The sequence below is a fragment of the Rhodococcus sp. MEB064 genome (assembly GCF_000834565.1).
Lineage (GTDB): Bacteria > Actinomycetota > Actinomycetes > Mycobacteriales > Mycobacteriaceae > Rhodococcoides.
The window spans coordinates 1-55,368 of sequence record NZ_JXQS01000025.1 but is presented as its reverse complement, the minus strand read 5'-3'; the positions used below and the strand labels follow the sequence as shown (position 1 = coordinate 55,368).

60 protein-coding genes and 1 pseudogene (1 of these 61 only partly in view) are annotated in these 55,368 nt (G+C 67.0%); 37 read left to right on the top strand and 24 right to left on the bottom strand.

What is annotated here, in order from left to right; all coding sequences use genetic code 11:
• A protein-coding gene (locus tag RU01_RS12865) for a prolyl oligopeptidase family serine peptidase (protein ID WP_042575002.1) crosses the window boundary here: on the bottom strand, positions 1–355 show its beginning. Its footprint begins 1,733 nt before the window's first position; 355 of the gene's 2,088 nt are visible here — the first part of the coding sequence; the start codon lies at positions 353–355; the stop codon falls past the left edge of the window.
• 141 nt (positions 356–496) lie between these two features.
• Between RU01_RS12865 and RU01_RS12860 the strand changes: the two genes are divergently transcribed.
• Positions 497–1,456: a dipeptidase gene (locus RU01_RS12860; RefSeq protein WP_042574956.1), complete on the top strand. Its 960-nt coding sequence runs from the start codon at positions 497–499 to the stop codon at positions 1,454–1,456.
• 10 nt (positions 1,457–1,466) lie between these two features.
• Here the strand turns inward: RU01_RS12860 and RU01_RS12855 are convergent, their stop codons facing one another.
• The gene (locus RU01_RS12855; RefSeq protein ID WP_042574955.1) at positions 1,467–1,886 is read right to left on the bottom strand and encodes a nitroreductase/quinone reductase family protein; all 420 of its coding nucleotides are present in this window, start codon (positions 1,884–1,886) and stop codon (positions 1,467–1,469) included.
• A 167-nt stretch (positions 1,887–2,053) separates the two neighbouring features.
• On the opposite strand from RU01_RS12855, the gene RU01_RS12850 reads away from it, so the two are divergent.
• Together RU01_RS12850 and lpdA are read left to right on the top strand one after the other, a co-directional pair.
• A complete protein-coding gene (locus RU01_RS12850; RefSeq protein ID WP_042574954.1) occupies positions 2,054–2,902 on the top strand; it encodes an aldo/keto reductase in 849 nt (282 codons plus the stop codon).
• A gap of 129 nt (positions 2,903–3,031) precedes the next feature.
• The gene (lpdA, locus tag RU01_RS12845; protein ID WP_042574953.1) at positions 3,032–4,435 is read left to right on the top strand and encodes a dihydrolipoyl dehydrogenase; all 1,404 of its coding nucleotides are present in this window, start codon (positions 3,032–3,034) and stop codon (positions 4,433–4,435) included.
• Positions 4,436–4,497: 62 nt separating this feature from the next.
• Here lpdA and RU01_RS12840 read toward each other — a convergent pair whose 3' ends face one another.
• Both RU01_RS12840 and ramB read right to left on the bottom strand, forming a co-directional pair.
• Positions 4,498–5,034: a carboxymuconolactone decarboxylase family protein gene (locus tag RU01_RS12840; protein ID WP_042574952.1), complete on the bottom strand. Its 537-nt coding sequence runs from the start codon at positions 5,032–5,034 to the stop codon at positions 4,498–4,500.
• Between the two features lie 11 nt (positions 5,035–5,045).
• Positions 5,046–6,488, bottom strand: coding sequence for an acetate metabolism transcriptional regulator RamB (gene ramB / locus RU01_RS12835; RefSeq protein WP_042574951.1), 1,443 nt, complete (start codon positions 6,486–6,488; stop codon positions 5,046–5,048).
• Between the two features lie 178 nt (positions 6,489–6,666).
• Here ramB and RU01_RS12830 point away from each other — a divergent pair, with 178 nt between their 5' ends.
• The 12 genes from RU01_RS12830 to RU01_RS12775 all read left to right on the top strand — a co-directional run bounded on the left by RU01_RS12830 (position 6,667) and on the right by RU01_RS12775 (position 18,285).
• Positions 6,667–7,029: an SPW repeat domain-containing protein gene (locus tag RU01_RS12830; protein ID WP_042574950.1), complete on the top strand. Its 363-nt coding sequence runs from the start codon at positions 6,667–6,669 to the stop codon at positions 7,027–7,029.
• A gap of 350 nt (positions 7,030–7,379) precedes the next feature.
• Complete coding sequence (gene aceA / locus RU01_RS12825; protein WP_042574949.1) at positions 7,380–8,669, top strand: isocitrate lyase; 1,290 nt, start codon at positions 7,380–7,382, stop codon at positions 8,667–8,669.
• 169 nt (positions 8,670–8,838) lie between these two features.
• Positions 8,839–9,723 carry a 3-hydroxybutyryl-CoA dehydrogenase gene (locus RU01_RS12820; protein ID WP_042574948.1) on the top strand — a complete coding sequence of 295 codons (885 nt, stop codon included), beginning with the start codon at positions 8,839–8,841 and terminating at the stop codon, positions 9,721–9,723.
• 174 nt (positions 9,724–9,897) lie between these two features.
• A complete protein-coding gene (locus RU01_RS12815) occupies positions 9,898–10,701 on the top strand; it encodes an MlaE family ABC transporter permease (RefSeq protein WP_042574947.1) in 804 nt (267 codons plus the stop codon).
• A gap of 4 nt (positions 10,702–10,705) precedes the next feature.
• Complete coding sequence (locus tag RU01_RS12810) at positions 10,706–11,575, top strand: MlaE family ABC transporter permease (protein ID WP_042574946.1); 870 nt, start codon at positions 10,706–10,708, stop codon at positions 11,573–11,575.
• A 9-nt stretch (positions 11,576–11,584) separates the two neighbouring features.
• Positions 11,585–12,631 carry an MlaD family protein gene (locus RU01_RS12805; protein ID WP_042574945.1) on the top strand — a complete coding sequence of 349 codons (1,047 nt, stop codon included), beginning with the start codon at positions 11,585–11,587 and terminating at the stop codon, positions 12,629–12,631.
• Positions 12,628–13,656, top strand: a complete 1,029-nt coding sequence (locus tag RU01_RS12800) for an MlaD family protein (RefSeq protein ID WP_231568696.1) — start codon at positions 12,628–12,630, stop codon at positions 13,654–13,656. Before RU01_RS12805 ends, RU01_RS12800 begins: the two co-directional genes overlap by 4 nt.
• The gene (locus RU01_RS12795) at positions 13,653–14,633 is read left to right on the top strand and encodes an MlaD family protein (protein WP_042575001.1); all 981 of its coding nucleotides are present in this window, start codon (positions 13,653–13,655) and stop codon (positions 14,631–14,633) included. The genes RU01_RS12800 and RU01_RS12795 overlap by 4 nt, the downstream gene beginning before the upstream one ends.
• Before the next feature lies 1 nt (position 14,634).
• Positions 14,635–15,699 (top strand): MCE family protein, encoded by a 1,065-nt coding sequence (locus RU01_RS12790; protein ID WP_042574943.1) that lies wholly within the window; start codon positions 14,635–14,637, stop codon positions 15,697–15,699.
• The gene (locus tag RU01_RS12785; protein ID WP_042574942.1) at positions 15,696–16,721 is read left to right on the top strand and encodes an MlaD family protein; all 1,026 of its coding nucleotides are present in this window, start codon (positions 15,696–15,698) and stop codon (positions 16,719–16,721) included. Before RU01_RS12790 ends, RU01_RS12785 begins: the two co-directional genes overlap by 4 nt.
• Entirely contained in the window at positions 16,718–17,668 is a 951-nt protein-coding gene (locus RU01_RS12780; RefSeq protein ID WP_042574941.1) for an MlaD family protein, read from the top strand. The genes RU01_RS12785 and RU01_RS12780 overlap by 4 nt, the downstream gene beginning before the upstream one ends.
• A 26-nt stretch (positions 17,669–17,694) precedes the next feature.
• Positions 17,695–18,285 (top strand): hypothetical protein, encoded by a 591-nt coding sequence (locus RU01_RS12775; RefSeq protein ID WP_052493268.1) that lies wholly within the window; start codon positions 17,695–17,697, stop codon positions 18,283–18,285.
• Positions 18,286–18,287: 2 nt separating this feature from the next.
• On the opposite strand, the gene RU01_RS12770 is transcribed toward RU01_RS12775, so the two are convergent.
• Entirely contained in the window at positions 18,288–19,073 is a 786-nt protein-coding gene (locus RU01_RS12770) for a class I SAM-dependent methyltransferase (RefSeq protein WP_052493267.1), read from the bottom strand.
• A 185-nt stretch (positions 19,074–19,258) separates the two neighbouring features.
• Here RU01_RS12770 and RU01_RS12765 point away from each other — a divergent pair, with 185 nt between their 5' ends.
• Together RU01_RS12765 and RU01_RS12760 are read left to right on the top strand one after the other, a co-directional pair.
• Positions 19,259–19,519, top strand: a complete 261-nt coding sequence (locus tag RU01_RS12765; RefSeq protein WP_042574998.1) for a membrane protein — start codon at positions 19,259–19,261, stop codon at positions 19,517–19,519.
• 81 nt (positions 19,520–19,600) lie between these two features.
• Complete coding sequence (locus tag RU01_RS12760) at positions 19,601–20,641, top strand: NAD(P)-dependent alcohol dehydrogenase (RefSeq protein ID WP_042574997.1); 1,041 nt, start codon at positions 19,601–19,603, stop codon at positions 20,639–20,641.
• Positions 20,642–20,645: 4 nt separating this feature from the next.
• Here the strand turns inward: RU01_RS12760 and RU01_RS12755 are convergent, their stop codons facing one another.
• The 3 genes from RU01_RS12755 to RU01_RS12745 are packed head-to-tail and all read right to left on the bottom strand — an operon-like array spanning position 20,646 to position 22,762.
• Positions 20,646–21,524 carry a PPK2 family polyphosphate kinase gene (locus RU01_RS12755; protein WP_042574940.1) on the bottom strand — a complete coding sequence of 293 codons (879 nt, stop codon included), beginning with the start codon at positions 21,522–21,524 and terminating at the stop codon, positions 20,646–20,648.
• Between the two features lie 9 nt (positions 21,525–21,533).
• Positions 21,534–22,334: a SigB/SigF/SigG family RNA polymerase sigma factor gene (locus RU01_RS12750; protein WP_042574939.1), complete on the bottom strand. Its 801-nt coding sequence runs from the start codon at positions 22,332–22,334 to the stop codon at positions 21,534–21,536.
• Positions 22,331–22,762 (bottom strand): ATP-binding protein, encoded by a 432-nt coding sequence (locus tag RU01_RS12745; RefSeq protein ID WP_042574996.1) that lies wholly within the window; start codon positions 22,760–22,762, stop codon positions 22,331–22,333. The genes RU01_RS12750 and RU01_RS12745 overlap by 4 nt, the downstream gene beginning before the upstream one ends.
• A 322-nt stretch (positions 22,763–23,084) precedes the next feature.
• Here RU01_RS12745 and RU01_RS12740 point away from each other — a divergent pair, with 322 nt between their 5' ends.
• From RU01_RS12740 to RU01_RS12730, 3 genes are all read left to right on the top strand, one after another.
• Complete coding sequence (locus tag RU01_RS12740) at positions 23,085–23,441, top strand: STAS domain-containing protein (protein ID WP_042574938.1); 357 nt, start codon at positions 23,085–23,087, stop codon at positions 23,439–23,441.
• A gap of 147 nt (positions 23,442–23,588) precedes the next feature.
• Complete coding sequence (locus RU01_RS12735) at positions 23,589–24,668, top strand: PHP domain-containing protein (protein WP_042574937.1); 1,080 nt, start codon at positions 23,589–23,591, stop codon at positions 24,666–24,668.
• 126 nt (positions 24,669–24,794) lie between these two features.
• Positions 24,795–27,023 carry a putative bifunctional diguanylate cyclase/phosphodiesterase gene (locus tag RU01_RS12730; RefSeq protein WP_156148904.1) on the top strand — a complete coding sequence of 743 codons (2,229 nt, stop codon included), beginning with the start codon at positions 24,795–24,797 and terminating at the stop codon, positions 27,021–27,023.
• Here the strand turns inward: RU01_RS12730 and RU01_RS12725 are convergent.
• A complete protein-coding gene (locus RU01_RS12725; protein WP_052493265.1) occupies positions 26,949–27,971 on the bottom strand; it encodes a sensor domain-containing diguanylate cyclase in 1,023 nt (340 codons plus the stop codon). The two genes, RU01_RS12730 and RU01_RS12725, sit on opposite strands and share 75 nt — an antisense overlap.
• 161 nt (positions 27,972–28,132) lie before the next feature.
• Between RU01_RS12725 and RU01_RS12720 the strand changes: the two genes are divergently transcribed.
• The gene (locus RU01_RS12720; protein WP_042574936.1) at positions 28,133–28,621 is read left to right on the top strand and encodes a PPOX class F420-dependent oxidoreductase; all 489 of its coding nucleotides are present in this window, start codon (positions 28,133–28,135) and stop codon (positions 28,619–28,621) included.
• Here RU01_RS12720 and RU01_RS12715 read toward each other — a convergent pair whose 3' ends face one another.
• Positions 28,622–29,194: a type 1 glutamine amidotransferase domain-containing protein gene (locus tag RU01_RS12715; protein ID WP_042574935.1), complete on the bottom strand. Its 573-nt coding sequence runs from the start codon at positions 29,192–29,194 to the stop codon at positions 28,622–28,624.
• 204 nt (positions 29,195–29,398) lie between these two features.
• Between RU01_RS12715 and RU01_RS12710 the strand changes: the two genes are divergently transcribed.
• Both RU01_RS12710 and RU01_RS22865 read left to right on the top strand, forming a co-directional pair.
• The gene (locus RU01_RS12710) at positions 29,399–29,641 is read left to right on the top strand and encodes a hypothetical protein (RefSeq protein ID WP_156148903.1); all 243 of its coding nucleotides are present in this window, start codon (positions 29,399–29,401) and stop codon (positions 29,639–29,641) included.
• A 43-nt stretch (positions 29,642–29,684) separates the two neighbouring features.
• Positions 29,685–29,861: a hypothetical protein gene (locus RU01_RS22865; protein ID WP_156148902.1), complete on the top strand. Its 177-nt coding sequence runs from the start codon at positions 29,685–29,687 to the stop codon at positions 29,859–29,861.
• Positions 29,862–29,865: 4 nt separating this feature from the next.
• Here RU01_RS22865 and RU01_RS12705 read toward each other — a convergent pair whose 3' ends face one another.
• Positions 29,866–30,684 carry a TetR/AcrR family transcriptional regulator gene (locus RU01_RS12705; RefSeq protein ID WP_082043086.1) on the bottom strand — a complete coding sequence of 273 codons (819 nt, stop codon included), beginning with the start codon at positions 30,682–30,684 and terminating at the stop codon, positions 29,866–29,868.
• Between the two features lie 155 nt (positions 30,685–30,839).
• Here RU01_RS12705 and RU01_RS12700 point away from each other — a divergent pair, with 155 nt between their 5' ends.
• The 4 genes from RU01_RS12700 to RU01_RS12685 all read left to right on the top strand — a co-directional run bounded on the left by RU01_RS12700 (position 30,840) and on the right by RU01_RS12685 (position 33,902).
• A complete protein-coding gene (locus RU01_RS12700; RefSeq protein ID WP_042574933.1) occupies positions 30,840–32,111 on the top strand; it encodes a DUF445 domain-containing protein in 1,272 nt (423 codons plus the stop codon).
• A 104-nt stretch (positions 32,112–32,215) separates the two neighbouring features.
• Entirely contained in the window at positions 32,216–32,683 is a 468-nt protein-coding gene (locus RU01_RS12695; RefSeq protein WP_042574932.1) for a helix-turn-helix domain-containing protein, read from the top strand.
• On the top strand, positions 32,680–33,540 hold the full coding sequence (locus tag RU01_RS12690; protein ID WP_042574931.1) for a heparin-binding hemagglutinin: 861 nt from the start codon (positions 32,680–32,682) through the stop codon (positions 33,538–33,540). The genes RU01_RS12695 and RU01_RS12690 overlap by 4 nt, the downstream gene beginning before the upstream one ends.
• A 68-nt stretch (positions 33,541–33,608) precedes the next feature.
• Positions 33,609–33,902, top strand: coding sequence for a DUF2516 family protein (locus RU01_RS12685; RefSeq protein WP_082043085.1), 294 nt, complete (start codon positions 33,609–33,611; stop codon positions 33,900–33,902).
• A 3-nt stretch (positions 33,903–33,905) separates the two neighbouring features.
• On the opposite strand, the gene RU01_RS12680 is transcribed toward RU01_RS12685, so the two are convergent.
• The 3 genes from RU01_RS12680 to RU01_RS12670 all read right to left on the bottom strand — a co-directional run bounded on the left by RU01_RS12680 (position 33,906) and on the right by RU01_RS12670 (position 35,934).
• Positions 33,906–35,162, bottom strand: a complete 1,257-nt coding sequence (locus RU01_RS12680) for an Nramp family divalent metal transporter (RefSeq protein WP_042574992.1) — start codon at positions 35,160–35,162, stop codon at positions 33,906–33,908.
• Positions 35,163–35,242: 80 nt separating this feature from the next.
• Positions 35,243–35,455, bottom strand: a complete 213-nt coding sequence (locus RU01_RS12675) for a helix-turn-helix domain-containing protein (protein WP_042574929.1) — start codon at positions 35,453–35,455, stop codon at positions 35,243–35,245.
• Positions 35,455–35,934, bottom strand: a complete 480-nt coding sequence (locus RU01_RS12670) for a DUF2975 domain-containing protein (RefSeq protein ID WP_042574928.1) — start codon at positions 35,932–35,934, stop codon at positions 35,455–35,457. Before RU01_RS12670 ends, RU01_RS12675 begins: the two co-directional genes overlap by 1 nt.
• Before the next feature lie 89 nt (positions 35,935–36,023).
• On the opposite strand from RU01_RS12670, the gene RU01_RS12665 reads away from it, so the two are divergent.
• Together RU01_RS12665 and RU01_RS12660 are read left to right on the top strand one after the other, a co-directional pair.
• A complete protein-coding gene (locus RU01_RS12665) occupies positions 36,024–36,797 on the top strand; it encodes a MerR family transcriptional regulator (protein WP_197074767.1) in 774 nt (257 codons plus the stop codon).
• A complete protein-coding gene (locus RU01_RS12660; protein WP_042574926.1) occupies positions 36,794–37,828 on the top strand; it encodes an alpha/beta fold hydrolase in 1,035 nt (344 codons plus the stop codon). The genes RU01_RS12665 and RU01_RS12660 overlap by 4 nt, the downstream gene beginning before the upstream one ends.
• 13 nt (positions 37,829–37,841) lie before the next feature.
• On the opposite strand, the gene purU is transcribed toward RU01_RS12660, so the two are convergent.
• On the bottom strand, positions 37,842–38,726 hold the full coding sequence (purU, locus tag RU01_RS12655) for a formyltetrahydrofolate deformylase (protein ID WP_042574925.1): 885 nt from the start codon (positions 38,724–38,726) through the stop codon (positions 37,842–37,844).
• A 27-nt stretch (positions 38,727–38,753) separates the two neighbouring features.
• On the opposite strand from purU, the gene deoC reads away from it, so the two are divergent.
• On the top strand, positions 38,754–39,431 hold the full coding sequence (gene deoC / locus RU01_RS12650; protein ID WP_042574924.1) for a deoxyribose-phosphate aldolase: 678 nt from the start codon (positions 38,754–38,756) through the stop codon (positions 39,429–39,431).
• Here deoC and RU01_RS12645 read toward each other — a convergent pair whose 3' ends face one another.
• On the bottom strand, positions 39,432–40,169 hold the full coding sequence (locus RU01_RS12645; RefSeq protein ID WP_042574991.1) for an LmeA family phospholipid-binding protein: 738 nt from the start codon (positions 40,167–40,169) through the stop codon (positions 39,432–39,434).
• A 109-nt stretch (positions 40,170–40,278) separates the two neighbouring features.
• On the opposite strand from RU01_RS12645, the gene RU01_RS12640 reads away from it, so the two are divergent.
• Both RU01_RS12640 and pabB read left to right on the top strand, forming a co-directional pair.
• Complete coding sequence (locus tag RU01_RS12640) at positions 40,279–40,854, top strand: type IV toxin-antitoxin system AbiEi family antitoxin domain-containing protein (RefSeq protein WP_042574923.1); 576 nt, start codon at positions 40,279–40,281, stop codon at positions 40,852–40,854.
• A 4-nt stretch (positions 40,855–40,858) separates the two neighbouring features.
• Entirely contained in the window at positions 40,859–42,967 is a 2,109-nt protein-coding gene (gene pabB, locus RU01_RS12635) for an aminodeoxychorismate synthase component I (protein ID WP_231568700.1), read from the top strand.
• Here pabB and RU01_RS12630 read toward each other — a convergent pair.
• Genes RU01_RS12630 through RU01_RS12615 form a run of 4 tightly spaced genes read right to left on the bottom strand, consistent with a single transcriptional unit; the run spans position 42,897 to position 46,312 of the window.
• Positions 42,897–43,664, bottom strand: coding sequence for a class I SAM-dependent methyltransferase (locus RU01_RS12630; protein WP_197074765.1), 768 nt, complete (start codon positions 43,662–43,664; stop codon positions 42,897–42,899). The genes pabB and RU01_RS12630 overlap by 71 nt on opposite strands.
• Before the next feature lie 31 nt (positions 43,665–43,695).
• Entirely contained in the window at positions 43,696–44,199 is a 504-nt protein-coding gene (locus RU01_RS12625) for a DUF2505 domain-containing protein (RefSeq protein WP_042574921.1), read from the bottom strand.
• A 22-nt stretch (positions 44,200–44,221) separates the two neighbouring features.
• Entirely contained in the window at positions 44,222–44,740 is a 519-nt protein-coding gene (locus RU01_RS12620; RefSeq protein ID WP_042574920.1) for a DUF2505 domain-containing protein, read from the bottom strand.
• A gap of 9 nt (positions 44,741–44,749) precedes the next feature.
• Entirely contained in the window at positions 44,750–46,312 is a 1,563-nt protein-coding gene (locus RU01_RS12615) for an MBL fold metallo-hydrolase (RefSeq protein WP_042574919.1), read from the bottom strand.
• Between the two features lie 97 nt (positions 46,313–46,409).
• Between RU01_RS12615 and RU01_RS12610 the strand changes: the two genes are divergently transcribed.
• Positions 46,410–47,477 carry a UDP-N-acetylmuramate dehydrogenase gene (locus tag RU01_RS12610; protein ID WP_231568695.1) on the top strand — a complete coding sequence of 356 codons (1,068 nt, stop codon included), beginning with the start codon at positions 46,410–46,412 and terminating at the stop codon, positions 47,475–47,477.
• Between the two features lie 37 nt (positions 47,478–47,514).
• A complete protein-coding gene (locus RU01_RS12605) occupies positions 47,515–48,696 on the top strand; it encodes a L,D-transpeptidase (protein ID WP_042574988.1) in 1,182 nt (393 codons plus the stop codon).
• A 10-nt stretch (positions 48,697–48,706) separates the two neighbouring features.
• On the opposite strand, the gene RU01_RS12600 is transcribed toward RU01_RS12605, so the two are convergent.
• The gene (locus RU01_RS12600; protein WP_042574918.1) at positions 48,707–49,447 is read right to left on the bottom strand and encodes an SDR family NAD(P)-dependent oxidoreductase; all 741 of its coding nucleotides are present in this window, start codon (positions 49,445–49,447) and stop codon (positions 48,707–48,709) included.
• Positions 49,448–49,473: 26 nt separating this feature from the next.
• Positions 49,474–50,361 carry a TauD/TfdA dioxygenase family protein gene (locus RU01_RS12595; RefSeq protein WP_042574987.1) on the bottom strand — a complete coding sequence of 296 codons (888 nt, stop codon included), beginning with the start codon at positions 50,359–50,361 and terminating at the stop codon, positions 49,474–49,476.
• Positions 50,362–50,685: 324 nt separating this feature from the next.
• Between RU01_RS12595 and RU01_RS12590 the strand changes: the two genes are divergently transcribed.
• Both RU01_RS12590 and RU01_RS12585 read left to right on the top strand, forming a co-directional pair.
• Positions 50,686–51,969 (top strand): ROK family transcriptional regulator, encoded by a 1,284-nt coding sequence (locus RU01_RS12590; protein ID WP_042574917.1) that lies wholly within the window; start codon positions 50,686–50,688, stop codon positions 51,967–51,969.
• A 58-nt stretch (positions 51,970–52,027) separates the two neighbouring features.
• Positions 52,028–52,720 carry a mycothiol-dependent nitroreductase Rv2466c family protein gene (locus RU01_RS12585; RefSeq protein WP_042574916.1) on the top strand — a complete coding sequence of 231 codons (693 nt, stop codon included), beginning with the start codon at positions 52,028–52,030 and terminating at the stop codon, positions 52,718–52,720.
• Here the strand turns inward: RU01_RS12585 and RU01_RS12580 are convergent, their stop codons facing one another.
• The gene (locus RU01_RS12580) at positions 52,721–53,944 is read right to left on the bottom strand and encodes an alkane 1-monooxygenase (RefSeq protein WP_042574915.1); all 1,224 of its coding nucleotides are present in this window, start codon (positions 53,942–53,944) and stop codon (positions 52,721–52,723) included. It abuts the gene before it with no gap.
• 89 nt (positions 53,945–54,033) lie between these two features.
• Between RU01_RS12580 and RU01_RS12575 the strand changes: the two genes are divergently transcribed.
• Entirely contained in the window at positions 54,034–54,861 is an 828-nt protein-coding gene (locus RU01_RS12575; protein ID WP_042574914.1) for an alpha/beta fold hydrolase, read from the top strand.
• Between the two features lie 19 nt (positions 54,862–54,880).
• Here RU01_RS12575 and RU01_RS23180 read toward each other — a convergent pair.
• Positions 54,881–55,368: pseudogene (locus RU01_RS23180) on the bottom strand (DUF222 domain-containing protein); the annotation flags it as partial.

Genomic DNA, 55,368 nt, shown 5'->3' with positions numbered 1-55,368 from the left:
TCTCGTCCTCCGCGCTCGCGAGTGCGTCCAGATCGATCAGGACGTCCCACTCGGGTTCGTCCAGGCGGTACTGCTCCATCGTGGTGCGGCGCCACAGCCCGCGCGGGTGCGCCGCGTCTTTCCAGAAGTTGTAGAGGAAGTCGCCGCGCTTACGGGCGTACGGGATGCGCGAATCGGTATCGAGGATGTCGCGGATGCGGCTCTCGAGTGCGCGGAACTCCTCGTCCGAGGCGAACTCTGCCACCGTGCTCTCGTTGCGGGCGCGCACTCGCGTCAGCGCAGCATCGCCGGTCACATCTTCGAGCCACATGAAGTCGTCGGTCGAAATGTCATCGTCGTCGGTCACGATGCCCATTCTGCCTGTTCCGGCACATCCGGCACCGGTCTGTGCTCGCGCGTGCACGGCGCCGGACCTAGGGTGATCGATTGTGACCCGACCACGTACCGAGGAGCACTCGCCGCAGGGCATGGACCGCAGCGCATTCCGGGGCGACTCATGACAGACGTGTGGGAGCAACACACCTGTCTGCCGCTGTACGCCGATACGGACATCACCGAACTCGCGCGCTACGAGCCCGGCACTTACCTGTCGGTCAACGTCGGCTACTCACCGCACGACAAGGCTCTGGCCACCGAACTGGCCACCACGTGGACCGCCAGAGCAGTCGCCGACGGGAGATTCCTCCCCGTGCGCAGTGTCGCGGACATCGACGAGGCTCGTCGAAAGGGTCTGCGGGCGCTCGCATTCGATCTCGAGGACTCCGCACCGATCGACGGGGACCTGGACAATGTCCGGTACTTCGTCGAGCTGGGGGTGCGCTCGATGCTTCCCACGTACAACCACGCCAACGCAGCAGGCTGCGGGTGTCTCGACGCGACGGATACCGGTCTGACCGCGTACGGCCGCGACATGGTGCGTGTGATGAACGCGGCGGGCATGGCGGCCGACGGGTCGCACTGCTCGCGGAGGACGGGACTGGACATCGCGTCCGTCACCGATCGGCCGATGATCTACAGCCACTCCAACTTCGCGGCCCTGTGGACGCACCCGCGCAACATCACGGACGAGCAGGCGCGCGCCTGCGCGGGCACCGGCGGAGTGGTCGGCATCAACGGTGTCGGCATCTTCCTCGGGGTGAACGATCCGGGCGACCGAGCGGCGCGTGTGCGTGCCATGGCGGATCACGTCGAGTACGGAGTCGACCTGATCGGCCTCGAGCACATCGGGGTGGGGTCGGACTACTCGTTCGACCACGAGGACTTCAACACCGAGCTGGCACTACATCCCGAGGCGTTCTCCGAGGAGTACACGAAATACGGTGCCTTGCAGTGGGTTCCGCCCGAGGATCTGCACACTCTCCCGGCGGTCCTGACCGACCGCGGGTGGGACGACGCTGCGGTGGCAGCCGTCATGGGCGGCAATTTCCGCCGCGTCGCCGACGCAGTGTGGACGTGATCTTCTCCGATCAGGCAGGAGTGAGGCGGAAGATCGGAAAGCGTCGACCCTCGGCAGTCTCGATGTAGTCGAGGAAGCCGGGGGACGCGGCGGTGAACTTCGCCCACTGGGTCTCCCACTCGTCGTCGCCCACCTCGGTCACGTCGACGGTGACGGTCCGCACGGCGCCGTCCCCGGGGACTTCGACGTCGATCCGGGGATTCGATCGCAGGTTGTGCACCCACGCCGGGTCCTTCACCGCGCCGGCCGCCGATCCCACGATGAGCCAGGTGCCACTCTCGGCGATGGCGAACAGCGGGTTCAGTCGCACCTCGCCGCTGCGCGCACCGATCGAGTGCAGCACCACGAGGTTGTCGCCGAATCCGGCTGTGCGGACGTGGCCGGCGTTGTCCCGGAATTCGGAGATGACCTGCTCGTTGAAGTCGCTCATCCGACCATCATCACCGGCGGGAGTCGGAATGAGAAGAGTCGACGAGGGGAATAACGACCGACTCGCCCCCCTTGCACCTGTGGAGAGTGCGCGTTGCTTGGTCCGCTCGTGGACCGGGTAGTCCGCTCGCAGCTTCACCAGAACTCGACGACGAGGAGATATCCCCCATGACACAGGTTCCTTCGATTTCCCTCAACGACGGCCGTTCCATCCCGCAGCTCGGTTTCGGTGTGTTCCAGATCGAGCCGGAGAAGACCGCGGACGCTGTCCGTACCGCGATCGAGGTCGGCTACCGCCATCTCGACACCGCGCAGATGTACGGCAACGAGAAGGAGACAGGCCAGGGAGTGAAGGACTCCGGCCTGAGCCGCGACGACATCTGGATCACCAGCAAGCTCAACAACGGCTTCCACCGCCCCGACGACGCACGTCGCTCGTTCGACGAGACCCTCGAAAAGTTGGGCACCGACTACATCGACCTGTTCCTGATCCACTGGCCGCTGCCGACGCAGTACGACGGTGACTACGTCTCCACCTGGAAGGTTCTCGAAGAGTTCAAGAAGGACGGTCGCGCGCGCAGCATCGGCGTCTCCAACTTCCAGGTCCCGCACCTCGAGAAGCTCGCTCAGGAGACCGACACCGTCCCGTCGGTCAATCAGATCGAGGTGCACCCGTACTTCTCCAACTACCTCGTGCGGGCCTACGGAGCCGAGAACGGTATCGCCACCGAGGCATGGTCGCCGATCGCCCAGGGCAAGGTCCTCGGAGACCCGGAGCTCGAGCGCATCGCGCAGGACGTCGGCAAGAGCACCGCGCAGGTCACTCTGCGTTGGCACATCCAGCGCGGCGACATCATCTTCCCGAAGTCGGTCACGCGGGAACGCGTCGAAGCGAACTTCGACATCTTCGACTTCGAACTCGACGACCGTCAGATCGCGGACATCTCGGCGCTGGACAAGGGCGAGGACGGCCGCACCGGCCCGAATCCCGACACGTTCGACATGATCCCCGACTGACCAGAGCCACTGAAATAAAGACACGAAAGGTCCGGTTACCCTGCGTGAAGGCCGGAGGCCGGCCGGCTACCGGTGGGTAACCGGACCTTTCGGCATGTGGCGGGTTCGACGGGACTAAGGTGGACAACCGTGACCTCACACTATGACGTCGTTGTACTCGGAGCCGGACCCGGTGGGTACGTCGCAGCCATCCGCGCGGCGCAACTGGGCCTGAAAACCGCCATCATCGAGCAGAAGTACTGGGGCGGTGTCTGCCTCAACGTGGGCTGCATCCCGTCCAAGGCTCTGCTGCGCAACGCCGAACTGGCGCACCTGTTCACCAAGGAAGCCAAGCAGTTCGGCATCTCCGGTGACGTGTCGTTCGACTTCGGCGCTGCCTACGATCGCAGCCGCAAGGTCGCGGACGGTCGCGTCAAGGGCATCCACTTCCTGATGAAGAAGAACAAGATCGACCAGCTCGACGGCAAGGGGTCGTTCACCGACGCCAACACCATCGAGGTGGAGCTGACGAAGGGTGGCAGCGAGACCGTCACCTTCGACAACGCGATCATCTCCACCGGCAGCACCACGAAGCTGCTGCCGGGCACGTCGCTGAGCGAGAACGTCGTGACGTACGAAGAGCAGATCATGACGAAGGAGCTGCCGGGCTCCATCCTCATCGTCGGCGCGGGCGCCATCGGCATGGAGTTCGGCTACGTGCTCAAGAACTACGGTGTCGACGTCACCATCGTCGAGTTCCTCGATCGCGCGCTCCCCAACGAGGACGAGGACGTCTCCAAGGAGATCGCCAAGCAGTACAAGAAGCTCGGCGTGAAGATCATGACGGGCGCCGCGGTGCAGAGCATCGACGACGACGGCAGCAAGGTCACCGTCGCGATCAAGAACAACAAGAGCGGCGAGACCGAGACGGTCACCGTCGACAAGGTGATGCAGTCCGTCGGCTTCGCTCCTCGCGTCGACGGCTTCGGGCTCGACAAGACGGGCGTCGAGGTCACCGACCGCGGCGCCATCGCGATCGACTCGGTCATGCGCACCAACGTGCCGCACATCTACGCGATCGGTGACGTCACCGCGAAGCTGCAGCTCGCGCATGTCGCGGAGGCTCAGGGAGTCGTGGCCGCGGAGACCATCGGTGGAGCCGAGACGCTTCCCATCGACGATTACCGCTTCATGCCGCGCGCGACGTTCTGCCAGCCGCAGGTCGCCAGCTTCGGTCTGACCGAGAAGCAGGCCAAGGATGCCGGCCACGACATCAAGGTCGCCACGTTCCCCATGACGGCGAACGGCAAGGCGCACGGACTCGGCGATCCCACCGGCTTCGTCAAGCTCATCGCCGACACGAAGCACGGCGAGCTGCTCGGCGGGCACCTCATCGGACCCGACGTCTCGGAGCTCCTCCCGGAGCTGACGCTCGCGCAGAAGTGGGACCTGACGGCCACCGAACTCGCGCGCAACGTGCACACGCACCCGACGCTGTCCGAGGCACTGCAGGAGGCCATCCACGGCCTCGCAGGGCACATGATCAACTTCTGAGCATTCGACGAGAACACCCCTGTCGCTTCTGGCGGCCGGGGTGTTTTTCGTCGGGTCGGACCCTAGTAGTCGCGCTCGATACGTAGAGTTCCGATGGTCGAGGCCAGACCGTCGTACTGGGTGACCAGCAGCACGAACTCGACGAGTTGCTTGTCGTCGAACACGCGGGCCAGCGCCGCCCAGGAATCGTCCGAGATCGTCTTCGTGGACACCATCTCGTCGGCCGCGGCCAGAAACACGCGTTGGCGCGCGTCGAGACCGGCAGCGTCGGGACCGGCGAAGATGCGCTCGCGCAACTCGTCGTCGACGCCGGCGCGCTTCCCCAACCGGATGTGGTGGTCCAGCTCGTATCCGCACTCACGCAGGTGCGCGACTCGCAGGATGATCGTCTCGGTGTCCTTGCGGGAGATGCGTCCACCGGGCATCAACTTCGAGCTGTAGAACAGCCAGCCCCGGAACAGGCCACCGGTCCGTCCCATCGTGGTGAAGAGGTGGCCTTCCTCGACCCCTCCCAGCTTCGCGACGATGCGGCAGACGACCCAATTGACCGGGCCCAGTTCGCGGATGGTCCGGCCGGGAGCGATGCGGGGAGAAGTCACGATGCCTGACGCTAGTCGACGCGGGTGTCGGTCGCCGCGCTTCCTCTGATGAGGTACGGAGAGACCGAGCTGCGATGCTCGTCGATGTCGAGTTCCTTGCCCAGGGGAGGGAAGGCGCGTTGCGGACAGTTCGCGCGCTCGCACACCCGGCATCCGGCGCCGATCGGGGTGGCGACGTTCGGGCCGTCCAGTTCGAGACCGTCGGCGTAGACCAGCCGATGTCCGTGCCGCACTTCGCATCCCAATCCGATCGCGAACGTCTTGCCCGGTTCCCCGTAGCGCGCCGCTCGCCGTTCGACGGTGCGGGCGATCCACAGGTAACGCCGCCCGTCGGGCATCTCGGCGATCTGCGTCATGATCTTGCCGGGGTACGCGAAAGTCTCGTACACGTTCCACAGCGGGCAGGTGCCTCCGCTGGAGGAGAAGTGGAAACCTGTGGCGGACTGGCGTTTCGACATGTTGCCCGCACGATCGACGCGCACGAACGAGAACGGGACACCGCGTAGCGACGGCCGTTGGAGCGTCGACAGGCGGTGGCAGATGGTCTCGTAGCTCACCGAGTAGTAGGCCGACAGACGCTCGATGTCGTACCGGAAGTCCTCGGCCACCTCGTGGAACCTGGTGTACGGCAGGACGGTGGCCGCCGCGAAGTAGTTGGCGAATCCGAGGCGGGCCAACGCGCGGGATTCGTCACCGGTGAAGCCGCCCTCGGCGACCATGCTGCGAATCAGGTCGCCGTTCTCCAGGTACGCCAGTTCCGCGGCGAAACGGAACACTTTCTGCCCGGCCGACAGGTGCGGTGAGATCTCCAGGACCCGAGTCTTCGCGTCGAAACGGTGGAGGACGTTCTCGCCGAGGTCGATGCGTTCGATCACCTGGACGTCGTAGAGGTTGCGCAGTCGTTTGGCCACTTCGGCGGCGACGTCCGCGCGGTGGAAGCGGAGGCGGTTGGTCAGGTCCTCGGCGGCCCGGTCGAGATCGTCGAGGTAGTTCTGCCGTTGGTAGAAGTAGTCCCGGACTTCCTCGTGCGGCTTGGAGATCGCCGCGCTTCCGCTGCCGTCGGAGAACCGGTCCTCGGTCGCGGCCGCCAACTGAGCCGTCGTGTTGCGGTAGCGCCGATGCATGTTGACCATGGCGCGGGCCAGCGCGGGGTGCGAGGCGACCATGTCGGCGAGCTCGTCGACGTCGGCGTCGACCCCGATGTCCTGATCGAGTGTCACCTCGCGCAGCTCGGCGACGAGGCGGGTGTCGTCCTGGGTGGAGAAGAACGTGGTGTCGACTCCGAACACGGCGGTGATGCGAGTCAACACAGCAGAGGACAGCGGCCGGACGTCGTGCTCGATCTGGTTGAGGTAACTCGCGGAGATGTCGAGCTGTCGTGCGAGCGCCGCCTGGCTCAGTCCTCGCTCGACCCGCAGCTGGCGGAGCCTGCTGCCGACGTAGGTCCGTGCCATGGTCCCAGTCTAGGAGCGCCGTCCGCCATTACCGCGTCTTGACCATATCGTTGCAGGTAGGACGGGTTTTCGGTCTGGTCTGTCACATGCGGGCGCGCCGGGGAAGACGGGCGCACACTAGGCGTTGCACGGGGCGGATACGCACTACACGTGAGAGATAAATCTGAGGAGAAGCGACATGGCCGACTCGGTACGACACGAAATAGCCCGCGACGCGGTGGTGCTGGTGGCAGGAACCGTTCTGGTGTTGTCGACACTCTGGCTCCCGGTGCCCCACCGCAGCGAGGTCACCGGTGCCATTCTCGTGCTGGGACTGCTGTCGGCGTTCTCGGCGCTGTGGGCCATGGGCAGCGCATCGCGCTCGAGTCACTGGGCCCACGTCGTGCTGGGCGTCGTGCTGGCGACGTCACCCGTCGTGCTGGCATTCCCCGCCGGCGCCAGTGCGGCCGACTACTACGCGCTCGTCGGCGGCGTCGTGATCGCGGCGATGGGTGTTCTGGGAGTGCTGACCGAGCGTCGTCGGGTCGCCGTGACGGTGTGATGCGCGAGAAAACAGTACGAACGTACGGTGACGGTGGTCACAGTCCGGCATGGATGATGCCGACGGAGGGCGATTCGACAAGCGCTCTCGTCGGCGGCCGCCATTGCGTGCATTTCGTTCCCCAACTGCGGTTATCAGGTTACTGACGGGTACGGAGACGCCGCGGACCCCCCGGCGATCTTCGCAAGATTCGCAGAACGCGCGTACTGCTTAGCGGAGATTTACAGTCTCAGCAGGTAGACACCACTTTTTCTCTGTGCCATCGTGTGTTTGTACATCCGATATGCCTGGCAAGCCTGCGAAGCACGAGCAAGCTGCCGACGCAGACGCAACAGAGACGGAGCTTTTCGATGTCGACCACCGGCACCCCGAAGACCACGGAAGAGATCCAGAAGGATTGGGACACCAATCCCCGCTGGAAGGGCGTCACTCGTAACTTCACGGCACAGCAGGTTTCCGACCTGCAGGGCACTGTCGTCGAGGAAGCCACCCTCGCTCGTCGCGGCTCGGAGATCCTCTGGGATCTCGTCAACAACGAGGACTACATCAACTCGCTCGGTGCCCTCACCGGCAACCAGGCCGTGCAGCAGATCCGCGCCGGCCTCCAGGCGATCTACCTCTCCGGATGGCAGGTCGCCGGTGACGCGAACCTGTCCGGCCACACCTACCCGGACCAGAGCCTCTACCCGGCCAACTCGGTTCCGTCGGTCGTGCGCCGCATCAACAACGCACTGCTGCGCGCCGACGAGATCGCCAAGATCGAGGGCGACACCTCGGTCAAGAACTGGCTCGCTCCCGTCGTCGCCGACGCCGAGGCGGGCTTCGGTGGCGCCCTGAACGCCTACGAGCTGCAGAAGGCCATGATCGTGGCCGGCGCCGCCGGTGTGCACTGGGAAGACCAGCTCGCGTCGGAGAAGAAGTGCGGCCACCTCGGTGGCAAGGTGCTCATCCCCACCCAGCAGCACATCCGCACCCTGACCTCCGCGCGTCTCGCGTCCGATGTCGCCGACGTCCCGTCGGTCATCATCGCCCGCACCGACGCCGAGGCCGCCACGCTGATCACCTCCGACGTGGACGAGCGCGACCGTGAGTTCCTCGACGGAACCCGCACCGCCGAGGGCTTCTTCGGTGTCAAGAACGGCATCGAGCCCTGCATCGCCCGCGCCAAGGCCTACGCGCCGTACGCCGACCTCATCTGGATGGAGACCGGCGTGCCGGATCTCGAGGTCGCCAAGAAGTTCTCCGAGTCGGTCCGCAGCGAGTTCCCCGACCAGCTGCTCGCCTACAACTGCTCGCCCTCCTTCAACTGGAAGGCGCACCTGGACGACGCGACCATCGCGAAGTTCCAGAAGGAGCTCGGCGCGATGGGCTTCAAGTTCCAGTTCATCACCCTCGCCGGCTTCCACTCGCTCAACTACGGCATGTTCGACCTGGCGCACGGCTACGCCCGCGAGGGCATGACCGCGTTCGTCGACCTGCAGGAGCGCGAGTTCAAGGCAGCCGAGGAGCGCGGCTTCACCGCGATCAAGCATCAGCGTGAGGTCGGCGCCGGCTACTTCGACCGCATCGCCACCACCGTCGACCCCAACACGTCGACCGCAGCCCTGAAGGGCTCGACCGAAGAGGGCCAGTTCCACTAGGAGCTGTACCGCCTCTCCGAGGTATCAACGCACTAGTCAGGCGGCTCGCAGCTTTCGTTGCGGGCCGCCTGTCTCGTATCAGCGGGCTCCGCCCGTGCCCCAGCAGAGTTACCCCCGTCTCACCCCTTGCCGTCGTCGCGTCTCGACAACGGCGAACGAAGGAGTTTGTGTGTCCAGCGAGAAGATCGAGCGCGTCGGGATCGTCGGCGCCGGACAGATGGGCGCCGGTATCGCCGAGGTGTGCGCCCGCGCTCACGTCGACGTGCTGGTGTACGAGAAGACCAGCGAACTCGCTGCTGCCGGCAAGGCCCGGATCACGAAGTCGCTCGACCGCGGCGTGAGCAGCGGCAAGATCACCGAGCGTGAGCGCGACCAGGCCGCTGCCCGGTTGTCCTTCACGGCAGACCTCGCCGACTTCGCCGACCGCGAGATCGTCGTCGAGGCCGTACTCGAGGACGAGGCGATCAAGACGGCACTGTTCGTCGAACTGGACAAGGTGGTCACCGACCCCGAGGCTGTGCTCGCGTCCAACACGTCGTCCATCCCGATCATGAGGCTCGGCGTCGCGACGACGCGGCCCGAACGCGTCGTCGGCATGCACTTCTTCAACCCGGTGCCGGTACTTCCGCTGGTCGAGCTCATCTCCTCGCTCAAGACGTCGGACGCCGTCGTGCAACGCGCGGAACGATTCGCCGCGGACGTGCTGGGCAAGCAGGTGGTCCGCGCCGCGGACAGGTCCGGCTTCGTCGTCAACGCGCTGCTCGTGCCGTACCTGCTGTCGGCGATCCGCATGGTCGAGTCGGGTTTCGCCACCACCGAGGACATCGACAAGGCGACCGTGCTGGGACTCGCGCACCCGATGGGTCCGCTGGCACTGTCCGACCTCATCGGGCTCGACACGGTGGCGTCCATCGCCGACTCGATGTACGCCGAGTACAAGGAGCCGCTGTTCGCTCCGCCGCCGTTGCTGCTGCGCATGATCGAAGCGGGGCTGCTGGGCAAGAAGACGAGCGCCGGTTTCTACGAGTACGTGAACGGACGAATCGCCAAATAGCGCCTGTTCGCTCGACGGCCCGGACCGGTGGAACAACTCCACGCGATCCGGGCCGTCGTTGTCAGGGGTCACTGAACTGCCGAGAAACCGACCGAAATCCCGTTCCGACGCGTTAGTTTTCACCGCGGCGCTCATCTGCGCCGCTGTGGACACGAGACGGACAGGGGACGTGACATCGCACTCGGTACGCCCTTCATCTCCCGGTTCACGACGGGAACGCGGACTCTCGGCCGCTTCGCCGATCTGACCGTCGCCACCTTCGGCTTCCTCGTCCGTGACCTGATCGGACTGCGTTTCGTCTGGCGCGAATTCCTCGACCAGGCATGGTTCATGGTCACGGTGACGGTTCTTCCCGCGATCCTGGTGTCCGTTCCGTTCGGCGTCATCGTCTCCGTCCAGGTCGGCAGCCTGACGTCGCAGATCGGCGCCACATCCATCGCCGGGGCCGCAGGCGGGCTCGGCGTCATCCGACAGGGCGCACCTATCGTGACCGCGCTGTTGCTCGGTGGCGCAGCAGGTTCCGCCATCGCGGCCGATCTCGGCGCACGCACGGTGCGCGAGGAGATCGACGCGATGCGCGTCATGGGTATCGACCCGGTCCGCCGGTTGGCGGCCCCCAGACTCGCCGCGATGCTCCTCGTCGCACCGCTTCTCTGCTCGCTCGTCATCTTCATGGGTCTGGTCTCCGGATACGTGGTCAACGTCGGGTTCCAGGGCGGGACACCGGGCAGCTACCTGTCCTCGTTCGCGTCGTTCGCCTCCACCACCGACCTGGTCGTGGCGCTGGCCAAGGCCGAGATCTTCGGCATCATCGTCGTCCTGGTCGCCTGCCAGCGCGGATTCGAAGCCACGTCCGGACCGCGCGGAGTGGCCAACGCCGTCAACGCGTCCGTCGTCGTCGGTGTGCTGTCGGCGTTCATCGTCAACGTGCTCGCCACACAGCTGGTGTCGATGTTCCTTCCACAGCGGCTGGGGTGACCGGATGACCGTCTCGCGCTACTCCCCGCCCGGCACCGCCCCGTTCATCCGCGGTGGCAAGCGCATCGCCCGCGTGCCGATGGGCATGGTCGAGCACCTGGGCCACCAGCTCACCTTCGTGTGGCAGGTGCTCGTCGCGATCCCGCACACACTGCGCTCCTACCGCCGCCAGACGATGATCGTCCTCACCGACATCACCTGGGGCAGCGGCAATCTCGTCGTGGGCGGCGGCACCGTCTCGGTGCTGGTCATCCTCGGAGTCGCGGTGGGTTCGTCCATCGGTATCGAGGGTTACAACGCACTGAACCTCGTGGGTATGGGTCCGCTGACGGGATTCATCTCCGCGTACGCCAGCACCCGCGAGCTCGCCCCGATGATCGCCGCCATCGGATTCGCCAGCCAGGCCGGATGCCGCATGACCGCCGAGATCGGCGCGATGCGCATCTCCGAGGAGATCGACGCACTCGAGGTCGTCGGGATCCGGTCGATTCCCTTCGTCGTCACCACGCGCGTCATCGCCGGCGTCCTGACAATCATTCCGCTGTACCTGCTGACGCTGATCCTGAGCTACATCTCCTGCGCGATCATCGTCGCGGCGTTCGGAGACCAGTCGTCGGGAACCTACGACCACTACTTCTCGGCGTTCCTGCAACCGTCCGATCTGCTGTACTCGCTGCTCAAGGCCACCATCTTCGTCGGCGCCGTCATCATGATCCACGGCTACCAGGGCTATTACGCCACCGGCGGGCCCGAGGGCGTCGGCCGTGCGTCCGGCCGGGCGATCCGCGCGTCACTCATCGTCATCGTCGTCCTCGACATGATCCTCACCGTGGTCATCTGGGGCGTCGACGTCGGCATCAGGATCTCGGGGTAGGGGCGCGGCATGGCAGTTTTCGACGACCTCTCCCGCCGGTCCGCGGGCCCGAGCGCACTACGCGTCCGCGGGCTCGTCGTCGCCGTCGTTCTCGTCGTCCTCGGAGTCGTCCTGACGAAGTACGCGACAGGCGATTTCGAGTCGCGGTTCGACCTCATCATCGACAGCACCGCGGTCGGTGACGGGCTCGCCGTCGGATCGGACATCAAGTACCGCGGACTTCCCGTCGGCCGCGTCGACGACATCGAGCCGCTCGGGTTCGGGTCCCAGCGGGTGCATGCGCACATCGAACCCGTCGTGGCCTCGGTCCTGACCGACGACGTCACCGCGCGCTTCTCGTCGGCGACGGTGTTCGGGGCCACCGTCATCGAGCTGTACTCGGAAGGTGCAGGCGCACCCCTGCGAGAGGACACCGTTCTCTCACTCGGCGACGACACCGAAACAGCAACGGTCACAGGCGTGTTCCGTCGACTCGCGAGCCTCACCGACGTTCTGGACGCGGACAACACGAACCGTGTCCTGGACCTGATGTCGCGGGTGTCCAGCGAGTTCGGGGACAGCTTGAAGCCCTTCTTCGACACCGCACAGATGATGGCCGAGACGCAGCGCGCACCCCTCGGCTGGAAACTGCAGCGAGGTGCCGTGCTCGCCGACGGTCTGGGAGCGTCCATCGGCCCCGTGACCGACGTCGTCGACAAAGTGGTGACCAGCAGCGAGTACTTCGAGACACCGGAGAACAGGGACCGAGCCGTGAAAGCGATGCAGGGTCTCGGAACCGGTCTGTCCATCCCCCTGGGAGATCTGTTGCGGGACAACAACCCCTATCTGAAGCCCCTTCTCGACACGGTGCTCGACATCCTCCTGCCCGTCGCTCTCTCGGCAGGAACGCTCGCACCCTCCTACCAGCGAGTGCCCGACGCGATCGCGGGGGTTGAGGATGCCTTCCCGTCCGTGGACGGCAGGACACAGCTCCAACTGCAGGTGATCGTCACGAACATGCCGACCCTGGCGGGGCCCGTCGAGGCGTTCGCGAACAGCGTCGGAGGTGGACTGTGAGTCGCGGGGCATCGACCGTGGGCACACCGGTGGGAACGCTGCTCAAGCTCGGCGCGTTCGCCGTCGTGGCGATCCTGTGTCTCGTGCTGATCGGCGGCGCACTCCGCAGCGGAGTCAGCGGGGACCGTTCGACGTTCGACGCTCGGTTCGACGACGTCTCCGGCCTGTACGAGGGCGACGACGTGCGCCTGTCGGGCGTGCTGGTGGGGACCGTCACCGGAATCGAGCTCGACGGGACACGCGCCAGGGTGACGTTCGACGTCGACGCGGATCGACCGGTGCGGACGACGACCAAAGCTGCTGTGCGATACCAGAACCTGCTGGGTCAGCGGTACCTCGAGCTGATCCGCACGGACGACTCCGGGTCGGACCTCGAGTCCGGGGCGTCCATGGCCGACGACATGACGGTGCCGTCGTTCGATATCACCACACTGTTCGACGGGTTCCAGCCGATCTTCGAGACCGTCGACACCGAGCAGGTGAACCGCTTCGCCCAGAACGTCCTCGACCTCGTGCAGGGCGACGGCTCCGGTCTCGGTCCGGTCCTGCGGGATCTCGACGGCTTGACCAGCTACGCGCAGCAGCGCGAAGACCTCATCGTGATGCTCATCCGCAACCTGGGAGCGATCTCCGGCGTCGTGGCCGAGCGGTCGGAACAGCTCGGGCGACTGTTCGCGGAACTGGACCGCGTCGTGTCCACGTTCGGTGATCGAGCCGACACCTTGCTCGACGCCGTGGACGACATCAACAACGGCCAGGGTCCCTTCATCTCGATCGGCGAGCAATTGCGCGACACGTACGACTCCGAATACGGCCCGGTGGACGCGGCATTCCACCGCGTCGTTCCCGGCGCCCAGCAATTGGTGGATCTGCTCGCGATGGTGCCGAGCCTGCTGCGCGGCGTGGACACGACGGTGCAGAACGCTCCCGAGGGCCAGGTCTCGTCCTGTTCCGCCGGAGACGCCGACATTCCCGGTATCGGGTCCGTCGTTCTCGGCACCCAGCGACTGGTGGTGTGTCGATGAGTTCCGTGCGTGCCGGAAGCCAGACCGTCTGGGGAATCGTGGGGGCGCTAGCACTGGTCGTCGCCGTGGTCGCTGCGGTCGTCGTCTACGTTCTTCCGCTCGGAAACCGGACGTACACAGCAGCATTCGAGACGACCGGCGGAGCACACGCCGGCGACGACGTCCGGATCGCGGGGATCTCGGTGGGATCGGTGACGGGGATGCAACTCGCCGGCGATCACGTCGACATGACCTTCGAAGTCCGGGAGGACATCGCGCTCGGTGACGCGACATCCCTCGGGGTGCGGTTGCTGACGCCGATCGGTGGCCACTACTTCGCTCTGGTTCCCGGTGGCACCGGAGAACTGCCCGACAACCGTGTCCCGATCGAGCACACCAAGGTGCCGTTCACGCTGTCGGACACGGTCGAGGCCGCGACGCCCATCCTGCGTGACTTGGACGGCAAGTCTCTTCGGCAGACGATCGCCGAGATCGACCGCTCCGTGCAGGCGCAGCCCGATTCCATCCGGAACATCACCACGTCCTTGACCTCCATGACCGGAGCCATCGCCGACCGGCAGGACGACCTGGACCGCAGCCTGGACGTGGCCGACGAGTACATCGGAGAGCTCGCGACGGATCGCGAGATCCTCCTGGGCCTGCTGAAGCAGATCGGCATCATCACCTCCAAGCTCGGCGCCAAGCGGGCCGACGTGGCCGCGGCCGCCGACAAGCTCTACCGGCTGTTCGATCTGCTGCACCGACCGATCGTCGCGCTCGACGAAGGTATCGGTCCGACCATCGACGAGATCGAGAACCTCGTGGCGACGCTGAAGGCACGCACCGGATCCATCGACGAGGCGATCTCCGCAGGCCGCGAGTTCTCCGACTCCATGGCAGGCCTGCTCGACACCGGTGCCGGACCCGTCATCGACCGGAGCGCCGGTGTCGTCACCGGCACCACCCTGTGCGTCCCGATACCCGGAAAGGTGTGCTGACATGGCGATGCGCAGCAAAGTGGTGGTCGCCGCCGTCGTAGCAGTCGTTCTGGTGGGCGCGGGAACGGCTGCGTCGTCGGCCGCGCAACTGGTGGGAACGCCGCAGTCGGACGTGTGCGCCGACATGACCGACTCGGTCGGTCTGTACGAGGGCAACGACGTCACGCTCCTCGGAATCCCCGTCGGAGAAGTGACCAGCATCGAGCCGCGCGGCGATCATGTCCGAGTCACCATGTCGGTGGACGAGTCGCTCGCGCTGCCCGCCGACGTGGGCGCCGTGACGATGTCGGACTCCATTGTCACCGATCGTCGGCTCGAACTGACCACTCCCTACCGGGACGGCGCACAACTCGATCGCGGTGCGTGCATCCCGCTGGAACGCACACGGACTCCGATCGGTATCAGCGACACCCTCGAGGCCGTGAACAAGCTCGGTGCCGAGCTGCTGGGCACCACGTCCACGACCGACCCCGACAATCCCCGTCCTCCCGACGAGGAGATCCTGGGCGACACGCTGCGATCGCTCGACACGGCGCTGGACGGCAGCGGCGACCAACTCGGAACGGCGCTGTCGCAGGTGTCGTCCCTGGTGGGCAACCCCGCGAACAAGGACACCCAGGTGCGGCGCATGGTGGACAGCGTCGACACGTTGACCACGACGCTGGTCGATCGTTGGCCGGACATCACGCTGCTCATCGAGAACCTGAAGCAGGGACTCGGCGCCGCCGGCGACTTCTCCGAGCGCTTCGCCCAGGCCATCGACCTGACCGTGGAGTTCCTCCCCATTCTGGAGAAGACCCTGCCGAAGTTCGCCCCCACTCTGTACCGCGTGCTCGATGTCGTGGTGCCGATCGTGGCGATCATCGTCAGCAGGGTCGGCGACATCGCGAGCATCCTGTCGCGGGTCCCCAAGCAGACCGAGCAGCTCGCATCCCTGCAGGACCCGGGCACCGGTGCCGCGCGACTGACGTTCGCGCCGCCGCAGTTCGAGGTCGCGACGGGCAGTGGGTCCACGGTGAACATGGATCTCGTTCCCCTCGTCCTCGGAGCGGCGGCCACCCGATGAAGCGCATCGTCGCGGTGGTGACCGCGGTGGCAGCGACCGTGACGATCTCCGGGTGCGGCGCGTCCATCGCGGACCTTCCGGTGCCCGGCAGCTACGTGCCCGGTCCCACCTATCGGGTGGACATCGAGTTCTCGAGTGTGTTGAACCTGCCCGCGCGCGCGAAGGTCGTGTTGGACGGAGTCGACGTCGGGTTGCTCGAGTCGGTGACGCTCACCGGGTCGACGGCCGTGGCAGCGGTGAACATCGACCGGACCGTCGAGTTGCCCGCGACGACGCGCGCGGAACTCCGGCAGGGCACCATCCTCGGAGAGATCTACGTCGCGCTCGAGCGGCCCGCCGACGGGTCGGATACGTCGGGCGCGGTTCTGCGGGACGGCGATGTCGTTCCACTGGAACGGACGTCGCCGGCGGACAACGTCGAGGACGTGTTGCGAGGACTGTCCGAGGTCGTCGCCGGCGGACACATCGTCGACTTCGAACGCTCGATCGAGCGATTCAACAGGGCGATCCCGCCGGACCCGGCCACCGTCGACCTCATCAACGGCAAGGCGCGCGAGGCGCTGAGCGATCTGGCGACACACTCGGCCGAGCTGGACCGCATTCTCGGCGGCGCCGAGGCCGTCACCGGATCCTTCGCGGCGAAGACGGACACCCTCGACACCATTCTGACGAGTGGACCCGAACGGGTCGGCGGTCTGGCGGATGCGCTGCTGGTGGTGGTCGACGCGCTGATCGACCTGGGCTACATGTCGCGCAACATCGGAGACGTGATCAACCCGGTGGCCGGTGATCTGCACGATGTCATCGCCACCTTGCAACCCATGATCCGCACGCTCGCGACCGCCGACCTGACCGCCCCGATGCTGGCGTCCCGGATGGATGCACTGTTGCGGGACAAGCTCGTTCCGTTCTTCACGTCGTCCCCGAACGTCCGCATCACCTCCGTGTCGGGTGACGCGGACCCTGTCGATCGGGCAGACCAGATGATCACGGTTCTTCGATCGATCGGATTCGTACGATGAAGTCGTCCATCCTGTCGGCCACGGCACTGGTGGCGGTCGCCGTGGTGGGCGTCGGGTACCTGTCGCTGAACGTCCTCGACATCGACCCGAGGCGCGACTACTCGGAGATCACGGTGCCGCTGATCACGTCCGGCGGTCTCATCGACACCTCGCAGGTGACGCTCCGAGGCTTCGCCGTCGGACGTGTCGAACGTATCGACGTCCTGGGTGATCACCTGCGCGCCGTCGTCAGAGTCGATGCTGCACAGCGTATTCCCGTCGACACGGAAGTCCGCGTCTCGAACCTGTCCGCCGCCGGCGAGCAGTTCCTCGACTTCCGGCCGCACACGGACTCCGGCCCGTACCTGGCCGACGGCGATGTCGTCGATCCCGCCGACGTGTCGGTCGCCCCCAGCGTCAGCGACACCCTGGCCGTCGCCGAAGCGCTCACCCGGGAGATCGACACTGACGCGATAGCCGGCATCGTCGACACCGTCGATACCGCCACCCGCGGGCGCGAGTCCGACATCGACAACGTCGTCGAGGTCCTGAGAATGCTGTCTCTCACCCTCGGCGACAAGAAGGACGAGATCCGGCGGCTCTACCGCAACCTGCAGGTGCTCGGCGAGAACGCCTACGCGGACGCACTCGGACCGCGGCTCGCGGACGCCGTGCCCGAACTGGAGGCATCGGGAGCAGGTCTCGAGCACCTCATCGGTTCGTACCAGAGCTACTCCTACGTCGGAGAGACCGTGTGGGACGGCGAACTCGCGCGGTTGGTCCCCAAGATCGACGAGTACCTGAGCCAACTGTCTCCCGATCTGGGGTTCATCGCCACCGTGCTGCGTCCGGTCACAGCCCCGATACGTCCCGTGCGGGTAGACGCCGGCGCGCTGGTGACGATGCTCGAGCAGGTGTTCCCCCGCGGTGGGCCTGCGCGTGTTGCCGTGACGGTCGCCGGAAACTGACTGCAGAGAAGAGCGAAAGGGCCACCATGACAACCGAAGTCGAACAGACACCCACCGAGAGCGACGCGTCGCCGACACCCGATGCGGCGACGAAGCCCGCCCCGTCGACGTCGTCGTCCCGAACGCGCCTCGTCGCGATCGTCGTCGCCGTCCTGGCGACCGTGGCCGCCGTCGCCCTGGGTGTGCAGTGGCACTCGGCGTCCTCGGCCCTCGCTGCCGAGCGCGGCGCGGCCCTCGACCGGACCACCGCCGAGAACACGGCGCGTGCGTACACGGAGCGGTCGCTGACCTACGACCACACCGACATCGACAGTTTCTTCGCCGGGGTCGAAGACGGTACGACCGATGCTCTGAAGGAACGGTTCGCCGGGGTTCGCGACGTGTTGACGCAGATCATGACGGAGTCTCAGGTCGTGGCGTCGGGAACGGTCGACGCCGCGACGGTGACCGCACAGGACGGTGACTCGTACACGGTGTCGGTGTTCGCGACCCAGCAGACCCAGAACCTGCAGCAACCCGAACCCGGATCGGTGCCCACCCTGCTCACCGTCACGGTCGAGCACACCGGCGATCAGTGGCTGGTCGCGGACTACGGAGCGGACCTGGGCGGTCAGTAGGGTCAGGCGGGCCGTCGGCCCGCGACGAACTGCGCCGCGCCGTGCACGCGGTGGACGATATCGACGAAGCCGTGCCGTTCCAGCACGGTGGTGAACGCATCGCGTTCGAACATCTCGAGTCCCACGGTGCCCGCGGCCACCGCTCCGAGTGCACTCACGGGACTCGGCCCCCGCCGGACAGTCGCCATGAGCGCGAGCCGTCCGCCCGGCCGCAGCACCCGGATCATCTCGTCGAGCACCCGGAACGGTTCCGGAACCAGATACAGCGCCGCGTAGCAGCACACGGCGTCGATCGAGCCGTCGTCGAACGGCAGCGACCGCGCGTCACCGAGCAGGTACGCGATGTGGTCGGTGTCCCTGGTGTCGGCGGATGCTCGCGCGATCATGGGATCGGATGCGTCTGCGCCGATCACCAAGGCGTCGTCGACGCCCGAGCGCCGCAGGACGTCGGCGATCGACCGGGTGAAGTTGCCGGGTCCGCACGCCAGGTCGAGCACGACCGACACCTCGCCGGACGTCAGCCCCAGGTCCTTCACCGCGTAGTCCAGTTCCTTCTCGACGGTCGGCCCTGCGGGTCCGCCCATCCAGACCCGGAACAGTGGCCGCCACGCGCGCTCGTAGATCGTCGCCAGCGGTGAGAAGTTCATCAGTCGTCCCGCTGCCGACGTCGGCGTGTCCGGTGTCGTGCGGACGCCCCGCACGTCCAGGACTCCGGGCAGGGGTGTGGACGCGTCGACACCTTCCCGGAGGAGGGTTCGGGTGCGCACTACGGCGGTGGTGTCGACCATCACTCCACGCTAGTCGCGTGAGAGGGGACCCACGATGCGCAGACTGCCCGAACCCGCGCGGCAGTGCCGGATCCGACTCGACCGGCCCGGCGCCCGGTCCACGAACACCGCTCCGTCCGGCCGACGCTAGTGTGACCACAGCGATCCGACCGGGTCGGCTCACGCACGGGGAGGACGAGGACGAGATGGCTTCAGCACAGGTACCCACGATCGCCGGAATCGCTTTGGCAGCAACAGGAGCCGCGCACTTCGTGGCTCCCGACGCCTTCAGGGCGATCACCGAGCCGATCTTCCCGAAGGACACCCGGACGTGGACCTACCGCAACGGTGCGTCCGAACTCGCCATCGGTACGGCCATCGCTGTGCCGGCGACCCGCAAGGTCGGACTCGTCGCTCTGGCGGGGTACCTGGGTTTCCTCGGATACCGCGCGGTCCTTGCGCGCTGACGGTCGGTAGCGCCTGCATCGGGAGCGGTCCAAATCGGACAGTGGTTTACGAGTCAACGATGCACGGGTAGACATGTGTACATGTCTTCCGCAACCGCTTATGCCGCAACCGCCCCCGATGCACCGCTCGAGAAGACCACGATCGAGCGCCGTGAACTCGGACCGAACGACATCCTGATCGACGTCAAATTCGCCGGCATCTGCCACTCCGACATCCACACCGCCCGTAACGAGTGGGGTGGCACCACGTACCCCGTCGTCCCCGGACACGAGATCGCCGGCATCGTCGCCGAGGTCGGCACCGACGTCACGACCCGCAAGGTGGGCGACCGCGTCGGCGTCGGCTGCTTCGTCGACTCCTGTGGCACCTGTGAGGCCTGCAAGGACGGCGACGAGCAGTACTGCACCAAGGGCGTCGTCCAGACGTACAACTCGAAGACCTACGAGGGCGAGTTCACCAACGGTGGCTACTCCACGCAGATCGTCGTCACCGAGAACTTCGTCCTGGGCATCCCCGAAGGTGTCGAGCTCGACGTCGCGGCGCCGCTGTTGTGCGCCGGCATCACGCTGTACTCGCCGCTCAAGCACTGGGGCGCCGGTCCCGACAAGAAGGTCGCCATCATCGGCATGGGCGGACTGGGCCACGTCGGCGTCAAGATCGCTCACGCGATGGGCGCGCACGTCACCGTGCTCAGCCAGACGCTGAGCAAGGAAGAAGACGGCAAGCGCCTCGGCGCCGACGAGTACTACGCCACCAAGGACACCACCGCGCTGAAGGACCTGCGTGGAAAGTTCGACCTCATCCTCAACACCGTGTCCGCGAACCTGCCGATGGGCGACTACCTCGGCCTGCTCGCCCGCAACGGCACGCTCGTCGAGCTGGGTGTTCCCGAGAAGCCCCTCGAGGTCCCGGCCTTCAACCTGCTGGCCAACCGTCGTTCGTTCGCCGGATCGATGGTCGGCGGCATCGCCGAGACCCAGGAGATGCTCGACTTCTGCGCCGAGAACCACATCGGTGCCGAGATCGAGGTCATCGCGGCCGACAAGATCAACGAGGCCTACGACCGCGTCGTCAAGTCGGACGTGCGCTACCGCTTCGTGATCGACGCCTCGACGTTCTGATCGTTCAGTCGATCCCCGGCGGCGTCTCGAGTTCCTCGAGGCGCCGCTTTTCGTGGTCGACGTCGAAGTTCGGCGGCGGCCACGTCAGGTCCAGCGACTCGAGTGCCCCGGTCAACAGTTCGGTGACCGCGAGGCGGCTGTACCACTTGTGATCCGACGGCACGACGTACCAGGGCGCCCACTCGGTGTCCGTCCGATCGAGCATGGCCTGGTAGGCCTCCTGATAGGACAGCCACTGCTCGCGTGCCTCGATGTCGCTCGGGTCGTACTTCCAGTACTTGTCCGGACGCCGTAACCGACGTGCCAGCCGCCGGCCCTGCTCGGCGTAGGACAGAGCCATCGCCACCTTGATCACCCGGGTGCCGCTGTCGACGACCCGTCGCTCGAACTCGTTGATCTCGTCGTAGCGCGTGCGCCACACACTCGGGGGCACCAGGTTCTTCACCCGGACGATCAGCACGTCCTCGTAGTGCGAGCGATCGAAGACGCCGATCTGGCCCGGACGGGGAAGCTTCTTCTCCACGCGCCACAGGAAGGGGTGCTCGAGTTCTTCCTTGGTGGGTGACCCGAAGGTCGCATGATCGACACCCTGAGGCTCCACCATGCCCAGCACGTTGCGCACCATGCCGCCCTTGCCCGAGGTGTCCATCCCCTGCAGGACCAGCAGCACTGATTCCGTGCGCCCACTCTTGCCGCCGGCGTACAGGCGCTCCTGCAGTTCGGAGAGGACGTCGCCGCGCGCGGACATCAACGACTTCCCGGCCGACTTGTCACCGTCGAAACCCGGCGTCGACGCCGCGTCCACATCGGCCCAGGACGTGGACGCGGCGGCGAGACTGCTCGGGAGATACGAGGTGAAACCGGGGGAGGGTGGGCGGCTCATGGCGCGAGCCTAGGCCGACTGTTGCAACTCTTCTCGCAGTTGCGCCAACGTGCGGGCGAGGAGTCGGGACACGTGCATCTGCGAGATGCCCATCTTCTGCGCGATCTGCGTCTGCGTCATGTTGCCGAAGAACCGCAGCAGCAACACGTTCCGCTCACGTTCGGGCAGCTTCTCGAGAAGGGGGCGCAGTGCCTCGTGATTCTCGACGTTCTCCATTTCCTTGTCGTAGTCACCGAGAGTGTCCGCCAGGGACAGCCCCTCGGAATCGCTCCCGCTGGAAGCGCTGTCGACCGACAGGGTCTGGTAGGCGTTGCCCGCGGTGAGTCCCATGGCGACCTCTTCGCGGTCGAGATCGAGGTACTCGGCGAGCTCCGACACCGTCGGAGAACGACCCTGGGTCTGCGACAGATCGGCGATCGCACGCGAGAGCTGCAGATGCAGTTCCTTCATGCGGCGGGGTACGCGGACGGCCCAGCCGGCATCGCGGAAGTGGCGTCGCACCTCGCCCATGATGGTGGGCACGGCGAAGGAGACGAAGTCCGATCCGCGCTCGACGTCGAAGCGGTCTACTGCGTTGACCAACCCGACACGGGCCACCTGTACGAGATCGTCGTGGGCTTCGCCGCGGCCGTCGAAACGACGGGCGATGTGCTCGGCCAAGGGAAGGCAGCGCGTCACCAACTCGTCGCGCAACGTGCGCCGCAGCGGGTCGCCCTCCTCCAACGTGAGGATGCGCGTGAAGCGCTCGGCGACATCGGCGTACTCGTCGGCCGAGCGCCGTGGACGGGTCTTGCGTTCGGGAGGGGTCACTCGTCCCAACCACGCTTGCTCTTGGTGAACTCGATGGTCGTGGAGACGACTCCGTCCGCGTCCTCGGACTGGGAGGTGGACACCGAATCGGTCAGAGCGTTGAGGACGTGCCAGCCGAAGCCGGCCGCATCCAGGTCCGCGCCCGACTCGGTCGTCGTGGTCACCGAGACATGCATCGCGTCGTCGGTGGTGAGGAAGGTGCACAGCAGGCGCGCGCCCGGCGTCGCCCGCACGATGAGTCGGCTGCACGACTCGTCGATGGCCAGGCGGATGTCCGCGATGCTGTCGAGATCGAAGTCGTCCTGTGCCGCGAGGGTGGCTGCGACGGCACGCGTCACCGACAGTTGCGCGGCGTCGGCGTGCACACCGAGCTCTATGGTGGCGTCATCCCCTGCAGCGTTCGGTTCCGTCGTGATGGCCCGTGTCATGGAGTCTCCCACTTCTTTCTCGTAGATCGGGGCGAACCCCGGGCGTATCGGACAAATGTGTATACCCACTGTTCCAGGCGGTGAAACTGCATGTTCAGGGTGGTGCGGTGCCGAGGTCGGAGCGGTGGATCCGCGCGAAGTGGTTGGCATCGCCGCCCGGGTGGCGTAGGTTCATAGGAGGTTGAGTCAGCAGCCGACGCACGAAGCACCGTCGATGGTAGCCAGCACTCCCGTTTCTCTCACCTCGTATGTGACAGAGCCACTTTTCACTTTCGGAGCACCATTGCTCTGCTTCTCCAGCTCGATCGGCATTTGGAGAATCATGACTGTTTCTACGTTCAATGCAGCGACCACCACCACTTTCGGCGACGACGTCGTCATGCTCGGCGGGATCATCTCCGTCGAGAGGACCGACACCGGCGTCACCTACCGCGTCACGGGCAGCGTGGACCTGTCCAACGCGTCCACCTTCTCCGAGGTCGTCACCCGCGGCGAGGAAGACGGACAAACCGTCGTCCTCGACCTGTCGGGAGTCGACTTCTTCGGCACCGCAGCGCTTTCCGTGGTCGCGGCGCTCGACGCCGAGCACGGTGAGAACCTCACGCTCGTCGTCGGCGACGCCGTCACCCGCGTCATGGGCGCAGCTCGCTGGCAGCCCACCGCACGCGTCACCCGATAAACTCGGGGGGTTCTGTTTCACGCAGGATCGCCTTCCCACCTGCCCCTGTCGCCGTTCGCCGGTGACAGGGGCAGTGTCATGTCCGGACCAGGTCTCTGCCCGTCCGACCCTCGACCGGCCTCCGGCCTGCCCGTAGGCTCTGCTGGCATGGAACCCGTTGCGGCACTGCGCGAGGTCGCATTCTGGCTCGAACGCTCGCGGGCCGAAACTCGTCGCGTGAAGGCGTACCGCACGGCCGCCGACGTCCTGGCAGCGCTGGACCCCGACCGGCTGGCCGAACTCGCCCGCACGGACGGGTGGACGACGTTGCGGGGTATCGGACCCAAGACGTCGGCCGTCGCCGCCGCGGCGGCAGCGGGCGAGGTGCCCGAGTATCTCGTCGGACTGCGCGCCGCCGCCCAGCCGATCGGCCCCGAGGGCTCCGAGTTGACCGAGCTGTTGCGCGGCGATCTGCACACCCACTCGAACTGGTCCGACGGCGGCAGTCCGCTCGAGGAGATGGCGTACACGGCACGGGCGCTCGGACGCGAATACTGGGTACTGACAGACCATTCGCCGCGTCTCACCGTCGCGAACGGGCTGACTGCCGAACGGCTCCGAGCACAGTTGGCAGTGCTGGAGAACCTTCGCCTCGAGATGGCGGCGGACGACGACGATCACGAGATGCGCATCCTGTCCGGCATCGAGGTCGACATCCTGGACGACGGCAGCCTGGACCAGGATCCGGAACTGCTCGACGAACTCGACATCGTCGTGGCCAGCATCCACTCGCATCTGCGCGCCGACAGCGCCACCATGACCGCGCGCATGGTCGCGGCGGTGTCCCATCCGTCCGTCGACGTCCTCGGTCATTGCACCGGCAGGCTCGTCGAGGGCGGGCGGGGGACGCGTCCGGAGTCGACCTTCGATGCCCGCGCGGTGTTCGAGGCGTGCCGGGACCACGGAACGGCAGTGGAGATCAATTCCCGACCCGAACGACAGGACCCGCCCGAACGCCTGATGGAGCTGGCGCTGGAACTGGGGTGTCTGTTCTCCATCGACACCGACGCCCACGCTCCGGGGCAACTGGACTGGCTGGGCTACGGCAGTGCGCGCGCGGCGGCGGTGGGCATTCCCGCGGACCGCATCATCACGACGTGGCCGGTGGAACGACTTCTGGAGTGGACGGCATCGGGCACCCGGGACGAAAAGGTCGCAAAGAACAGGCAGAGTGCGCGAGAGATGTAACAATCACGGGCGGGCGATCCCGAGGAAAATGTCGGAACGGTCGGTTTACGAGCACGGGGGGACGCGGTGACGGCAGGCCGGACCCCTGACGACCGAATCCGTGACGACCCGACCTCGGACGCCCCCGTGACACGCGAGACGATCACGGCCGTGATCGCGGCGGTGTCCGCGTCGTCGGCCGACGGAGTCGTGATCTCCGACCGCTGCGGCGCCATCGACCACATCAATGCCGTTGCACGCAAGCTCCTCGGCTTTCCGGCGACGGGAACACCCGATGCGAGCAACCCCGATACAGCCGTGGGATTCACCGCCCTGTCGACGATCCTCGACGAGTTGGGCACGCGGGACGACACGCGTCCTCTCGGCGAGGTCGCCCCGGCGTGGACCGGTCGAGTCCACCTCGGAGACCGGCAGAGCGGGCGGACCGTGACAGTCCGGGCATGGGACCTCGGTGCTGGCGACGGCTCCGATCTGGTGGTGATGAGCCTCGTCGACGGGGTGGAGCGTGACGAACGGGAGCACGAACTCGTCGATGCCCTCACCGCGGTGCGTCTGCGCGCACGCGAACAGCGGATCATCGCGGGTCTGAACCGTGCGGCGTTGACGGGGAAGTTCGACGACCTCGCGGCCGCGGCCGCCGCGTCGATCCCGGATCTGTTCGGCGTCCCGCATGCCCTGATCCTCCGGGACCACGGCGGGGGGACGCTCGTCGTCACGGCGTCGACCGTCCCGGTGGACGAACCCAGCCGCACGTTGTCCGCCGGCACGGACAGCCTGGCCGGATACGCCTTCGACCGTCAGGACGTCGTGGTGTGCGGCGACGTCCGCGACGAGGTCAGATTCGACGTCTCGGTCCTGGAGAAGTACGGCATGCGCAGCGGGATGGCTGCGCCCATCCGAGGTGCCGACGGACTCTGGGGCGTCATCGTCGTCTACAGCGAACACCCCCACACCCCGACCAGCGATGCACTGTCCTGCCTGGTCACCGTCGCCGACGTGCTGGCGTCCGCGGTCCGTCGGTCCGACCTCGAACGGGAGCTGCGGTACCGGAGCCTGCACGATCCGTTGACCCAGCTCGCCAATCGCACGCTGGCGTACCAGCGCATCGACGAGGCGCTGGACAGCTCACGTGCCGACGGCAGTCTCACCGCGGTGGTCCTGGTGGACCTGCACGACTTCCGCACGATCAACGACAGCTTCGGACACGGCGCCGGCGATGCGGTGCTCGCCGCGGTCGCACCGATGTTGACCCGCACGGTGCGACCCGGTGACACCGTCGCCAGGTTCGGTGGCGACGAGTTCCTGCTGGTGTGTCCGGGTCTGCGCAGTTCGTTCGACGCGATCGGCATCGCGCAGAGCGTCCTCGCGATGTTCCGCCGGCCACTGACCATCGGCAACCGCATGACGACGGTGACGGCGTGCATGGGAATTGCGGTCGGATCCGGCGAACAGCCGGCCGCCGAGATGGTCCGACAGGCCGATGTCGCGATGGGCGGAGCGAAGAAGGACGGGCCCGGCAGTTACGAGCTGTACGACAAGGTTCAGGGCGGTGAGGCGTTGCGACGGCTGACCATCGCCACCGAGCTGCGAACGGCCATCGAGCACGACGAGCTGTCGGTGGCGTACCAACCGGTGTTCGACATCCGGTCGGGCCGGATGACCGGCGTCGAGGCACTGGCCCGCTGGACCACGTCGAGTCTGGGTGAGGTCGGTCCCGCCGAATTCGTTCCCGCGGCGGAACGAGCCGGCCTGATCGGACCGATGGGTGCGTGGGTGTTGCGACGGGCGTGTGCGGAGGCGGCGCAGTGGCAGTCCGGTGACCCCGTCGAGCTCCGAGTGAACGTGAGCCCGTTACAGTTGCGGCACAAGGCTTTCGCGTCGACATTGAGTCGGACGTTGGAGCAGACCGGCTTGGCGCCGTCATTGCTCGGGATCGAGATCACGGAGACCCTGTGGCTCGAGGACACGGCCGCCGTCACCGACAACCTGAACGAACTGCACGCCATGGGCATCAAGATTCTGCTCGACGACTTCGGTGTCGGCCACAGTTCGCTGGACTATCTGATGCGCTTCCCCCTGCTGGACAGCATCAAGATCGACCGGTCCTTCGTCGCTGATCTACCGCTCGCCCAGTCCGAGGCCGTGATCGGTGCGGTCGTGTCCGTCGCCGATGCCTTCGATCTGGACGTCGTGGGAGAAGGGGTCGAGACCACCGCGCAACTCGAGAGCCTCATCCGGTGCGGATGCGGGTACGCCCAGGGCTACCTGTTGGCCCGCCCGCTACCGCCCGCCGAGGTGAGCGCGTTGGTGGCGTCCGGGCGTGGGATGGATGTCCACTCCGGACCGGGTAGCTGATCGACGCTTCGAGACGTACATGTTCTCGTCGGCCACGGACCACGACGCCTCGATGCTCCCGGCCTCGGTGAGTGTGGACCAGCCCACCGACATGGGCACGTGGGCCCGCGCAGCGGACGACGACAGGTCGTCGAGCATGATCTCCACGTCGGACGAGGGACGGTCGAAGACGAGGATGCCGAACTCGTCGCCCCCGAGACGTGCGACGACGTCGGCATCGTGCGCCCACTCGCGGAGCAGATCGGCGGCGCGCCGGATCACGCGATCGCCCGCGGCGTGACCGTGCAGGTCGTTGACCTGCTTCATGCCGTCGAGATCGACGACGATCACGGCCCCCGGGTCCGCGAACGTCTTCCAGCGCACACCCTCCGGTTCGAGCACGCGGTTCCAACCGCGGCGATTCACCAGACCGGTGAGCGGATCGGTCTCGGCGTCGTGTCGCGCGAGTTCGGCGGACCGCTCGGCGTTCGCGCGAGCATGGTCGGTCTCGTAGACGGTGGTGAGTAGACCGGACAGGAGTTCGAGCAGTGCCGGCATCGCGGCGGGAAGGTCCTCGGAATGCGGACGGGATCCGTATCCGCACATCGTCCCGAACAGGCTTCCGTCGGCGCGGCGGATGGGCACCCCGATGTAGGACCGCACCGGGTCGTGGCCCGGTACCCCGATCGGAGGAAGACCCGACTGTTCGATGTCTGCGACGACCGAAGGTATCTCGCCGTCGATCATCTTCCGACACAGCGACGGCCCCCACCCGACGACGAGGCCGGTGTCGATTCCCAGGGCGTTGTCGTTGGCTCGCAGATAGATCTGGTTGTCGTCGACGACACGGGTCACGGCCCATGCCGTGGCCGGAACGACGCTGTCCAGATAGGTGACGACGGCCGCGCTCGCAGCATCGAACGTCGCGAGAGCGGACAGCGCGGTCGGTGCGGGGATCGTTTCGGTCACGGTCAGTCCTGTGGCGGGTGTTTCTCGACCGCGGCGCCCCGGTGTTGCCGCGTGCCCGGTGATTCCGGACCGGTGGTTTCCTGCCCGCCGAGTCTATCCCCAGCGCAGGAGGTCCTCCGCCGATTCCGCGGCTGAACCGTCGTGCACTTACCCTCGATGTCATGGCACCGACGTATGCAACCGCCGACAGGGTCGATCTGGACACTCTGCACCGCTTCGTCGCGGAACGACATCACGCGACACTGGTCACCATCAAGAAGTCGGGAGGGCTCCAGATCTCCCCCGTCACGTGTGGCCTCGACGCGCAGGGGCGCATCGTCGTCTCGACGTACCCGCACCGGGCCAAGACGGTCAATATCCGGCGGTCGTCAGCGGTGACGCTGTGCATCCACTCCGACGACTGGAACGGCCCCTACGTGCAGATCGACGGGACCGCCGAGGTCATCGACCTGCCCGACTCGGTGGAACCACTGGTCGACTACTACCGTGCGATCGCCGGTGAGCACCCCGACTGGGACGAGTACCGCGAGGCCATGGTGCGTCAGGGCAAGTCCATCATCAGGGTGTCCATCGACACGTGGGGTCCCATCGCCACCGGCGGCTTTCCGCCGCCGGTCGACGAGACCCCCGAGCAGGAGACCGACGCGTAGTCAGCTCTTCGCGGACACCACCGCGTCGACGACGGCCGCGCAGAAGGCCGGCAGATCGTCGGGATTGCGGCTGGACACCAGATTGCCGTCGACGACCACTTCCTCGTCGACGACCGTCGCGCCGGCGTTCTTCAGGTCCGTCCGCACGCTCGGGTAGGACGTCAACGTCCGACCACGGACGACGTCCGCCTCGACCAGGGTCCACGGGCCGTGGCAGATCACGCCGACCGGCTTGCCCGATGTGACGAAGGTGCGGACGAACGACACCGCATCCGTGTCGAGTCGCAACCGGTCCGGATTGGTGGTTCCGCCGGGCAGCACCAGCGCATCGAAGTCGTCCACGGACGCCTCGGAGACCAGTCCGTCGACGGCGAACGTGTCGGCGGCCTCGGTGTCGTTCTCGTATGCCTGGACCTCTCCATGCGTCAGCGACAGCAGGACGGTGGCGGCTCCCGCGTTCTCGAGTGCTTCCCGCGGTGCCGTCAGCTCGACCTGCTCGACGCCGTCCGTCGCGAGAAACGCGACGGTCAGTCCCGCGGCCGGGGTGAAATCGGTCGCCTGTGTGTCGGTCATGGAACAACCTTCCTCGTCGGCGGCAGTCGCCGAATGCGACACCGCCGACCGTGACCTACCCGGCCGCCGACGGTAGGAAACGGATCGCGTCTCGTCGGGTTGGGATGCGCCGGACGCGGGTATGTGGCAGGCGACCGGGTGCTCACCGAGCCCGGGTCGGCACCGCTGAGTGCACCGAGAGGTGGCGCCGGAGAGGGGAACACCATGAGTACACCGACCGCGAATTCTGCTCCCGGGATCATCGAGGACGCAGTCGATGCACCCGTGGCCACGTGCCTCTTCGAGCACACCACCGCCGGTATCGCACTGATGGTGGCGCTGTGCGCGGGGATGGCCGCCTTCGTCTCGGCCGCCGTGAACTCCGTCGCCCTGGGCGCGCTGGTCGGATTCCTGATGATCGGCCTCGCCGGCATGGCCGTCGTGCTGATACCGGTCGATCGCCGGTAATCTTTCTGTTCTCGAGAACTGCACCCAAGAGGAGGGATGATTGATGCCCGATTTCACGAGCCCCGAGCTTCCCGTCGAGGACGCAGTGGAGCAGGACCGCGACGTCGTTCCCGGAGACGACTCACCGACCCCGGCCTCCGCGGGCTCCTACGACGCGTCGGACGCCGACGTGCTCGAGCAGAACCGCGACGTCCCCCTCGACGACGAGTACGACCGCTGACCGACTACTGCTCGTCCACCGCTGCTTTGTCCACTGGTTTGTCATCTACCAGGGGATGGTCGACGGAGTTGAACCGCGCGGGTGATCCACCGGCCTCCGCGACGCCGTGGATGCCGCCCCAGACCATCATCGTCAGGTAGTCGATGAGGTCCTCGGCGGACATCGAGCGGTTCGAGATCCACCAGTGCGTGGCCAACTGCACGCCGCCGACGATGCCGTACGACCACGGGAGCGAGCCGCCGGAGTCCATCTGCATGCGGCGCAGGCGCTCGCCCAGAACGGTCGCGAGGAGTTCCGCGATCATGCGCTCGGACTCGGCCACGACGTCGCGGTTGGGTCCCGAGCTGTTCGACATCGCGTACAGGTAGACCTCGGGGTCCTCCGCCACGGTCTCGACGTAGGCGGCGACCACCCTGCGTGTCAGGTTGAACTCGTCGAGCTCGACGCTGATGGCCTCGTAGATGCGCGGGGCCAACGTGGTCTCCACGTAGCGCTCGAGCGTCGCGTTGGCGAGGTCGTTCTTGTCGTTGAAGTAGCGGTAGAGGACCGTCTTCGAGATGCCGATCTCGGTGGCGATCTCGTCCATACCGATATTGCGTCCGCGCAGTCGGATCGCGGCGAGCGTCCCGTCGACCAGTTCTTCACGGCGCGCGATCTTGTGCTCGCGCCAGCGCCGCTTGCGGCCGTCGGGCTTGTCGGTCCGGGACTCGGACTGTTTCTTCGGTCCGGACTTCGCGGCGGGGGAGGGTGTGGTGGGTTCGGAGGCGTCACCCGGTTCGGCGCTGTCCCCGTCCGTCTTGCTCGCTGCCGATCTGCTCGCCACGCGCGTGTTCTCCGTCCCGATGTCCGAGTGCGTTCGTGGCGCACTCGTGTGCCGCGACGCACGTCACGCCGCATGTTCGACAGTAGTGCCCGCCACCGGGTGCGCGTCGTCCGGGCGCGGCCCGGCGGGAGCGTGCCGGGGCCGAACCCGGCACAATGGACTCGGTGCAGCTCATGACATTCGACGAGGACGTCAAACGACGCGACCTTCGCAAGATGAAGACCCTCGCCACCGGCTTCCTGGTGTTCGCCACCATCGTGTACCTGTTCTGCCGGTGGCAGGAGTCCCGAGGGGCCGGGGAATGGGTGGGCTACGTACGCGCCGCCTCGGAAGCGGGCATGGTCGGCGCGCTCGCCGACTGGTTCGCCGTCACGGCGTTGTTCAGACATCCACTGGGACTGAAGATTCCGCATACCGCCATCATCAAGCGCAAGAAGGACCAGCTGGGCGAGAGCCTCGGGTCCTTCGTGGGTCAGAACTTCCTGGCCGTCGACGTCGTGTCCCAGAAGGTCGAGTCCGCCAGGATCCCGCTACGGCTCGGAACCTGGTTGGCCGAACCCGCACACGCCGATCGCGTCGCGGAGGAGACGGCCACCATCCTGCGGGGCGTGCTCGACGTGCTCGACGACGAGGACATCCAGCAGGTCATCGACAACACGATCGTCAAGAGACTGGGGGATCCCCAGTGGGGGCCGCCCATCGGCAAGGTTCTGACGTCGCTGCTCGAGGACAATCGTCAGAAGCCGCTGATCGACCTGCTGGCCGAGCGCGCGCACGAGTGGGCGCAGGGCAGCCTCGAGACGATCGATCGCATCGTCACCCGCGACTCGCCGTCCTGGTCGCCGAAGTTCGTCGATGTGCTTCTCGGCGAACGCATCCACCGCGAGCTCGTCGAGTTCACGTGGAAGGTGCGGTCCAATCCGCAACACGAGTTGCGGCTTGCGGCGGACAAGTTCCTCGTCGACTTCGCGCACGATCTGCAGAACGATCCCGAGACCATCGCCAAGGCCGAGTCGATCAAGTCCGAGATCATGGGCCGCGACGAGGTCACCGGTCTCGCCGCGGCGTCGTGGAAGGTGGCCAAACGCCTCATCGTCGACTCCGTCGACGATCCGAACAGCACCCTGCGCGCCAAGATCAGCGAGAACGTCCAGAAGTTCGGCGCCCGCCTGCGGGACGACGACGCGATGCGCGGTAAGGCGGACGGCTGGTTGATGGCCGGCGTGCGGTACGTCGTCGAGAACTACACCGACGAGATCACCACGGTCATCACCGACACGGTGGCTCGCTGGGACGCCGACGAGGCCAGCAACAAGATCGAGCTCCAGGTGGGCCGGGATCTGCAGTTCATCCGGATCAACGGCACCGTCGTCGGGTCGCTCGCCGGCCTGACGATCTACGCCGTATCGCAGCTGCTGTTCGGCTGACTCACGGTGTGATGCAGGGGTGCTAGCAGAGTGCTTGCTATTGCTAGCACCCTTCGTTACCCTGGAATGCGAGGCACACACTTCACCAGTGGAGGAGTTCACGAATGGCATCCCAGGAGAAGGAAGGCGACGACACCACAGTGGTGTCGGTGGCCGGAGATCTCGCCGCTCGGGTCGTCAGTACGGCGACTCAGGACATCGGGAGTTTCATTCGCGCACAGCGAGAATCCGCGCAGGTGTCCCTGCGACAGCTCGCTCTCTCCGCCGGAGTTTCCAATCCCTACCTCAGCCAGATCGAGCGGGGACTGCGTAAACCGTCGGCGGAAGTCCTCAGCCAGATCGCCAAGGGTCTTCGCGTGTCCTCGGAGGTCCTGTACGTGCGAGCCGGCCTGCTCGAGGAGCGGCCGCACAGTCCTATCGCCGATGCGGTGCTCGGTGACGACTCCATCACGGAGCGTCAGAAGCAGGTGCTCCTCGAGATCTTCTACTCGTTCCGCCGCGAGAACGAGACCGGCACCGAACCGCTCCGCCGCAGCACCACACCAGAAACGACATCAGGAGAAACCACATGACCGACCCGAAGTTCGACACCGTCAAGACCCCGCTGTTCGCCGCCGTCGGCGCCGGAGATGCCGTGGTCCAGGCCGTGGCAGACGTGGTGGCCCAGGTGCGCAACCGCGCCGAGAGCACGCAGGCCGACGTCAACGACCGCGTCGACACCGCCCGTGCACGTCTCGCGGACCTGCAGGAAGACGTCACCGAGAGCGTCGAGACGCTGCGTGGCCGACTGAACGCACTGCCCCAGGAACTGCCCGAGGAGATCGCCGACTTGCGTGAGCGTTTCACCCCGGAAGAGCTGCGCAAGGTCGCCGAGGCGTACCTCAAGGTCGCATCGGACCTCTACACCGCACTCGCCGAGCGCGGCGAGGAGACCGTCGAGCGCATCCGCAAGAACCCGACCGTCGAAGAGGGCCTCGAGCGCGCCAACTCGGCCGCCAACGACGCCGTCGACCTGACCGAGCAGACCCTCGGCACCGTCGCCTCGCAGACGCGCGCCGTCGGTGAGCGCGCCGCTGCACTGGCAGGCCGCGCGTCCACCCGCGTCCAGGAAGGTGCCGACGAGGCCACCGACGCCATCAAGGACGGCGCGGACGAGGCAGTCGACAACGTCGACGAGGCAGCCGACGAGCTGAGCGAGAAGATCGACGAGCTGGGCCAGAAGGCCAAGGATGCGGGACAGAAGGCATCCGACAAGGCGTCCGGCGCTGCCGGTGCCGTCGAGGGCAAGACGCGCAACAACGCGGACTCGCCCATCAAGAAGGCACCCGCCAAGAAGGCTGCACCGGCCAAGGCTTCGGCTCCCACACCGGCGCCCGCCAAGAAGGCCACCCCGGCCAAGAAGGCTCCGGCCAAGAAGACCACCAGCTAGTAGAACCCGGCATATCCGACCCCCACGCGAGACCAGCGTGGGGGTCGGTGTCGTTTAGGATGACCGCTATGCCCATGGCGTACAGCGCGACCAGCGCGATCATGAACATCCTGCAGCTCATCGCCCTGGTGGGTGTCGCCTTCGCGCTGTTCCACGCCATCCGCCAGCGTCCCGATGCATTCACCGCCGCGGACAAGCTGAACAAGCCGGGGTGGGTGGCCATCCTCGCGATCGCCCTGCTGGTACTGCTGGTGTTCCCGGTGGTCGGGTTCGTCGGCATCATCGCCGTGGTCGCCATCGGCGTGTACCTCGTCGACGTGCGGCCGAAGGTCGACGACATCCAGCGCGGACCTCGCTGGTAGTCGCTACCCCTGGCCTGTCACGGTCAGCCACAGCAGCGCCCCGTTGAGGGCGACGATCAGCGCTGTCGTCACGACGGCGAGGACGACCGTCGTGCGGGAGTTGATGCGAGTGCCCATGACAGCCGAACTCGAGGTCATGCGCACCAGCGGTATCAGCGCGAACGGGATGCACAGGCTCAGGACGACCTGACTGAGCACCAGCGCCAGCGTCGGATCCACCCCGATGCCCAGCACGACGAGTGCCGGAATCAACGTCACCACGCGCCGGGCCTGGATCGGAATGCGCTTGTGCAGCAGACCTTTCATGATCTCGGCACCCGCGGCGCACCCCACCGACGTCGAGGCCAGGCCCGACGCCAGCAGGCCCACGGCGAAGACCGCGGCCACGCCGGGACCCAGATTGTTCTCGATCGCGGCGTGGGCGCCGTCGATGGTGTCCGTTCCCTCTTCGCCGCGGAAGGCCGAGGCCGCGAGGAGCAGCATGCCGATGTTGACGCTGCCCGCGATGATCAGGGCGAAGGTGACGTCCCACTTGGTCGCCCGCAGCAGTCGATCGAGCCGGCCGGAATCCTTCTCGACGCCGTGACGGTCCCGCGCCAACGCCGAGTGCAGGTAGATCGCGTGCGGCATGACGGTCGCGCCGAGCATGCTGGCGGCCAGCAGGACCGATCCCGATCCGTCGAAGCCCGGAACGAGGCCGCCGGCGACGCCTCCCGCGTCGACGTCGGTGAAGAACAGACCGGTGAGAAAGCCGATGGTGATGATCGCCAGCATGCCCATGACGACGAACTCGAACGTGCGTTGCCCGCGGCGCGACTGGACGGCGAGCACGCCCATGGACACGACGCCGGTGATGAGTCCGCCGACGAACAGCGGGACCCCGAACAGCAGGTTGAGGGCTATGGCGCCGCCGATGACCTCGGCGAGGTCCGTCGCGATCGCCACGGCCTCGGCCTGCACCCAGAACGCCCGCCGGGGCCAGGGGCGCATGCGGGCGCCGAGCATTTCCGGCAGCGACTTGCCCGAGACGAGACCGAGCTTGGCCGACAGGTACTGAATGAGTACGGCCATGGCGTTGGCGGCGACCAGGACCCAGACGAGCAGGTAGCCGTAGCGCGCACCCGCGGTGAGATTGGCGGCGACGTTACCCGGGTCGACGTAGGCGATCGCGGCGACGAACGCCGGGCCCAGCAGGGTGAACAGCCGCACGGGTGTGAGGCTGCCCGAGGGGGGTAGACGGGTGCCGACGCGCTCTGCCATTCCGTGAGTGTAGGTCACCCGATCCGTTTTTGTTCGCTTGGCCGTACGGAGAAGTTAGGCCACCCGTATCCAGCCCGTGCTCATTCTGGTTCGTCGACCCATTCGAGCAGGTCACCGGGTTGGCATCCCAGCACCCGGCACATGGTCTCGAGCGTGCTGAACCGGACCGCTTTCGCTCGCCCGTTCTTCAGCACCGCCACGTTCGCCGGCGTCAGTCCGACGCGGTCGGCGAAGTCGCCGACGCTCATCTTCCGCTTGGCCAGCTCGACGTCGATGCGCACGACGATCGGCATCAGATGACCGCGTCCATGTCGGTACGCAGCGCCGTCGCCTGGCGCAACAGCGCGCGCATCACCACCATGAGAAGTGCTGCGACGCCGATGATCATGCAGAACAGGAACAGCAGGAGTGGCAGGCCGGGATCGTCCGCCGTGAATCCGACGACGAGGAAGACCACGGCGAGAACGGCGCCCGCCGCGGCGATCGAGCGGACGATCGCGTCGACCCAGACGAACGACGCATCGGTGAAGATGCGGTCGCGTCGCACCAGCGTCAGCAGCTTCCATGTCGAGACGACGACGACCTGGATGCACACCACCCAGAAGATCGACACCGACGTCAGGGGCCACCGGAGGTAGGCCGCGTCCGGATTCTCGCGGGCCATGTGGGCGAACTGTCCGGGCAGCGACATGACCTGCAGGAGCACGAGGAGCGCGAAGAGGCAGGCGAGTGCGGCCTTGGATGCCGCGATGACACGGCCTTCGGTGATCATGGATCGAGTATCGCTGAGTATCTATCGATAATCAATAGACGATCTAGGGTGTCGTCGCTGCAGCCGAGGTCGACGCCTATCGTCTGAGGGTGCCTGTGACGGAGTACCGCATCGACGACCTGGCCCGGGAAGCCGGCGTGAGCGTCCGCAATGTGCGCGTCTATCAGGACCGCGGGTTGCTGCCTCCGCCCCGCAAGGTCGGGCGCACCGGCTGGTACGACGAATCGCACCTCGCGCGGTTGCAGATGATCTCTCGGATGCTCGACCGGGGCTACACCTTCGTCACCATCAGCGAACTCCTGACCGCGGCGCAGTACGGACTGCGTGTGGAGGATGTGCTGGGCACCGAGGACCCGGACGGCGCCGCCACCGTCGACAGATCGGTCTATCTGTCCCGCAGCGACATCGACGCCATGTTCGACGGTCGCATCACGGACGTCGAACTCGGACGCGCCCAGAAGTTGGACGTGTTCACGGCGGAGGGCGACGGGTTCCGCGTCGCGAATCCGGCGCTCGTCCGCGCTGCGAAGGTGCTGTTCGACGCCGGACTGGCGTTGACGGACATCCTCGACCGCACCGAACGTGTGCACTCGGATCTGACCAGCGTGTCGAAGCAGTTCGTCCGTCTGGTCGTCGACCGCTTCGTTCCGGGCGGCGCCGATCCGTTCCTGCTCGAGCCGAGCGAACTCTCCGCGATGGCCGACCTCATCACCACCCTTCGTCCTCTGGCGGCCCAGGCCGTGCAAGCTCTGTTCACCGAAGCCATGGATGCCGAGATCGTGCACGCCATGGAGACCGCGCTCGACGGCGCGACACCGTCGGACTCGCCCGGGTCCGACGACGACACCCGAGGAGACGCATGACCGATCGACGCACGTTGTTGGCCACCGCCGTCGCCGGCGCCGCGGTAGCCGGTGTGGCGGGAGCTGTGGTGTCCCGCCGCCGAAGCTCACCGCCGTCCACCCGACTGGGCGATGCGGACGTGCTTCTGCGTCGACCCGATCTGGAACCGCGGGTGCGCACCGTCGTCGCCGAGGACGGCGCACGACTGCACGTCCGTGAGTACGGGGACCCCGACGCCGATCCCATCGTGCTGAGCCACGGATGGACATGCTCCGCCGATTACTGGACGCCGCAGATCAACGACCTGGCCGGCACCTACCGAGTGGTCGTGTACGACCAGCGGGGTCACGGGGCGAGCGACGTCGGTACGCGGCCGCTCGGTCCGGACGTCCTGGGAGACGACCTCGCCGCAGTGCTCGACGCGACGGTGAGCACCGACCGACCGGCAGTCCTGGCCGGACACAGCATGGGCGGCATGTCCGTGATGGCGTGGGCGGGAGAGTATCCCGAGCAGGTGCGCCGCTACGTGAAGGCGATTCTGCTGGCCAACACCGCGACCGACAGTCTGGTCCGTGAGACGACGGTGATCCCGCTCCCGCCCGGTGTGGCGCAGGTGCCCGCACGGGTCGCGTCGTCCGTCATGGGATCGGTCCTGCCCATTCCGTCCAGCCCGCTGTCCGCGCGAGCCCTGAAGTACGTGACCATGGGTTCGGCGTCGACGCGCGCACAGGTGGCGTTCTGCGAGCGCATCGTCCGGGACTGCGCACCTCGGACCCGCGGGATGTGGGGTTCGGCGTTGTCCACCCTCGACATCCGCGACGCCTTGCACAACATCGACGTGCCGACGTCCGTCATCGTGGGGACCGTCGACAGATTGACCCCGCCGGTCCACGCCCGAAGCCTCGCCGAGCAGCTGTCCCGCGCCGGCGTGCTGAATGGCGACACGTCCGGGCGACTGATCGAACTGCCCGGTGTGGGTCACATGAGTTCGGTCGAGGCCATCGCCGAGTTCGACGCCGAACTCGTTCGACTGGCGGAACTCCCGGCCTGACCCGGAGCCCGACTCAGCTGAAGACGACGGTCTTGCGGCCGTGGACGAGGACACGGTCCTCGAGGTGCCATCGCAGGCCGCGCGCGAGAACCATCTTCTCGATGTCGCGGCCCTGACGGACCATGTCCGCCACCGCATCCGAGTGATCGATGCGGATGACGTCCTGCTCGATGATGGGTCCGGCGTCGAGTTCGGCCGTCACCAGGTGGCAGGTCGCACCGATCAGTTTGACGCCGCGCGCGAAGGCCTGGTGATACGGGCGGGCGCCGACGAACGACGGCAGGAAGCTGTGATGGATGTTGATCGCGCGGCCGGACCAGTGCTCGCACAACGACTCCGGGAGTACCTGCATGAAGCGGGCCAGCACCACCGCGTCGGGTGAGTAGCCGTCCACGAGGTCGCGCAGAGTGTCGAAGGACGGTCCACGCTCCGCCGGATCCTTGGGGAACGGGACGTGGTGGAACTGCACACCGTGTGCGCGCGTGACGGATTCGAGGTCCGGGTGGTTGCCGATCACGGCGTCGATGGTCGCGGGCAGCTCGCCGCCGGCAGCGCGACCCAGCAGGTCGTGCAGGCAGTGCCCCTCCTTGCTCACCAACAGCACGACGCGCTTGCGCTCACCCGAGTCGCTCAGCGACCACTCGGTCTCGGGGCCGATCTCGTCTGCCACGGAGGCGAAACGCGCCCGGAGCTCGTCCACCCCGATGTCGATGGACGACGCCGCAACTGCCTGGCGTGTGAAGAACCAGCCGCTGTCCGCATCGGCGTGGTACGCGGCCTCGACGATCGACCCACCGAGATCGGCGAGGAAGGTCGAGATCCGCGCGACGATACCCGTGCGATCGGGACATCCGAGAGTGAGAACGAAGCGGCGAGATTCGGACGGCATGGAACCCATTCTCTCACCCGTGACAGGCTGGACGTCATGACTACCCTCACCCGCGGTGACGTCGCCCGCATGGTCGATCACACGCTGCTCAAGCCCGAAGCGACGCTCGCCGACGTGCGGGCGCTCATCGACGAGGCGAAGGATCTGGGAGTGCTCGCGGTGTGCGTCTCACCGTCGATGCTTCCGGTGCGCGACACCGGCGACCTGGTCGTCGCCGCGGTGGCGGGTTTCCCGTCCGGAAAGCATCATTCGCTGATCAAGGGATCCGAAGCGCGCCTGGCCGTCCAGCACGGGGCCACCGAGATCGACATGGTCATCGATGTCGGCGCGGCGACCGCGGGCGACTTCAATGCCGTGCTGTCCGACATCATCACCGTCCGGGAAGCGATGGGCGACAACGCCGTTCTCAAGGTGATCATCGAGTCCGCCGCCCTGCTGGCGTCCGCGCAGGGAGAACGCGCCGTGACGGAGTGCTGCTACGCGGCCGAGCGCGGTGGCGCGAACTTCGTCAAGACCTCCACCGGTTTCCACCCCGCCGGCGGTGCGTCGGTCGAGGCGATCGCTCTGATGGCGTCGGCCGTGGGTGGGCGGCTCGGCATCAAGGCATCGGGCGGCATCCGCGACGCGGACACCGCCCGAGCGCTGATCGAGGCCGGTGCGACACGGCTGGGACTGTCGGGAACCCGCGCGGTGCTGGACGGGTTCCCGGCCTGATCAGCAGCTGATCTGCTGCGAGGAGTCCTGCGCGACGGGGATCGTGTACTGTCCGCCGCTGAGCGTCATGTGGATACCCGTGTCGGTGACCTCGAGCGCGTCGGGAGTCATTCCCAGCGGGTAGGCCTGCAGGCTGTCCGTGAGGATCGTGACGACGCTGTCCGCCAGGTCCGTCGGGATGCCGATGCCGAGGATCGACGCGTCGACCGTCTCCACGACGATGGCGTCGCCCTGGACGACAGGCTTCACCGTCAACTGGGCGAGCCCGCCGACGATGCCGAAGTTCAGCGTGCCCGCCCCCGGGTCGCTGGTGACACCGGAGACGATGCCGCCGACGCCCTGGGCCTGGAGGGTCGCGAGGATGCCCTCGGTGGACCAGGTGACGTCCGCCGTGCTGCTGCCGATCTGCCCGGACGAGGTGTCGCTGCCCGTGAGGTCGACGTCGTCGATGGTGGCCTGGACCTGCATGTCCTGCGCCGGCCCGAACTTCGTGTCGTCGCTGGAGATGTCGACGGACGAGAACTTCTTCGTGGCCAGCGAGAACAGTACGGGCTGCAGTCCGAGCCCGACGTCGATCTGCGAGCCGAGCTCGCTCTCGAACTGCGTGGTGAGGCAGTTCTCGACGCGGTTGCGGGCGTACAGCTCGCCGCCGACGAGCGCGACGATCAGCACGACGACCACGGAGATCGCGATGAGGGGCACTCGGGAGCGCCGCCGGGGTGCAGTGGATTGGCTCATGAGGGACATTGTTCAGCAGGTGTCTGAGGCATCTCTGTGAACGAGGCATCCGGTGACGAGCCTCCGCGAAACGACTGTGACAGATGACACATCCGAGTAGTCTCACGTCATGGCCGGTGACGATGTCGTGGAGCGCTTGGACGGACTCGTCACCGAGCAGGACGGGTTCTTCACCTCCGCTCAGGCGATGGATGCCGGGTACACGCCCACCGACATCGAAGCGCATGTCGACGACGGCTCGTGGACTCGCGTGGAGACGGACCTGCTGCGTCTGACCGAGTGGCCGCACCACGACCTCGAGGAGTACTCGAAGTGGTGCGCGTGGCTCGGACCGACCGCCGTCGTCTCGCACCAGAGTGCTGCGGAACTGCACGGGCTCGGATCGCTGCACCCTCAATTCGTCCACATCCGGGTCAGCGGAACGGCCCGCGCGCACGATCGACGCCTCGCCGTCCACCGTGGCCGGCTCGTCGGCGCCGACATCGAGTTCACGGGCACCTTCCGCCTGACGACGCCCACCCGCACCGTGCTCGATCTCGCGGCCGGAGGAATCTCGCAGTTCACGCTCGACGAGGTGGTCGGTGACGGGCTGATGCTCGGTCGCCTGACGGTGGACGAGCTGTTCGAGCAGGCGGTCGAGTGCGGGGACCGTGTGGCCGAGCGCGTGGAGATGGCCCTGCGCTGAGATGATGGGCCCGGTGACGCGGACCCTCCTGATCGACAACTACGACTCCTTCACCTACAACCTCGCGCAGTACATCGAGGAGGTGTCGTCGGTTCCGCCGATCGTCGTGATGGGTGATGCCGAGTACGACTCGGTTCCGTGGTCCGATGTGGACGCGGTGGTGGTCTCGCCGGGCCCCGGTCGTCCGAGCCGTGACGCGGACCTCAGCCTGGGTCGTGAGGCGATCCTCCGGAGCGGCCTGCCCGTGCTCGGCGTGTGCCTGGGGCATCAGGGCATCGCCGAATGTTTCTCCGGCACAGTCGACCTGGCGCCGACACCGATGCACGGTCGTCTGTCCGATGTGATCCACGACGGAACGGATCTGTTCGCCGGGCTGCCGTCGCCGCTGCGCGTCGTCCGCTATCACTCGTTGGCCGTCACGCGGGTGCCCGACGTTCTCGAGGTGACCGCACGCAGCGACGACGGAGTCGTCATGGCTCTGCGTCACCGCACCTTGCCGATCCGGGGCGTGCAGTTCCACCCCGAGTCGATCGGCACGGAGGGTGGGCTGCAGCTGATCGCGAACTTCCTGAGCCTTGTACCGCCGTCGACACGGGTGGCGCCCGCGCCCGACCCGCCGTCCATCCGGCCCGCACGGTACGAGGCACACGTGCGGCGGATCGACAGCCTCCCCGACCCGGCCGAGGTGTCCCGGTTCCTCGGTGGTGCGACGTCGTTCTGGTTGGACTCGAGCGCCGACATCACGGGGGGAGTCCGCTTCTCGTTCCTCGGCTCGGGTGACGGCCCGCTCGCCGAGCACCTGGAGTACGACGTCGCGACGTCGACGGTCACGGTGCGCGGTGTGCAGGGTGAGAGCGTGACCGTGGTGCCGAGCTTCCTCGAGTACTTGGACGAGCAGCTGGGTCTGCGGACCCTGTCCCGCGTACCGGAGGTGCCGTTCGAGTTCACGCTCGGCTACGTCGGGTACCTCGGCTACGAGCTGGCAGCGGAGACGTCCGGAGGCGCCGTCCATGCGGCGCGGACGCCGGACGTGCAGATGATCTTCGCGGACCGACTCGTCGCTCTCGATCACCGTGAACGCTGCACGTATCTGCTGACGCTCTCGGAGGTCGGGTGCAGTTCCGCCGCCGCGCTGGCGTGGCTGGAGACGACGGAGTCCGCCCTCGCAGCGATGACGCCGTGGGAACCGGTCGTTGCGGCACGCCCCACGTTCGGTCCTCCGCCGGCCGATGTGCGCCCGAGGCACGACGACGACGCCTACCGCCGGGCCGTCGCTGCCTGCCTGGACCTGATCACGCAGGGGGAGAGTTACGAGATCTGCCTGACCAACGAGTTCACCGTGCCGTACACGGGCGATCCGGCGGACCTCTACACAGCGTTACGACGCGTCAGCCCCGCTCCCTACGGGGCGTTCCTGTCATTCCCCGGCGTCGCGGTGCTCAGTGCGTCACCGGAGCGGTTCCTGCGGATCACCGCGTCGGGAGACGTGGAGTCCAAGCCCATCAAGGGCACTCGCGCCCGCGGACGTACCCCGGACGAGGACGTCGCGGCGCGGGACGATCTGCGGTCCAGCGAGAAGGACCGCGCCGAGAACATCATGATCGTCGATCTGGTGCGCAACGATCTGAACAGAGTGTGCGAGTCCGGGTCGGTCCGGGTGCCCGTGTTGTTCGACGTGGAGACCCACACTCATGTGCACCAGTTGGTGTCCACGGTCGTGGGGCATCTGCGGGCGGGAGCGACCGCCGTCGACTGTGTGCGCTCGGCGTTTCCGGGTGGCTCCATGACCGGCGCGCCGAAGCGTCGGACGACGGAGATCATCGACCGTCTCGAGAACGGTGCACGCGGCGTGTATTCCGGTGCGCTGGGCTGGTTCTCGCTGTCGGGCGCTGCCGACCTCTCCATCGTCATCCGGACGATCGTGCTGTCCGACGGCATGGCGAGCGTCGGCACCGGCGGCGCGATCGTCGCGTTGTCGGACCCCGAGGACGAACTCCGCGAGATGCACCTGAAAGCGGCAGCGCTGCTCGGTGCCCTCGGGCTCACGCCGGTGCGACCGCCTCCCACGGCAGCTGGAGCACGTTGTCCCGCATCCGACGTCGCGGGACCGTGATCGGAAGGCCCTGTGCAGCAAGCGCTGTCGCCGCCGAGCGCCACCGCACCCGCGGGCCGAACGGCGCCAGGGGAGCGGCGACGTCCCACGCACGGTCGGCGGCGCGCAGCACGTCGTGGATGCGCTCGCCGGGAACGTTCCGATGGATGAGGGCCTTGGGTAGGCGCTCGGCGATGTCCGACGGACGGTCCACCGTGAACGGATCCCAGGCGATGGTCAGGGACACCGGTCCCTGCGCGGCCACGGTCACCCATGTCGCGCGTCTGCCCAGTTCGTCGCACGTCCCGTCGATCAGCAGACCTCCGTCGGCGAGCGAGGACGTGATGCGGGACCACGCCCCCGGTACTGCATCCTCGGGGTACTGACGCAACACGTTGAACGCGCGCACCAGGTGGGGTCGGAGCCCGGCCAGTTCGAAACCGCCGCGTCGGAAGCTCACGCCGTCCTGATCGGGAACTACTCGCCCCGGGTCGATCTCGAGTCCGACGACGGCGATGTCGGCACGGACGGTCCTCAGTCGAGAGGCCAACTCCAGCGTCGTCACCGGGGACGCCCCGTACCCCAGATCGACGACCAGCGGCGCCGACGAGGAGGTCAGCAGCGACCGGATCGCCGGATCGTGCACCAGCCTGCGATCACTGCGACGCAGCCTGTTGATGTTCGTCGTGCCACGGGTGACGACACCCTCGAAGGCCATGAGCAGACGGTCCGGAAGCGCAGAGGGGGGATCAGGCGTTCTTCGTCAGCCATTCGTGCGTGACGTCGCCCTCGCCGCGCCACAGATCGACGAGGTTGACCAACATCAACTGTTCGAGCTTGCCGCCGATGAACGGGATGTACACCTTCGCCTCGGACGTGGTGCGCAGCGTGGAGCCGGTCTCGGTCGCGAACAGCGACGTCGTGCCGGTGAGGCTGCCGGGACCGGCGGGGATGGACGCGTCGTACTTGCCGGCCGTCGTCTCCGAGTACGCGTCGTGGTGGATGTTGCGGGTGATGACCATGTCCTTCTTCATCACGGCCTGCGCCACGTCGGGAAGCGTGTTGCGAGGGATGATGTGGCGCATGACGACGTCGACGCCGTCGGCGGTGACCTCGAACTTCGTCAGCTCGTTCTCGGACAGTTTGCGCAGTTCGACGATGATCGCGTCCCAGTAGTCCCGGGTCGTCAACGCTGCGTACACCTGTTCCGTCGTGAACGGGAGTCGAGCCGAGTAGTTCATGCGACGTGCCATGGTCGATGAGGTTACCGGTGAGTCAGAGGTGCTCCGGCGCCCAGGTGTCGGTGAAATCCTGTTCGGCGTCGATGAGGGCGAGGACCTGCTCGATGACGGCCTGCTCGATCTTCCCGCCGAAGATGGGCACCTTGACCTCGGCCTGACCCGTCGCGGTGAGCGCGGATCCGGCACCCTTCGACCGCAGCGCGAGAGTTCCGGTGATCGAGGCGGGAGCGCCCTCGACCTTGGCCTCGAACGTGCCCGAGGCGCCCTGGGCGTCCAGTGAACCCCACGACTCGGTGCGGTGGATGACCAGGTCACCGGGGCGGATGGAGGTGATCGCGCCCGGCAGCAGCTCCTCGGCGATGGCCTGCGTCATGGATACGGACACGGTGCGGGTGTCGGCCGTGTCCCCGGAGACGGTGACATCGTTCAGCACGGCCTTGGGGCCGCCCACGGCCTCGAGGCGATCCGCCCAGTACTTCTCCGACGTGAGCGCGGCGTGCACCGTCGCGGCGGAGAGGGAGGACGGGACCGTGTGATCGAACCTGCGTGGCATGGACTGAGATTAACTCTGCGCGGCGCGCTCGGATCGCAGCGGGTGACCCTTCGAGGTCAGGCACTTGCCCGTCTCGAGGTTCCAGTCCCAGCCGTGCAGGTTGCACGTCAGCGTGTTCCCCTCGATGACACCGAACTTCGACAGATCCGCCTTCAGATGCGGGCACCGACGCTGGATCTCCCAGCCGTCCTTGACGATGGTCGCCGTGTCGTCGTGCGCCTCCGCGAACCAGCCGTCCGCGTAGGCGATGCGCTCGTCGGTGAGGCACTTGAAGAACGTGTACAGGAACTCGTTGTAGCCACCGACCCGCTTCGCGCGGAACCGCGTCGACAAGAAGATCGAGTTGACCCAGTCGGACTCTCCGTCCCGCAGCACCGTGCGGACCAGCTCGGCCGGGATCTCGAACGTGTAGCGGAACTTCTCGTCCTGGATCGGTTCGCGGACTATCCGCTTCGGAAAGTCGAGCACGACCCGATCCGCACCCTGCAGGTTGAGCTCCACCGGGTAGCCGATGCCGTCGGAGATCTGGTCGGTCTGCGCCATGATCGGCTCGAACAAGGCGCGCAACGGTCCCAGCAGCGGCTCGCCGGCTGCGGTAGCCCAGGACGCCTTCTCCGCCGCGATGACGTCGGCCTGACGCTGCGCGTACGCCTCGATGTAGTCGGCCTTGCCGGTGGTGAAGATGGCCTCCACCTCGTCGGTGGGCAGCGGGTGCGCCAGCTCGTTCAGGTCGGAGCCCGCGAAGTCCGCCGTGGTCCCCGGCATCATCAACAAGCCCTTGTCGTGGCCGTGGCGGCGCATCTGGTCGAGGAACACCATCTGGTCGGGGAAGATGTTCGCCGGATCGCCGTAGACGTCGTTCAGTGAGCGCAGCTCGTCGTCGAGGAAGCACGGGGGACCGGCCGACGGGATGACCCACGTCGCGCCGACCTGCTCGATGTACTGCCGACACCGGTCCATCTGCCGCTGCCGCTTCTGGGTGCCGAAGGCATCCTTGGCGCGCTGCGGCATGTCGTAGACCATCGGGTACCAGATGGCACCGGAGTACTGCAGCATGTGCACGTCGATGTGGCCGAACGCCTCGGTCATCATGTCGAGGTCCACGGGTCGGGCGTCGTTCATGTTGAACGCGGTGGTCTCCCCGTCACTGACGACGAGGCCGGAGTCACCGATGGGGCCGTCGGCGGGGGCACGCAGTGCGACGATCATCACGTCGAGGTCGCCCTTGGGGCCGGACACCGTGTGCTTGACCGAGTCGGTCGTCTCGAAGAACTTGGTGAAGCCGAGCTTCTCGAGCTCCGTGCGCAGATCCGGCACCGGGTAGTCCGGCAGCAGCACCACGGCGTCCTTGTTGACGTGCTTCGCCAGGTGCTTCGGGTCGAAGTGGTCCTTGTGAAGATGCGAGACGTACAGGTAGTCGCAGTTGCCCAGGTCGTCCCAGTCCAGCTGGGAGTTGTCCGGGAACGGGAACCACGACGTGAAGTACGCCGGATTGACCCACGGGTCGCACAGAATGGATCCCGCTGTTGTCCGAATGTGGAATCCGGCGTGTCCGACGCTGGTGACCTGCACGTGAATCCTTCCGAAAGACCTAGTCCGTTCACCCTCCATGGTAGGCGCGCTCGCGCGGGTGCCTGCCACCCCGACCGGCCGGGTACCGTTCACCCTCGTGACCAGCAGTCCTCACCTGTCCGCGGACCTCGTTCGCAGCGGCGATCCCGCGCGCACGACCTTCGCCGATCTCACCACCATCCGCGTGGGTGGTCCCGTCGGCACGTTCGTCGACGCGACCACGTCGGAGCAGCTCGTCGACGCCGTGCGCAGCGCGGACGCCGACGGTCGGCCTCTGTTGGTGATCAGCGGCGGGTCCAACCTGCTCGTCGGCGACGACGGGTTCGACGGTGTCGTCGTCCACATCGCCACCTCCGGGTTGCGTGTCGACGGCACTCGCATCCACGCCGATGCCGGAGTCGAGTGGGACCTGCTCGTGCGGACCGCACTCGACCACGGCCTCGCCGGTGTCGAGGCCCTGTCCGGGATCCCGGGCAGCGTGGGCGGCACGCCCGTGCAGAACGTCGGTGCCTACGGAGCGTCCACCTCGGACTGCCTCGAATCGGTCACCGTTCTCGACCGCGAGACCGGCGAGGTGGAGGTGTGGGACAACGCCCGCTGCGGGTTCGGATCGCACCGGTCCTCGGCGTTCAAGTACACCGACCGCTACGTCGTGGTGAACGTCACGTTCGACCTTCAGCGCAGCGACGAGTCGGCCCCCGTGCGCTACGCCGCTCTCGCCGAGCGGCTCGGTGTCCGCATCGGCGACACGGTGTCCGCTCGGGAGGTCCGCGACGCCGTCATCGCCCTGCGCACCGATCGCGGCATGGTGTGGAACGAGGCGGAGCACGACTCGTGGAGTGTCGGATCGTTCTTCCTGAATCCGATCGTCGAGGTGGTTCCGCCCGAAGCTCTCGGATCACCGCAGTTCACGGACCCCAAGGGCATCAAACTCAGCGCCGCCTGGCTCATCGAGCACGCCGGCTTCTCCCGCGGCTACGGCGCGGACTTCGGCACCGGGCGCGTCACGCTGTCCACCCGCCACGTCCTGGCCGTCACCAATCGGGGCGGCGCCACGGCGGCGGATGTCCTCGCGCTCGCGTCGCACGTCAAGGCCGGTGTGTTGAAGAAGTACGGGATCACCCTGACCCCCGAGTGCCGACTGGTGAACTGCTCGCTCGACTGACGAGTCTGTTTCCACAGGTACCGTTGTGCGCGTGACGATGCAGGGGAAGACACCGATCGCGGCCGTTCTCGCGGTGCTGGCACTCGTGGTGGCGCTCGTGGCGGGATGCTCGACCGGCTCCGGTTCCGGGGGGTCGGCCGCAGCGCCGACCACCGAGGCCGCGCCCGTCGCCGCGGTGACCTACACACCAGCGGCCGGCTCCACCGACGTGTCGCCCTCGACGCCGATTTCGGTGACCGTCGCCGACGGGACCTTCCAGCAGGTAGCGCTGACCACGGCCGACGGCCGGACGGTCGCCGGAAGCCTGGATCCCGCGAAGACCACCTTCACCGTCACCGAACCGCTGGGGTACGACGCCGTCTACACCTGGACCGGCACCGCCGTGGGGAGCGACGGCAAGACGGTCCCCGTCGAGGGCACTGTCGGAACCGTCGCCCCGGCGTCCATCACCTCGGTCTCGACGAACATCGGTGACGGGCAGGAAGTGGGCGTCGCGGCGCCGATCATCCTGAAGTTCGACGATGCGATCGTCGACAAGAAGGCCGTCGAGAAGGCGTTGACCATCACGACGAACCCGCCCACCGTCGGATCGTGGGCCTGGTTGCCCGACGACGGCGGGTCGCGGGTGCACTGGCGTCCGCAGAACTACTGGGCACCCGGCACGTCCGTGCAGGTGTCGGCCAAGTTGTACGGCGTGAACTACGGCGGCGGCGCGTACGGCGACTCCGACGTGAGTATCGATTTCACCATCGGTCGCAGTCAGGTGGTCATCGCCGACGCGACCAGTCACCGCATGCAGGTGGTCCGCGACGGCGTGACCGTCATGGACATTCCCGTGAGCTACGGCGAGGGCAACGAGGACCGCAACGTCACGCGCAGCGGCATCCACGTGGTGTCGGAGAAGTACGAGGACTTCCTGATGTCGAACCCGCCGTTCTACGAGAACGTGCGCGAACGGTGGGCCACCCGCATCTCCAACAACGGCGAGTTCATCCACGCGAACCCGCTGACCACCGGCGTCCAGGGATCGTCGAACGTCACCAACGGCTGCATCAACCTCTCCACCGAGGACGCCCAGACGTACTTCCAGATGGCCGTCTACGGCGATCCGGTCGAGGTCACGGGCACGCGCATCGACCTGTCGGCGGCCGACGGCGACATCTACGACTGGGCTGTGGACTGGTCCACGTGGCAGTCGATGAGCGCCTTGGCCGCCTGACCGATCGGTCTCAGCGGCGGCTGAAGCGCCCGCCCGGAGCCTGATCGCGCGGGCGCATGACGATGGTGTCGAGGTTGACGTGCGGGGGACGCGACGCCGCGAAGGCGATCACGTCGGCGATGTCCGAGGCCACCAGCGGGTCGATACCTTCGTAGACCTTCGCGGCCTTGTCCGCGTCGCCGTCGAAACGCACGAGGGAGAATTCGGTCTCCACGGCGCCCGGTGCGATCTCCGTCAGGCGGACGGGCGTGCCCAGCAGCTCGCCGCGCAGCGTCCGGTGCAGAACGCCCTGCGCGTGCTTGGCCGAGGTGTAGCCGGAGCCGTTGTCGTAGGTCTCGAAGGCCGCGATCGAGGTGATGGTGACGATGAGGCCGTCACCGGACTCGATGAGCTTGGGCAGGAGTGCCTTCGTCATCCGCAGCGTGCCCAGGACGTTGGTCTCCCACATCCAGCGCCAGTCCTCGAGGTCGGCGGCCAGAACGGGGGCCAGGCCCTTGGCGCCGCCGGCGTTGTTCACCAGGATGTCCACGCGCGGAATCACCGCGGTGAACGCGGCGACGGAATCCTCGTCGGTGACGTCGAGAGCCAGCGCTGTTCCGCCGATCTCCTCGGCCAGCGCCTCGAGCCGGTCCACCCGGCGTGCGCCGACGACGACATGGAATCCGTCGGCGGCCAGTCTGCGGGCGGTGGCTTCCCCGATTCCCGAACTCGCTCCGGTGACGACGGCGGTGCGCTGAGGTGACTGAGTCATGAGGACAAGCCTAGGACGCCGGTGTGTCAGCTCGCGATCGCGCTGTACCCGGACGCATCTCCGGCGACGACGCGGGAGTACTCACCGTGCACGCTCACCGGGACGTCACCGGCGAGGGTGATGCGTTCGAGGCGGCGGTACTGGTCGTCGTAGTCGGAGACGGCGTAGTGCTGGGTGGACCGGTTGTCCCAGATGGCGATGTCGCCGGGCTCCCACGACCACCGGATGGTGTTCTCGAGGCGCGTCACCCGATCCTGGAGCAGCTCGAAGATCGCGCGGAATTCCTTCGAGGACAGGCCGGTGAAGGATTTGGCGAAGTGGCCCAACACGATCGAGCGCTTACCCGTCTCCGGGTGGACGCGAACGACGGGGTGTTCCGTCTCGAAGTACTCGCTGCGGAACTCCTCGCGGTAACGCTGGGCGGACGACGACACGGACTTCTCGGCCGCGACGGCCGCGTAGTCGTAGACGTTGGTGTGCACGGCCCACAGCGAGTCGGCCAGCGCCGCGATCGCCGGCGGCAACTGCTCGTAGGCAGCGGTCGTCGACGCCCACGTCGTGGTGCCGCCGTAGGCGGGCAGGGTCACCGCGCGCAGGATCGACGCCTTCGGGATGCGGTCGACGAACGTGACGTCGGTGTGCCAGCTGTCCGCTTTGTCGTACGTGGAATCGGTGGCGAGCGTGCGGGTTCCGCGCGAGCGCACCGTGGGGTGCGGTGTCGTGGGGATACCGAGGCGCTCCGCGAACGCGTACTGGACCTTCTCGTCGACGTGGTGCTGTCCTCGGAAGAACACGACCTCGTGCTCGAGAAGTGCGTCGTTGATGTCGGCCACCACGTGCGACGGCAGATCTCCGCCGAGGCGCACATCGTCGATACGTGCGCCGATGTTCGCGCCCAGTTTCACGGTCTTCATGGGCTCACTGTGGTCCTGTTCGTGCAGGATGTCGACCTTTCGAATCACCTCGAGCGAAACAGGCGATTCTGCAGCGCGGCGACATCAGTGCTACTTTTCGGTCATGGCACCAGCGAGGAAGACCGCGCCGCGGGTCACCTATGTGACCGCTGCTCTCGGTTCCCGCCTGCCTCTCGCTCGCGAACTCTGTTGTCGACGCGGACTCGTCCGAGACTGATCGCGCGTCGCTCGGTGAACTGATCTTTCGGTTCGTCGCACGGGTACGACCGGCCTCGGCACTCTCGCCTCCGGCTCACCCCGTCACTTCAGTTCCGAGGAACCTTCATGTCTGTCTCGACATTCGCTGCCTCCACCCCGGCTCGCTCCCCGCTCGGGCGGCCCCCGCACACCAGAACCGGCCGCGCACGCCCGGCTCGCGTCGTCGCTCCCGAACTCCGTGTCAGTGACACCCCCGCCGCCGTGGTGTTCCGCGCCGTCGTCCAGCGCGGGCCGGTCTCGCGCGACGTCATCGTGGGCGCCACCGGCATCAGTACCGCGACCGTCAATCGTCATGTCAGCGCCCTGATCTCGGCAGGACTGCTCCGCGAACGCGCGGACCTGTCGACGTCCGGCGCCGTGGGACGCCCCCGTGTACCCGTCGAGGTCGACCACGAGGGGCAGTGCACTCTGGGCGTCCACATCGGTGCCACGACGACCCGCATCGTCGCCGTCGATCTCCGCGGGACCGTCCTCGGCGGGGTGGAGATCCCCACTCCGTCCGGCAGCCATTCCGGCGCACTGCGATCCATCGCGGAGAGCGCCGCCGCATTCGCCGCGCGGTGGCACCGACGCCGCATCCTCTTCGTCGGCGTGGCCATCGGCGGGCGTGTGAACGCGCAGAAGGGCACCGTCGATCACCCCCGCCTCGCCTGGTCCGATGCCCCGGTGGGTGCTGTTCTGGGGGAGCGGCTCGGCGCCGTGGTGGCCGTGGCGCCGCACGTCGAGGCGATGGCGGCGTCGGAGCTGTTGCTCGCACCGGAGACGCCGGAAAAGGATCACACGGGCACTTCGCTGTACTTCTATGCGCGGGAGATGACGGGGTTGGCGCTGACCATCGACGGTCGGGTGCACACCCCCGCGGGCGGCCCGGGGTCGATCGCTCATCTACCGACCGGCTCGTCGGCCGTGTGCGACTGCGGCCGTACCGGATGCCTCGAGGCGACCGTGAGCGATCGATCGGTGCTCGCGGCGGCGCGCGCGAGTGGTCTGGTCGACGAGTCCGAGCGGTCGATCTCCGCGGTGTACCTCGCCGCGCGTACGGGTTCACCTGTGGCGGAACAACTTCTGAACGATCGCGCCGATGCACTGGGTCGTGCCCTCGCGCTGGTGCACGACGTCGTCAATCCGGACAGCGTGCAGGTGGGTGGGCAGGCGTTCACCGCGTACCCGGCCACGATGCCGCGCGTCGAAGCCGCGTTCGCGGCAGCGAGTTCGGTGGCCACGTCGGGGCGGGTGCGCGTGACGACCTTCGGCAAGCGCGTGCAAGATCATGCGGCGGCCGCGGTGTCCCTCGGCTCGCTCTACGCCGATCCCGTGGTGACGATGCGCAAGATCGACGCTCAGCGCTGATCGCACGGGGAATACTGCGGACACGACAGCACCCGATCTCCGGTTCTACTTCGACCCGGTGTGCCCGTTCGCCTGGATGACCAGTAAGTGGGTCCGCATCGTCCAGGCGCAACGGGACTACACCGTCGACTGGAGCTTCATCTCCCTCCGACAACTCAACGCGCACATCGATTACGAGGCGCACTTCCCGCCCGAGTACGAGGCGGGACACACCGCGGGACTCCGGCTGCTCCGGGCTGCCGCGAGCGTGCGGGCCGAGCACGGCCGGGAGGCGATGGGCCCGCTGTACGCCGCGTTCGGCGCCCGCATCTTCGATGCGGAACCGGTTCCCGACGAGGCCGGTGCTCACGCGCACCGCGGAACGGCCGAGTTCCTCGCACCGATCCTCGCCGAGCTCGGCCTGCCCGAGCATCATGCTCGGGCTCTGGACGACACGTCGCTCGACGAGGAGATCCAAGCGTCGACCGACGAGGCGCTGTCGCTCACGGGCAAGGACGTCGGCACACCGATCATCCACGTGGAGCCGCCCGAGGGCGTGGCGTTCTTCGGCCCGGTCATCAGCCGGCTCCCGTCGGACGCCGAGGCGGCCGAGCTGTGGGACCACGTCGTGGGACTGGCACGGTTCCCCGGGTTCGCGGAGCTGAAGCGAAGTCTGCGGGAGCTGCCCCAGCTGCGAGCCCTCGGCGTGTCGGACGACGAGGCGGGCGTGCAGCAGGACTGGCACGGCGGTAGTCGGCGCCCGAAGAAGTAGCTACTGCGTCGGTACGGGGTACTTCGCGAGGTACTTCTCCCGCTTCGCGGGCTGGATGTTCGAGCGTCGGAGGTCGCCGTCGTAGTGCGCGACCACGCGCTTGTCCATCAGCGCCCGCCACAGGAACGGGAAGTACGACACGAGGATCAGGGGCGCGTAACCCGCAGGCAGCTGCGGAGATTCGGGCATGCTGCGCAGGATCTGGTAGCGACGGGTCGGGTTCGCGTGATGGTCGCTGTGGCGCTGGAGGTGGTAGAGGAAGATGTCGGACACCGCGTAATCGCTGTTCCAACTGTGCTCGGGTGTGCAGCGCTCGTAGCGGCCGTTGTCCTTGGTGCGTCGAAGCAACCCGTAGTGCTCGAGGTAGTTCACGGCCTCGAGCAGCGAGATGCCGTACACCGCCTGCAGAACCAGGAACGGCAACAGTTCGAGACCGAACACGGCGACCAGTGCGCCCCAGAGCACCAGACTCATCGCCCAGGCGGTCAGGTTCTCGTTCGACGGTGACCAGGTCCGCTTGTTCATGCGCTGCAGGCGTTCTCGCTCGAGCACCCAGCCCGATCGGAACCCGCCGAGAACGCTGCGGGGGTAGAACTGCCACAGCGTCTCGCCGAGACGCGAGCTGGCCGGATCCTCGGGCGTCGCGACGCGGACGTGGTGGCCCTTGTTGTGCTCGACGTAGAAATGCCCGTAGAAGCTCTGGGCGAGCACGATGCGCGACAACCACCGTTCCCACTCGATCTTCTTGTGTCCCAACTCGTGTGCCGTGTTGATCCCGATGCCGCCCACCAGTCCGATGGTCAGCGCCAGCCCGATCTTCGAGGCCATCGACAGACCGTTCTCGAGTCCCAGCCAGGACAGGTCGTCGGCCGTCAGCAGATACGACGACAACACGATGCCGACGAACTGCATCGGGATGTACGCGTAGACGCAGCCTCGGTACCAGAAGTCCGCCTCGAGGGATTCGACGAGTTCCTCGGGCGGGTTCTCGTCGAACGGGACGATGATGCGGTCCGCGATCGGGACAACAACGTAGAGGAACAGTGCGCCGGACCACCAGGCCACCTGGGAGGCGGTCGGTGCCCACCACTGCAAGGCGTAGACGAGGCCCACCGAGATGACGGGGAGCATCGGAGCGATGAGCGCCCACGGCCAGTAGTACCTGTTGAGGTCACGCCACTCACCCGTCTTCGGCGAGATGGAGCGCTGGTGTGTTTCGGTCACGTCGAAACTTTACCGACGCGTCGGCCCTGCTCAGGCTGGTGACGATGCCCTTCTGACATCCCACAATCAGCGCTCGATAAGTTGGTGTCATGGCAATACGCGAGGCCTTCGGCCGCGACGGGACGTCCCTCGTCTACCGCATCACGGGGGACGTCGGGGCACGGCCGTTGGTCCTGCTCCACGGGTGGGCGCAGACGGGAGCGTGCTGGGGCGACGGCCTGCTGGCGGAACTCGCGGAGCGCTACCGGGTGATCGCCGTCGATCTGCGGGGACACGGAGCATCCGGCGCTCCCGCCGATGGATACGACCGCTCCGAGCTGTGGGCCGGCGACGTCCATGCCGTGCTCGAGCAGGAAGGCATCCGCTCGGGCGCCGTCGTCGCCGGGTGGTCGTACGGCGGGCTGGTGCTGTGCGACTACCTCTCCGTGTACGGGACCGCAGCCGTCGACGGCGTCGTGCTCGTCTCCGCCATCACCGCGATCGGACCGGACCGTCCGGGCGGAGCGGTCGGATCGTCGATGCGGGCGGCGATCCCGGGAGCCATGAGCGAGGATCCGCGCGTCGCGATCCGCGCGCTCGGCAGTTTCGGCAAGGCTCTGACCGGCCCCGGCGAGGGCCTCGGTGAGCAGGCGCAGGCCTTGTTCGGCGCCAGCCTGTCGACGCGTCCGCGGGTCCGGTCGGCGGTGTTCCGCCGCGATCTCGAACACGACGCCACCCTGGCGGCACTCGATGTTCCCGCGTTGGTGCTGCACGGCACCGCGGACACCGTCGTCGAGTTCTCGGCCGGGGAGCACACCGCGTCGGTGATCCCGGACGCGCGGACGTCGTGGTGGGACGGCGTCGACCACGGTCCCTTCGTCGCGGACCCTGCCCGCTTCCTGTCCGAGCTGACGGGTTTCGTCGACTCTCTGGGTTAGTCCACACACGTGATGCGTGTCAGAACGGTGGTGGGTCGTCGGTGTCGGCGAATTCGCGGGCCCGGCGGTTGCGGTTGCGTTCGTTCCTCCGGCGGGCATGCTTGTCCGCCAGACGTGTGCGGCGTCTGTTGGGGGGAGTGCGGGGCGGACTCGGCGGTGGATCGGGTACGTCGAAGGAGACGTCGGTGAGTCCGGGGTGGATGTCGTATCCGTTGTGCGCCGGCCCCGGGACGACGAGGCCCTCGGGTGTGGTGACGGTGGAGACGACGCGTCCGGTGTCGTCTTCGGTGTACTGATCGTCGACGAAGTCACCGAACGTCTTCAGGTTGTGGTGGAACCTGCATTTGCCGCCGAGGTTGACGTCGGTGGTCTGGCCGCCGCCGTCGGGATCGTCGTGTTCGTACTCCGCGATGTGGTCGAGATCGCCGGTCCACACTCCACGGTTGCAGCCGGGCCAGGTGCAGTACTGGTCGCGGATGCGCACGAACGTGTCGAGGGCGCTGGAGG

Excerpts from the sequence above, each read along its gene's own strand:
- RU01_RS12860 (WP_042574956.1), top strand. The coding sequence starts at position 497 with ATGACAGACGTGTGGGAGCAACACACCTGTCTGCCGCTGTACGCCGAT.
- RU01_RS12855 (WP_042574955.1), bottom strand. The coding sequence starts at position 1,886 with ATGAGCGACTTCAACGAGCAGGTCATCTCCGAATTCCGGGACAACGCC.
- RU01_RS12850 (WP_042574954.1), top strand. The coding sequence starts at position 2,054 with ATGACACAGGTTCCTTCGATTTCCCTCAACGACGGCCGTTCCATCCCG.
- ramB (WP_042574951.1), bottom strand. The coding sequence starts at position 6,488 with ATGGCACGGACCTACGTCGGCAGCAGGCTCCGCCAGCTGCGGGTCGAG.
- RU01_RS12830 (WP_042574950.1), top strand. The coding sequence starts at position 6,667 with ATGGCCGACTCGGTACGACACGAAATAGCCCGCGACGCGGTGGTGCTG.
- aceA (WP_042574949.1), top strand. The coding sequence starts at position 7,380 with ATGTCGACCACCGGCACCCCGAAGACCACGGAAGAGATCCAGAAGGAT.
- RU01_RS12810 (WP_042574946.1), top strand. The coding sequence starts at position 10,706 with ATGACCGTCTCGCGCTACTCCCCGCCCGGCACCGCCCCGTTCATCCGC.
- RU01_RS12805 (WP_042574945.1), top strand. The coding sequence starts at position 11,585 with ATGGCAGTTTTCGACGACCTCTCCCGCCGGTCCGCGGGCCCGAGCGCA.
- RU01_RS12795 (WP_042575001.1), top strand. The coding sequence starts at position 13,653 with ATGAGTTCCGTGCGTGCCGGAAGCCAGACCGTCTGGGGAATCGTGGGG.
- RU01_RS12790 (WP_042574943.1), top strand. The coding sequence starts at position 14,635 with ATGGCGATGCGCAGCAAAGTGGTGGTCGCCGCCGTCGTAGCAGTCGTT.
- RU01_RS12785 (WP_042574942.1), top strand. The coding sequence starts at position 15,696 with ATGAAGCGCATCGTCGCGGTGGTGACCGCGGTGGCAGCGACCGTGACG.
- RU01_RS12780 (WP_042574941.1), top strand. The coding sequence starts at position 16,718 with ATGAAGTCGTCCATCCTGTCGGCCACGGCACTGGTGGCGGTCGCCGTG.
- RU01_RS12775 (WP_052493268.1), top strand. The coding sequence starts at position 17,695 with ATGACAACCGAAGTCGAACAGACACCCACCGAGAGCGACGCGTCGCCG.
- RU01_RS12770 (WP_052493267.1), bottom strand. The coding sequence starts at position 19,073 with ATGGTCGACACCACCGCCGTAGTGCGCACCCGAACCCTCCTCCGGGAA.
- RU01_RS12765 (WP_042574998.1), top strand. The coding sequence starts at position 19,259 with ATGGCTTCAGCACAGGTACCCACGATCGCCGGAATCGCTTTGGCAGCA.
- RU01_RS12760 (WP_042574997.1), top strand. The coding sequence starts at position 19,601 with ATGTCTTCCGCAACCGCTTATGCCGCAACCGCCCCCGATGCACCGCTC.
- RU01_RS12755 (WP_042574940.1), bottom strand. The coding sequence starts at position 21,524 with ATGAGCCGCCCACCCTCCCCCGGTTTCACCTCGTATCTCCCGAGCAGT.
- RU01_RS12745 (WP_042574996.1), bottom strand. The coding sequence starts at position 22,762 with ATGACACGGGCCATCACGACGGAACCGAACGCTGCAGGGGATGACGCC.
- RU01_RS12740 (WP_042574938.1), top strand. The coding sequence starts at position 23,085 with ATGACTGTTTCTACGTTCAATGCAGCGACCACCACCACTTTCGGCGAC.
- RU01_RS12735 (WP_042574937.1), top strand. The coding sequence starts at position 23,589 with ATGGAACCCGTTGCGGCACTGCGCGAGGTCGCATTCTGGCTCGAACGC.
- RU01_RS12720 (WP_042574936.1), top strand. The coding sequence starts at position 28,133 with ATGGCACCGACGTATGCAACCGCCGACAGGGTCGATCTGGACACTCTG.
- RU01_RS12715 (WP_042574935.1), bottom strand. The coding sequence starts at position 29,194 with ATGACCGACACACAGGCGACCGATTTCACCCCGGCCGCGGGACTGACC.
- RU01_RS12710 (WP_156148903.1), top strand. The coding sequence starts at position 29,399 with ATGAGTACACCGACCGCGAATTCTGCTCCCGGGATCATCGAGGACGCA.
- RU01_RS22865 (WP_156148902.1), top strand. The coding sequence starts at position 29,685 with ATGCCCGATTTCACGAGCCCCGAGCTTCCCGTCGAGGACGCAGTGGAG.
- RU01_RS12700 (WP_042574933.1), top strand. The coding sequence starts at position 30,840 with ATGGACTCGGTGCAGCTCATGACATTCGACGAGGACGTCAAACGACGC.
- RU01_RS12695 (WP_042574932.1), top strand. The coding sequence starts at position 32,216 with ATGGCATCCCAGGAGAAGGAAGGCGACGACACCACAGTGGTGTCGGTG.
- RU01_RS12690 (WP_042574931.1), top strand. The coding sequence starts at position 32,680 with ATGACCGACCCGAAGTTCGACACCGTCAAGACCCCGCTGTTCGCCGCC.
- RU01_RS12685 (WP_082043085.1), top strand. The coding sequence starts at position 33,609 with ATGCCCATGGCGTACAGCGCGACCAGCGCGATCATGAACATCCTGCAG.
- RU01_RS12680 (WP_042574992.1), bottom strand. The coding sequence starts at position 35,162 with ATGGCAGAGCGCGTCGGCACCCGTCTACCCCCCTCGGGCAGCCTCACA.
- RU01_RS12675 (WP_042574929.1), bottom strand. The coding sequence starts at position 35,455 with ATGCCGATCGTCGTGCGCATCGACGTCGAGCTGGCCAAGCGGAAGATG.
- RU01_RS12670 (WP_042574928.1), bottom strand. The coding sequence starts at position 35,934 with ATGATCACCGAAGGCCGTGTCATCGCGGCATCCAAGGCCGCACTCGCC.
- RU01_RS12660 (WP_042574926.1), top strand. The coding sequence starts at position 36,794 with ATGACCGATCGACGCACGTTGTTGGCCACCGCCGTCGCCGGCGCCGCG.
- purU (WP_042574925.1), bottom strand. The coding sequence starts at position 38,726 with ATGGGTTCCATGCCGTCCGAATCTCGCCGCTTCGTTCTCACTCTCGGA.
- deoC (WP_042574924.1), top strand. The coding sequence starts at position 38,754 with ATGACTACCCTCACCCGCGGTGACGTCGCCCGCATGGTCGATCACACG.
- RU01_RS12645 (WP_042574991.1), bottom strand. The coding sequence starts at position 40,169 with ATGAGCCAATCCACTGCACCCCGGCGGCGCTCCCGAGTGCCCCTCATC.
- RU01_RS12640 (WP_042574923.1), top strand. The coding sequence starts at position 40,279 with ATGGCCGGTGACGATGTCGTGGAGCGCTTGGACGGACTCGTCACCGAG.
- pabB (WP_231568700.1), top strand. The coding sequence starts at position 40,859 with ATGGGCCCGGTGACGCGGACCCTCCTGATCGACAACTACGACTCCTTC.
- RU01_RS12630 (WP_197074765.1), bottom strand. The coding sequence starts at position 43,664 with ATGGCCTTCGAGGGTGTCGTCACCCGTGGCACGACGAACATCAACAGG.
- RU01_RS12625 (WP_042574921.1), bottom strand. The coding sequence starts at position 44,199 with ATGGCACGTCGCATGAACTACTCGGCTCGACTCCCGTTCACGACGGAA.
- RU01_RS12620 (WP_042574920.1), bottom strand. The coding sequence starts at position 44,740 with ATGCCACGCAGGTTCGATCACACGGTCCCGTCCTCCCTCTCCGCCGCG.
- RU01_RS12605 (WP_042574988.1), top strand. The coding sequence starts at position 47,515 with ATGCAGGGGAAGACACCGATCGCGGCCGTTCTCGCGGTGCTGGCACTC.
- RU01_RS12600 (WP_042574918.1), bottom strand. The coding sequence starts at position 49,447 with ATGACTCAGTCACCTCAGCGCACCGCCGTCGTCACCGGAGCGAGTTCG.
- RU01_RS12595 (WP_042574987.1), bottom strand. The coding sequence starts at position 50,361 with ATGAAGACCGTGAAACTGGGCGCGAACATCGGCGCACGTATCGACGAT.
- RU01_RS12590 (WP_042574917.1), top strand. The coding sequence starts at position 50,686 with ATGTCTGTCTCGACATTCGCTGCCTCCACCCCGGCTCGCTCCCCGCTC.
- RU01_RS12575 (WP_042574914.1), top strand. The coding sequence starts at position 54,034 with ATGGCAATACGCGAGGCCTTCGGCCGCGACGGGACGTCCCTCGTCTAC.